49 protein-coding genes and 1 pseudogene (1 of these 50 running past the window's edge) are annotated in these 57,671 nt (G+C 58.1%); 20 read left to right on the forward strand and 30 right to left on the reverse strand.

Features of this window, described 5'->3' with window-relative positions; genetic code table 11:
- Positions 1-170 precede the first annotated feature (170 nt).
- Complete coding sequence (locus tag D6851_RS18345; protein ID WP_420797094.1) at positions 171-659, reverse strand: HNH endonuclease; 489 nt, start codon at positions 657-659, stop codon at positions 171-173.
- Here D6851_RS18345 and D6851_RS05965 point away from each other — a divergent pair.
- Entirely contained in the window at positions 609-1,724 is a 1,116-nt protein-coding gene (locus D6851_RS05965; protein WP_183030006.1) for a hypothetical protein, read from the forward strand. The two genes, D6851_RS18345 and D6851_RS05965, sit on opposite strands and share 51 nt — an antisense overlap.
- A gap of 5 nt (positions 1,725-1,729) precedes the next feature.
- Complete coding sequence (locus tag D6851_RS05970; RefSeq protein ID WP_120323997.1) at positions 1,730-2,245, forward strand: hypothetical protein; 516 nt, start codon at positions 1,730-1,732, stop codon at positions 2,243-2,245.
- An 80-nt stretch (positions 2,246-2,325) separates the two neighbouring features.
- Here D6851_RS05970 and D6851_RS05975 read toward each other — a convergent pair.
- From D6851_RS05975 to D6851_RS05985, 3 genes and pseudogenes are all read right to left on the reverse strand, one after another.
- Positions 2,326-3,229 (reverse strand): annotated as a pseudogene (locus D6851_RS05975) (IS1595 family transposase).
- Positions 3,230-3,301: 72 nt separating this feature from the next.
- A complete protein-coding gene (locus D6851_RS05980; protein ID WP_120323998.1) occupies positions 3,302-3,766 on the reverse strand; it encodes a nuclear transport factor 2 family protein in 465 nt (154 codons plus the stop codon).
- Positions 3,763-4,485, reverse strand: coding sequence for a DJ-1/PfpI family protein (locus D6851_RS05985; RefSeq protein WP_120323999.1), 723 nt, complete (start codon positions 4,483-4,485; stop codon positions 3,763-3,765). The genes D6851_RS05980 and D6851_RS05985 overlap by 4 nt, the downstream gene beginning before the upstream one ends.
- An 89-nt stretch (positions 4,486-4,574) precedes the next feature.
- Here D6851_RS05985 and D6851_RS05990 point away from each other — a divergent pair, with 89 nt between their 5' ends.
- Positions 4,575-5,516 carry a GlxA family transcriptional regulator gene (locus D6851_RS05990; protein WP_120324000.1) on the forward strand — a complete coding sequence of 314 codons (942 nt, stop codon included), beginning with the start codon at positions 4,575-4,577 and terminating at the stop codon, positions 5,514-5,516.
- Between the two features lie 105 nt (positions 5,517-5,621).
- On the opposite strand, the gene ppa is transcribed toward D6851_RS05990, so the two are convergent.
- Positions 5,622-6,158: an inorganic diphosphatase gene (gene ppa, locus D6851_RS05995; RefSeq protein ID WP_120324001.1), complete on the reverse strand. Its 537-nt coding sequence runs from the start codon at positions 6,156-6,158 to the stop codon at positions 5,622-5,624.
- A gap of 231 nt (positions 6,159-6,389) precedes the next feature.
- Between ppa and hisS the strand changes: the two genes are divergently transcribed.
- The 6 genes from hisS to metK all read left to right on the forward strand — a co-directional run bounded on the left by hisS (position 6,390) and on the right by metK (position 13,583).
- Complete coding sequence (gene hisS, locus D6851_RS06000; RefSeq protein WP_120324002.1) at positions 6,390-7,631, forward strand: histidine--tRNA ligase; 1,242 nt, start codon at positions 6,390-6,392, stop codon at positions 7,629-7,631.
- Positions 7,628-8,698 (forward strand): peptide chain release factor 1, encoded by a 1,071-nt coding sequence (gene prfA, locus D6851_RS06005; RefSeq protein ID WP_120324003.1) that lies wholly within the window; start codon positions 7,628-7,630, stop codon positions 8,696-8,698. Before hisS ends, prfA begins: the two co-directional genes overlap by 4 nt.
- A gap of 10 nt (positions 8,699-8,708) precedes the next feature.
- Entirely contained in the window at positions 8,709-9,551 is an 843-nt protein-coding gene (prmC, locus tag D6851_RS06010; protein WP_120324004.1) for a peptide chain release factor N(5)-glutamine methyltransferase, read from the forward strand.
- A 239-nt stretch (positions 9,552-9,790) separates the two neighbouring features.
- Positions 9,791-10,633, forward strand: a complete 843-nt coding sequence (locus tag D6851_RS06015; RefSeq protein ID WP_120324005.1) for a DUF4167 domain-containing protein — start codon at positions 9,791-9,793, stop codon at positions 10,631-10,633.
- 79 nt (positions 10,634-10,712) lie between these two features.
- On the forward strand, positions 10,713-12,317 hold the full coding sequence (gene lnt / locus D6851_RS06020; RefSeq protein ID WP_120324006.1) for an apolipoprotein N-acyltransferase: 1,605 nt from the start codon (positions 10,713-10,715) through the stop codon (positions 12,315-12,317).
- Positions 12,318-12,368: 51 nt separating this feature from the next.
- A complete protein-coding gene (metK, locus tag D6851_RS06025) occupies positions 12,369-13,583 on the forward strand; it encodes a methionine adenosyltransferase (protein ID WP_120324007.1) in 1,215 nt (404 codons plus the stop codon).
- A gap of 57 nt (positions 13,584-13,640) precedes the next feature.
- On the opposite strand, the gene D6851_RS06030 is transcribed toward metK, so the two are convergent.
- The 3 genes from D6851_RS06030 to D6851_RS06040 form a co-directional block, all read right to left on the reverse strand.
- Positions 13,641-14,951 (reverse strand): spinster family MFS transporter, encoded by a 1,311-nt coding sequence (locus D6851_RS06030; protein WP_120324008.1) that lies wholly within the window; start codon positions 14,949-14,951, stop codon positions 13,641-13,643.
- Positions 14,952-15,088: 137 nt separating this feature from the next.
- The gene (locus tag D6851_RS06035; protein WP_120324009.1) at positions 15,089-15,724 is read right to left on the reverse strand and encodes a CoA transferase subunit B; all 636 of its coding nucleotides are present in this window, start codon (positions 15,722-15,724) and stop codon (positions 15,089-15,091) included.
- Positions 15,724-16,431 carry a CoA transferase subunit A gene (locus D6851_RS06040; protein ID WP_120324010.1) on the reverse strand — a complete coding sequence of 236 codons (708 nt, stop codon included), beginning with the start codon at positions 16,429-16,431 and terminating at the stop codon, positions 15,724-15,726. The genes D6851_RS06035 and D6851_RS06040 overlap by 1 nt, the downstream gene beginning before the upstream one ends.
- A 646-nt stretch (positions 16,432-17,077) precedes the next feature.
- On the opposite strand from D6851_RS06040, the gene D6851_RS06045 reads away from it, so the two are divergent.
- Both D6851_RS06045 and D6851_RS06050 read left to right on the forward strand, forming a co-directional pair.
- The gene (locus tag D6851_RS06045) at positions 17,078-19,387 is read left to right on the forward strand and encodes a CDC48 family AAA ATPase (protein ID WP_120324011.1); all 2,310 of its coding nucleotides are present in this window, start codon (positions 17,078-17,080) and stop codon (positions 19,385-19,387) included.
- A 132-nt stretch (positions 19,388-19,519) separates the two neighbouring features.
- Complete coding sequence (locus D6851_RS06050; protein ID WP_120324012.1) at positions 19,520-20,632, forward strand: acyltransferase family protein; 1,113 nt, start codon at positions 19,520-19,522, stop codon at positions 20,630-20,632.
- Here the strand turns inward: D6851_RS06050 and D6851_RS06055 are convergent.
- Together D6851_RS06055 and polA are read right to left on the reverse strand one after the other, a co-directional pair.
- Entirely contained in the window at positions 20,598-21,698 is a 1,101-nt protein-coding gene (locus D6851_RS06055) for a mechanosensitive ion channel family protein (protein WP_120324013.1), read from the reverse strand. The two genes, D6851_RS06050 and D6851_RS06055, sit on opposite strands and share 35 nt — an antisense overlap.
- An 86-nt stretch (positions 21,699-21,784) precedes the next feature.
- Complete coding sequence (polA, locus tag D6851_RS06060) at positions 21,785-24,655, reverse strand: DNA polymerase I (protein WP_120324014.1); 2,871 nt, start codon at positions 24,653-24,655, stop codon at positions 21,785-21,787.
- 262 nt (positions 24,656-24,917) lie between these two features.
- Here polA and D6851_RS06065 point away from each other — a divergent pair, with 262 nt between their 5' ends.
- On the forward strand, positions 24,918-25,184 hold the full coding sequence (locus D6851_RS06065; RefSeq protein WP_120324015.1) for a hypothetical protein: 267 nt from the start codon (positions 24,918-24,920) through the stop codon (positions 25,182-25,184).
- 136 nt (positions 25,185-25,320) lie between these two features.
- Here the strand turns inward: D6851_RS06065 and D6851_RS06070 are convergent, their stop codons facing one another.
- Together D6851_RS06070 and D6851_RS06075 are read right to left on the reverse strand one after the other, a co-directional pair.
- Positions 25,321-26,325, reverse strand: a complete 1,005-nt coding sequence (locus tag D6851_RS06070) for a serine hydrolase (protein ID WP_238473968.1) — start codon at positions 26,323-26,325, stop codon at positions 25,321-25,323.
- A 237-nt stretch (positions 26,326-26,562) separates the two neighbouring features.
- A complete protein-coding gene (locus D6851_RS06075; protein ID WP_120324017.1) occupies positions 26,563-26,970 on the reverse strand; it encodes a baeRF12 domain-containing protein in 408 nt (135 codons plus the stop codon).
- 231 nt (positions 26,971-27,201) lie between these two features.
- On the opposite strand from D6851_RS06075, the gene D6851_RS06080 reads away from it, so the two are divergent.
- On the forward strand, positions 27,202-28,866 hold the full coding sequence (locus tag D6851_RS06080) for a GGDEF domain-containing protein (protein ID WP_183030007.1): 1,665 nt from the start codon (positions 27,202-27,204) through the stop codon (positions 28,864-28,866).
- A 178-nt stretch (positions 28,867-29,044) separates the two neighbouring features.
- On the opposite strand, the gene groL is transcribed toward D6851_RS06080, so the two are convergent.
- The 3 genes from groL to D6851_RS06095 all read right to left on the reverse strand — a co-directional run bounded on the left by groL (position 29,045) and on the right by D6851_RS06095 (position 32,584).
- The gene (groL, locus tag D6851_RS06085) at positions 29,045-30,688 is read right to left on the reverse strand and encodes a chaperonin GroEL (RefSeq protein ID WP_120324019.1); all 1,644 of its coding nucleotides are present in this window, start codon (positions 30,686-30,688) and stop codon (positions 29,045-29,047) included.
- 58 nt (positions 30,689-30,746) lie between these two features.
- A complete protein-coding gene (gene groES / locus D6851_RS06090) occupies positions 30,747-31,034 on the reverse strand; it encodes a co-chaperone GroES (RefSeq protein ID WP_120324020.1) in 288 nt (95 codons plus the stop codon).
- Between the two features lie 152 nt (positions 31,035-31,186).
- The gene (locus D6851_RS06095; RefSeq protein ID WP_120324021.1) at positions 31,187-32,584 is read right to left on the reverse strand and encodes an MATE family efflux transporter; all 1,398 of its coding nucleotides are present in this window, start codon (positions 32,582-32,584) and stop codon (positions 31,187-31,189) included.
- A gap of 191 nt (positions 32,585-32,775) precedes the next feature.
- Here D6851_RS06095 and D6851_RS06100 point away from each other — a divergent pair, with 191 nt between their 5' ends.
- On the forward strand, positions 32,776-33,255 hold the full coding sequence (locus D6851_RS06100; protein WP_238473969.1) for a c-type cytochrome: 480 nt from the start codon (positions 32,776-32,778) through the stop codon (positions 33,253-33,255).
- Between the two features lie 105 nt (positions 33,256-33,360).
- On the opposite strand, the gene rplL is transcribed toward D6851_RS06100, so the two are convergent.
- From rplL to D6851_RS18190, 5 genes are all read right to left on the reverse strand, one after another.
- The gene (gene rplL, locus D6851_RS06105) at positions 33,361-33,738 is read right to left on the reverse strand and encodes a 50S ribosomal protein L7/L12 (RefSeq protein ID WP_120324022.1); all 378 of its coding nucleotides are present in this window, start codon (positions 33,736-33,738) and stop codon (positions 33,361-33,363) included.
- 75 nt (positions 33,739-33,813) lie between these two features.
- Positions 33,814-34,329 carry a 50S ribosomal protein L10 gene (gene rplJ / locus D6851_RS06110; protein ID WP_120324023.1) on the reverse strand — a complete coding sequence of 172 codons (516 nt, stop codon included), beginning with the start codon at positions 34,327-34,329 and terminating at the stop codon, positions 33,814-33,816.
- Between the two features lie 339 nt (positions 34,330-34,668).
- Positions 34,669-34,899, reverse strand: coding sequence for a helix-turn-helix domain-containing protein (locus D6851_RS06115; protein ID WP_120324024.1), 231 nt, complete (start codon positions 34,897-34,899; stop codon positions 34,669-34,671).
- Positions 34,899-35,438, reverse strand: a complete 540-nt coding sequence (locus D6851_RS06120) for a DUF2975 domain-containing protein (protein ID WP_120324025.1) — start codon at positions 35,436-35,438, stop codon at positions 34,899-34,901. The genes D6851_RS06115 and D6851_RS06120 overlap by 1 nt, the downstream gene beginning before the upstream one ends.
- A gap of 36 nt (positions 35,439-35,474) precedes the next feature.
- Positions 35,475-35,606, reverse strand: a complete 132-nt coding sequence (locus D6851_RS18190; protein WP_274379048.1) for a hypothetical protein — start codon at positions 35,604-35,606, stop codon at positions 35,475-35,477.
- A 457-nt stretch (positions 35,607-36,063) separates the two neighbouring features.
- On the opposite strand from D6851_RS18190, the gene rpoB reads away from it, so the two are divergent.
- From rpoB to gltX, 3 genes are all read left to right on the forward strand, one after another.
- A complete protein-coding gene (rpoB, locus tag D6851_RS06130) occupies positions 36,064-40,227 on the forward strand; it encodes a DNA-directed RNA polymerase subunit beta (RefSeq protein WP_120324027.1) in 4,164 nt (1,387 codons plus the stop codon).
- 77 nt (positions 40,228-40,304) lie between these two features.
- Positions 40,305-44,618: a DNA-directed RNA polymerase subunit beta' gene (gene rpoC, locus D6851_RS06135; RefSeq protein ID WP_120324028.1), complete on the forward strand. Its 4,314-nt coding sequence runs from the start codon at positions 40,305-40,307 to the stop codon at positions 44,616-44,618.
- A gap of 115 nt (positions 44,619-44,733) precedes the next feature.
- Entirely contained in the window at positions 44,734-46,065 is a 1,332-nt protein-coding gene (gene gltX / locus D6851_RS06140; RefSeq protein ID WP_120324029.1) for a glutamate--tRNA ligase, read from the forward strand.
- A gap of 23 nt (positions 46,066-46,088) precedes the next feature.
- Here the strand turns inward: gltX and D6851_RS06145 are convergent, their stop codons facing one another.
- On the reverse strand, positions 46,089-46,655 hold the full coding sequence (locus tag D6851_RS06145) for a YcxB family protein (protein WP_183030008.1): 567 nt from the start codon (positions 46,653-46,655) through the stop codon (positions 46,089-46,091).
- 89 nt (positions 46,656-46,744) lie between these two features.
- Positions 46,745-48,016 carry an aspartate kinase gene (locus D6851_RS06150; RefSeq protein ID WP_120324031.1) on the reverse strand — a complete coding sequence of 424 codons (1,272 nt, stop codon included), beginning with the start codon at positions 48,014-48,016 and terminating at the stop codon, positions 46,745-46,747.
- 52 nt (positions 48,017-48,068) lie between these two features.
- On the opposite strand from D6851_RS06150, the gene ubiG reads away from it, so the two are divergent.
- Positions 48,069-48,818, forward strand: coding sequence for a bifunctional 2-polyprenyl-6-hydroxyphenol methylase/3-demethylubiquinol 3-O-methyltransferase UbiG (gene ubiG / locus D6851_RS06155; protein ID WP_120324032.1), 750 nt, complete (start codon positions 48,069-48,071; stop codon positions 48,816-48,818).
- 100 nt (positions 48,819-48,918) lie between these two features.
- On the opposite strand, the gene D6851_RS06160 is transcribed toward ubiG, so the two are convergent.
- The 6 genes from D6851_RS06160 to D6851_RS06185 form a co-directional block, all read right to left on the reverse strand.
- On the reverse strand, positions 48,919-49,266 hold the full coding sequence (locus D6851_RS06160) for an ArsC family reductase (RefSeq protein ID WP_120324033.1): 348 nt from the start codon (positions 49,264-49,266) through the stop codon (positions 48,919-48,921).
- Between the two features lie 24 nt (positions 49,267-49,290).
- Positions 49,291-49,761 (reverse strand): crossover junction endodeoxyribonuclease RuvC, encoded by a 471-nt coding sequence (gene ruvC, locus D6851_RS06165; RefSeq protein WP_120324034.1) that lies wholly within the window; start codon positions 49,759-49,761, stop codon positions 49,291-49,293.
- A gap of 14 nt (positions 49,762-49,775) precedes the next feature.
- Positions 49,776-50,519 (reverse strand): YebC/PmpR family DNA-binding transcriptional regulator, encoded by a 744-nt coding sequence (locus tag D6851_RS06170; protein WP_120324413.1) that lies wholly within the window; start codon positions 50,517-50,519, stop codon positions 49,776-49,778.
- A 142-nt stretch (positions 50,520-50,661) separates the two neighbouring features.
- Positions 50,662-50,979, reverse strand: coding sequence for a heavy metal-binding domain-containing protein (locus D6851_RS06175; protein WP_120324414.1), 318 nt, complete (start codon positions 50,977-50,979; stop codon positions 50,662-50,664).
- A 148-nt stretch (positions 50,980-51,127) separates the two neighbouring features.
- On the reverse strand, positions 51,128-51,364 hold the full coding sequence (locus D6851_RS06180; protein ID WP_120324035.1) for a DUF2312 domain-containing protein: 237 nt from the start codon (positions 51,362-51,364) through the stop codon (positions 51,128-51,130).
- A 99-nt stretch (positions 51,365-51,463) separates the two neighbouring features.
- On the reverse strand, positions 51,464-51,775 hold the full coding sequence (locus D6851_RS06185) for a DUF1244 domain-containing protein (protein ID WP_120324036.1): 312 nt from the start codon (positions 51,773-51,775) through the stop codon (positions 51,464-51,466).
- A gap of 45 nt (positions 51,776-51,820) precedes the next feature.
- On the opposite strand from D6851_RS06185, the gene pyk reads away from it, so the two are divergent.
- Positions 51,821-53,284, forward strand: a complete 1,464-nt coding sequence (gene pyk, locus D6851_RS06190; protein WP_120324037.1) for a pyruvate kinase — start codon at positions 51,821-51,823, stop codon at positions 53,282-53,284.
- Between the two features lie 165 nt (positions 53,285-53,449).
- Here pyk and D6851_RS06195 read toward each other — a convergent pair whose 3' ends face one another.
- Positions 53,450-54,991, reverse strand: coding sequence for a catalase (locus D6851_RS06195; RefSeq protein WP_420797095.1), 1,542 nt, complete (start codon positions 54,989-54,991; stop codon positions 53,450-53,452).
- A 228-nt stretch (positions 54,992-55,219) separates the two neighbouring features.
- Here D6851_RS06195 and D6851_RS06200 point away from each other — a divergent pair, with 228 nt between their 5' ends.
- A complete protein-coding gene (locus tag D6851_RS06200) occupies positions 55,220-56,230 on the forward strand; it encodes an NAD(P)H-dependent flavin oxidoreductase (RefSeq protein ID WP_120324038.1) in 1,011 nt (336 codons plus the stop codon).
- Between the two features lie 131 nt (positions 56,231-56,361).
- Here D6851_RS06200 and ligM read toward each other — a convergent pair whose 3' ends face one another.
- Positions 56,362-57,671 carry the 3' portion of a vanillate/3-O-methylgallate O-demethylase gene (gene ligM / locus D6851_RS06205; RefSeq protein WP_120324039.1) on the reverse strand. It continues 91 nt past the right edge of the window, so the window shows 1,310 of its 1,401 coding nt (coding positions 92-1,401); the start codon falls outside the window, past its right edge — the gene reads right to left on this strand; it ends in the stop codon at positions 56,362-56,364.

Consider the following 57,671-nt stretch of genomic DNA (forward strand, 5'->3'; position numbering starts at 1 on the left):
CAGCAGCGGCCCGATCAGCGCCCACTCCTCATCCGCTACACCGATCCGCTCGCCCAACGCTGCCTCCAAAAGGTAGCCTTGAATCAAGCGCTCAGTCTCAGGTCAAGCTTTGTCCACGAAGCCTAATTTCAGAAAAGTGTTTGTATGACAAGATAAAAGCCTTAATTAATTCAATTAATTAGTTTATCTGAATGAATTTCTAATAGATGTGAATCTAACGAGATATGTGTTGGATTTAAAATTGATTTCCCTTCATATTTTTTGAAAAACTCTCGTGTTTCCTTACTTTTACTATTAATAATTTTATTAGAAAATTTGATTTTCAAATCTGGCGTTACTGTCATCAGATATGCATCAAATGCTCGGTCGAATGTGGCAGATAGACATAAGCCATTTCGTGGATTGTGGCGATTAAGGATATCTGCGGCCCACGGAGAGATATGGCTGGCAATCAATAATTTGGATTCGGAAATTCCAGTAACACAGCAACGACTGTTAAAATTTGTTAATACGGCTCTACGAAAAAAGGGGGTGTATCCCCTTCGCATACGTGAATTGACTCCTTGAAGTTGCGGCCTTAATCCTCCCGCATTGTCGAGGGGGGTTAAATGCCTAAACCAATCGTATCGTTGGATGCCTATGTTTTGCCCGACGATCATCGCATTTTCAAAGTTTCGCCGGGTAAGACATATCGCTTCTACAAAGAGGTGAAGCGATCCAATGCGATTTTTTTGGACATACGTGGCTTGGACGATTTCGACGGACATCCGATTACATGGTCTGATCAGGAAATCGTGAAGGCGATTGCATCCGATCGATGGGATCGGGAATTGAAAAGTCGCGCTCGCGGGAATGACCCAAAGGGATCGAAGTCCGTCAATCGGACAGACCGAACTCGACTGGGGTTTCTAAAAGCGTTGCTCGGAGAGGCGCAGAAGGGCGACTTGGTCATTGTTCCTGTAGAGGGATACACCAAAGACGTTTTGATTGGTGAAATGCTAGACGAGCCATGGGACACGAAAAGCATCGTTGCTCAAGATGGCGAAGATGGTGAATTTACCTACATTGGCCGACGGGTGAAGTGGAGGGCCACACAGCCAAAGCGCTTCTTCAGCGGTGATATGATCAAAGCTTTGCACACTCAAACCGCAGTCTTCCAGATAGGGCGGAGCTTACACGAAGAGGTGTACCGCCTCGCCTACCGAAATTTCGTCTATCGCAATAATTTCGTCGCCGAGTTCCATACGGGCAAGGCGCGCTTTACCTCAGAAGATAGCGCGGTGCTGTCGGCGTGGTTAAACGGGTTTGATTATCTCCAATCCCGTTTCAGAGAGGGGGGAGTGCTACCCAGTACTTTCTATCAGATGGGGCTGTCCGAAGTTCCAGACGGTGAAGCCGCAGATCTAACGATCAATGTGAATTCGCCGGGAGCTTACGTCCTGAAATCGCCGGGCGGATTCGCCTTGGCGCTCATGGGAATGTTCGCCCTGTCTGCCTGCGACAGCAAAACTGTCGTCGATAACGGCGTTACCGTTGAACTCAAAACTGTAGGCGCGGGATCGAATGCGGCGGGAACCATCATTGAGGAATGCATTAACGATATGGCGGTAGCTTTGGGCGAGGCTAGGCTCGACCAAGCGAGAGATTTATGCGCTAGAGCAGAGAAGGATGCCAAGGTGACTACTGCAGCGAGCTTGAAAACCGTCCCGAAAAAGAGCAAATAGCAGGCATGGCGGCAGCATCAGCCCCTTCAGCGCGGCCCACGCGCGCGCAATTGTCCAATTGGATCAAGCTTATCTTGGGCGGTATCGCAACCGCCCTGGTCGGCGGGTTTTTTGCCGCGCTATTCACTTACTTCGCCACTGCCAAGTTGAACAACGAGTCAGCCCTTCAGCAGCAGTATTTGGTGGCCGTACAGGACTTTAATTCGTCCGGCGCAAAGGTCGATGCCGCAATAACCGAGCTCGCCGACAACGTGCTAGATGGTCAAGAGATTGCGCAAGCACGCAGAGAGGCGAGGCAAGCGATTGCTGCGCATGTAGCCGCGACACAGGCACTCGCTCCCTTGATGGGTGAAGGCAATGTGGCCGAATACATGAAGGGCCTAGCCACACTTCGAATGATGGTGGACGATACAGATGGCAGGGCTACTGCACAAAATACGTCAAAAGCGCGCTTCACATTGATGGAGAACCGGACGGTGATGATCGCAGAGGCGAGGAAGCGGATATATGGTGACTCTTAAAGAGGCTCTCGAAACCGGCAATCTCGCTCAGTTCATCGCCGAGCGCGAAGGCGAAATCGGCGACCGCGATGCCTTTGAAGCTACTCTGCGCTCAATGGCCGGAAAGTCGAAAGAAGCTTCGGAAGCATCGTTTCCGGACGATTGCGACGATTGAAGCGATATTCGAACTCCTTGACGTAGCTATTCAGGTGCTTCGCGCTGACGCTCGTGTGAGTGCCGTTGATCGAGCATTTCAGGTGCCGCCAAAAGTTCTCGATGCCGTTGACCGTAACCGTCTCGGCAAGGCGATAATCGTAATAGGCATATTCCATCGCGCCGTGGTTCACGCGGGCATGACGATAGCCAGCGTTCGCTAGGTTTGCGTAGCTGCGCAGTTCGTCAGTGTGGACGTTGCGGCCGATCCGGACGTTGGTGGTCACAAACGGCTCTAGCGTGGCGCGCCGCTGGTTCGGCACCCACTTGGGCAACAATGTCGCCGCCACGTTCCAGAGCGCCCACCACAACGGTCTTGGCGGCACTTCCGCGATTGTGTTTGCCGCGCTTCACGCCGCCCATGAGGGTTTCGTCAATCTCGACATTCGTGCCTTCGCCGCCAATCGGGCGATCACCGTCAACGTCTGCCATATGCTCGCGGATCAGCTTCGCCATGCGCCATGCCGTTTTGTAGGTAACGCCTAGCTGGCGCTCCAATTCTTTACCGCTGACGCCGTGGCGGGTGACGGTGAAAAGGTGGATGGCATAGAACCAGAGATGAAGCGGGGTGCGGGTCTTTTCGAACGGGGTGCCCACGGTCGGGTGAAGGTGGTGACCACACCACTGGCAGGAGTAGGCGCGCTCGGCCTTGATCCGGAACCACTTACTTTCGCGCTTGCACTTGGGGCACTCGAAGCCCTGCCCAAAGCGAACTTCGAACAGGTGATTGAGGCAGGTTTCATCGTCCGGAAAGAGGCGGAAGAAAGCGGCGGTGGTGAGGGGCTTCGTCATGCATATTGTATAGCAGGACTAGTTACGTATGGAAAGGGTATACACCCCCCTTTTTTAACTGAGCTCGTCCCCTCATAACCCCAGCGCGCTAAGGCCGGGATGGTCGGTCGGGCGGGGGCCTTGGGGCCAGTGGAACAGTCTGTCATCGGGGGCGATGGGGTGGTCGTTAATGCTGGCGAGGCGGCGGTGCATCAGGCCTTGCGGGGTGAATTCCCAGTTCTCATTGCCACAGGAGCGGAACCACTGGCCGGTCCGGTCGTGCCATTCATAGGCGAAGCGCACCGCGATGCGGTTTTCGGTGAAGGCCCAGAGTTCCTTGATGAGCCGATAGTCCAGCTCGGTGGCCCATTTGGCTTCCAGAAAGGCGACGATCCCGGCGCGGCCGGTGATAAAGCGGGAGCGATTGCGCCACTGGCTGTCCGGCGTATAGGCGAGGGCCACCTGCTGCGGATCGCGGCTGTTCCAGCTATTTTCGGCCAGGCGGACTTTTTGCGCGGCCCCGGCAGCGTCGAAAGGCGGGAGCGGGGGCCGGGTCATTCGGCGCGCCCCTGCACGGTGGAAAGGGCGCGGGCGGGCATCGTGCGGGCGGCTTCGCAGGCTTCGGCTTCGCGCCGGGCGATAAGGGCCGCATGGGCCTCCCGATAGCGGGCGACCAGCGCGGCCGGGGCGCTGTCCGGCTGTCCGGCGTCGAAGGGCGGGGCGGGGGCATATTCCAGCGCGAGCTGGATGCTTTGCGCGCAATCCTCCCCGGCGATTTCGGCCAGCACGGTCAGCGCGAAGTCGATCCCCGCGGTCACCCCGCCGCCGGTGATGACAGGCCCGTCGCGCACCACCCGCGCGGAATCGGCCACCGCGCCGAAAACGGGCAGAAGGTGGCGATAGGCCCAGTGGCAGGCGGCGCGCCGTCCGGTGAGCAGCCCCGCCGCGCCCAGTATCAGCGAGCCGGTGCAGACCGAAGTGAGATAGCGCGCATCACTCGCGAGCCGGGCGATCTCGCCGATAAAGGCCCGGTCGAGCGCCATTTCGGTCGCCGCCGCGCCGCCCGGAACGCAGAGCAGGTCGCAGCGGTCGATGGTGTTCAGCGGCCGGGTTCCGGCAAAGACCAGGCCCTCGCTCGGCACATCGCCACCCTGCGGGCTGGCGATTATCGTTTCCGAATCGGGCAGGCGCGAGAGGAACTGATGCGGCCCGGTGAAATCGAGCTGAGTCATGCCCGGAAACAGGGCGAAAACGATGCGGAAAGGGGCAGGCGCCATGGGGTTGTCCTCGAATATGGCTGACGATGAGGTCCCTCATGCGCTGCGCGGTGGATTGACGAAATGACAATGATCCCTCATTTCAGGCCATGGCCCGGACTATCGGCATCTTTCTCTATAACGACTTTCAGCTCCTCGACGCCTCTGGCCCGATATCGGCTTTCGAGATTGCGGAGCGGATGGCGCCGGGCGGCTATCGCCTGCGGGTCCTCTCCGCGCAGGGCGGCGCTGTGTGCAGCTCTGCGGGGGTGACGCTCGATAGCGAGGCGGCGGCCGGGGCCGGGCGGATCGACACGCTGATCGTGGCAGGCGGGGAAGGCAGCCGCCGGGCGATGGCCTGCCCGCAGACCGTGCAGTATCTGAAGGTGCGTGCCGGATCGTGCCGCCGTCTGTGCAGCGTGTGTTCGGGCGCTTTCCTGCTCGCTGCCGCCGGTCTGCTCGATGGCCGCCGGGCCACGACCCACTGGCGCCGCGCGGCGGATCTCGCCCGGCTGTTCCCGCAGGTGCAGGTGGAGCCCGATGCGATCTACATACATGACGGGCCGGTCTGGAGCTCGGCCGGGATCAGCGCGGGTATCGATCTGGCGCTGGCGCTGATTGCGCAGGATTGCGGGGAGGATCTGGCGCGCAGAGTGGCGCAGGAAATGGTGGTCTATTTCCGGCGGCCCGGCGGCCAGTCGCAATTCTCCGTGCTGGCCGAAATGAGCGGGGATGAAAGCGGTTTCGCCCCGTTATTCGACTGGATGCGGACCCATCTGACAGACCGGCTGACGGTGGAGCGGCTGGCTGACCATATGGGGATGAGCCCGCGCCACTTCTCCCGCCTGTTCACCCGGCGGATCGGGGTCAGCCCGGCCAGGGCTGTCGAGCGGCTGCGGCTGGAAGCGGCGCGTGAAAGGGTCGAATCCTCGCGCGACCCGATCGAACATATTGCCGCCGCTGTCGGCTTTCACGATCCCGAAAGAATGCGCCGCGCTTTTATCCGGGCTTTCGGCCAGCCTCCGCAGGCCATGCGCCGCGCCCGGCGTTAAAGGGGCGGTTAAGTTCAAAGTGAGGCGCGCCGGGGGCAGTTGCTGCACCAAAAAGGGCCCCGGCAAGCGGAGCCCTTTTCTTTGTCCGGCTGGCGGGGGAAAGGCTTATTCGCCTTCCTGCTTCGCCCGCTCGATCGCTTCGAGAACGATGTTCTTCGCATCGTCTGCGCCGCCCCATGTGCCGACGCGGACCCACTTTTCCTTCTCCAGATCCTTATAATGGGTGAAGAAGTGTTCGATCTGCTTCAGCACGATGTCGGGCAAGTCGCCCATTTCGGCGACATGGCTGTAATAGGGAAAGGTCGAATCCACCGGTACGCAGACCAGCTTTTCGTCACCGCCATGTTCGTCTTCCAGATTGAGGACCGCGATCGGGCGGGCGCGGACAACCGAACCGGGGACGAAAGGCGAGCGGGCGACGACCAGCGCGTCCAGCGGATCGCCGTCGGGCGAGAGCGTGTGCGGCACGAAGCCGTAATTGGCCGGATAGCGCATCGGCGTATGCAGAATGCGATCGACGAATAATGCGCCCGATTCCTTGTCGAATTCATATTTCACCGGTTCCCCGCCGGTGGGAACTTCGATCACTACATTCAGACTTTCGGGCGGATTATCCCCGGTCGGGATGAGGTCGATGCGCATGATGTATATGTTTCCAAATATTATTGTGGTTGATGGAAAAAGCCGCTGGCCGGGGCCAGCTTCGGGATTTTGACTATTTTGCTGCGCCGCGTAACGCAAGCCCATGTCTGTTATGAGACGCGATTTCGGTGCTGGGCGAGGCATAAGCGGGCTTGCCGGCAGGGCGGATAACGGGCGGAGTGTTCTCGCCCGTTGCAGCGCGCGCGATGGCGGCCTAAAGCGCTGCCCATAATGAGCACGATCAAGACACCCCGGCCCATTCGCGGCACACAGGATATTTTCGGCGCAGAAGCCGAAGCTTTCGCTTTCGTCACGGCCACCTTCGAGCGGCTGCGCAAACTGTATCGCTTCCGGCGCGCGGAAATGCCGGTTTTCGAAAAGACCGAAGTTTTCTCCCGCTCTCTGGGCGAAACGACCGATGTGGTCTCCAAGGAAATGTACTCCTTCGAGGATCGCGGCGGCGAATCGCTGACCTTGCGGCCCGAATTTACCGCCGGGATCGCCCGTGCTTTCCTCACTGACGGGTGGAAGCAATATGCCCCGGTCAAAATCGCTGCGCACGGCCCGGTCTTTCGCTATGAACGTCCGCAAAAGGGCCGTTACCGCCAGTTCCATCAGATCGACGCCGAAGTGATCGGTGCGGCCGAACCGCAGGCAGATGTGGAATTGCTGGTGATGGCCGATCACCTGTTGCAGGAGCTGGGCATTGCCGATGGCGTGACTTTGCAGCTCAACACGCTGGGTGACGGGCAAAGCCGCGAAGCATGGCGTGCGGCACTGATCGATTATTTCCGTGCGCATAAGGATGCTTTGTCCGAAGACAGCCAGGACCGGTTGGAGCGTAACCCTCTGCGCATTCTCGACAGCAAGGACCCGCGCGACAAACCCTTCACGGCCGATGCACCGACCATCGACGAGTTTCTCTCCGCCGAAGCTGAGGATTTTTTCGCGCAGGTGACATCGGGGCTCGATGCCGCCGGTGTGGCATGGGAACGCAATCCGGCGCTGGTTCGCGGGCTGGATTATTACCGCCACACCGCTTTCGAATTCGTGACCGACCGGCTGGGAGCGCAGGGCACCGTGCTGGCGGGTGGCCGTTATGACGGGCTGATGGAGTCGCTCGGCGGTCCGGCCACGCCCGCCGTGGGCTGGGCTGCCGGGATCGAGCGGCTGGCCATGCTGGTGGAAGGGCTGCAAGAACCGGTTGCCGATGTGCTGGTCGTGGTTGAGGACGATACGGTTCTGGCCGACGGAATGGGCACCACGGCGGCCTTGCGCCGCGCGGGGTTCGCGACCGAACTGCTCGCTTCCGGCTCGCCGCGCAAACGGTTCGACAAAGCTGTGAAGCAGGGCGGGAAAGCCATTCTGGCGCTGACGGCGGGCGAAGACGGCGGCACCCGGCATCGCCTGCGGCTCGATGGCGGTGACGAGGCGGCGATTACAGCCGCGCTGGAAGGATATAGCTGGAATTGAGCATCCCCGCAGACCGTCTGGAGCAGATTGCCCATCGCTTTGCCGAGCTGGAAGCGCGGCTGGCGTCGGGCACGCTGGAAGGCGAAGCGTTCGTGGCGGCCAGCCGCGATTATGCCGAGCTGGAACCTGTGGCGAAAATCGCGGCGGATGTGCGCGCCATGCGCAGCGAACTGGCCGATCTCGAAGCGCTCGACGATTCCGATCCCGAGATGAAAGCGCTGGCGGCCGAGGAAACGGCGCGGCTGAAAGAGGCATTGCCAGAGGCCGAACGCAGGCTGGCACTGGCCATGCTCCCGCGCGACGCCGCCGATGCGCGGCCTGCCATGCTCGAAATCCGGGCCGGTACAGGGGGCGATGAAGCGGCCCTGTTCGCGGGCGATCTGTTCCGCATGTATGAACGCTTTGCCGCCGATCAGGGCTGGCGGGTCGAAGTGGTCAGCATGAATGCGTCGGATGCCGGAGGCTTCAAGGAAATTGTCGCCAATATTACCGGTCAGGGCGTGTTCGCCAGGCTCAAATTCGAAAGCGGTGTGCATCGCGTGCAGCGTGTGCCCGTCACCGAAAGCGGTGGGCGGATTCACACCTCGGCAGCAACCGTAGCGGTGTTGCCCGAACCCACCGAAGTGGATGTCCAGATCGACGATAACGATCTCAAGATCGATATTTACCGCGCGAGCGGTGCTGGCGGACAGCATGTGAACACGACCGATTCCGCTGTGCGCATCACCCATATTCCGAGCGGGCTGGTCGTTACCCAGCAGGATGAGCGCAGCCAGCACAAAAATAAGGCCAAGGCGATGCAGGTTCTGCGCGCAAGGCTTTATGAGAAGATGCGGGACGAGGCGCAGGGCGCGGAAGCCGAAGCCAGGAAAGCCATGGTCGGATCGGGCGACCGGTCCGAACGCATCCGGACCTATAATTTCCCGCAGGGGCGGGTGACCGATCACCGGATCAATCTGACGCTCCATAAGCTCAATGAAGTGCTTGAAGGGCCGGGGCTGAACGAACTGGTCGATGCGCTGATCGCAGAAGATGAAGCCAAGCGCCTCGCGGCTCTCGGGGAATGAGCGTGCAACGATGAGCGGTGTTCCCGCAGCCTTGCGGCAGGCTGCCGACATGCTGGCCCCGACCAGCGATACGGCGCGGCTCGATGCGGAATATCTGCTGGCCCATGCACTGCATATGAGCCGCAGCGATCTGCTGCTGAAAGGTGCATCCGGGCCGGTGCCGGAGCGGTTCTGGCACCTGATCGACCGCCGCCGGCAGCATGAGCCGCTGGCCTATATTCTCGGCTCCCAGGACTTTTATGGACGCTCTTTCCATGTCTCGCCCGATGTACTGATCCCCCGTTCGGACAGCGAAAGCGTTGTCGCCGCGGCATTGGAACAGCCCGGTGCCAGAGGGCGGGTGCTCGATTGCGGTGTGGGATCGGGGGCTTTGCTGCTCACGATTCTGGCCGAGAATCCCGGCGCGCTGGGTGTGGGGATCGACCGGAGCGAGGCGGCACTGGCGATAGCGCGCCGCAATGCCGGGGCGCTGGGCGTGGCTGACCGGGTGGAGCTGTTGCGCAGAGACTGGAGCGAAAACGGCTGGCGCGAGGAGCTGGGCCGGTTCGACTGCATCATCGCCAATCCTCCCTATGTGGAAGATGATGCCGAACTGGATGTTTCGGTGCGCGGTTACGAGCCGGCCGGAGCGTTGTTTTCAGGGCCTGACGGGCTTGACGATTATCGCCGCCTGCTGCCCGAATTGCGTCATCTTCTGGCCCCGCAAGGGCAGGTGGTTCTGGAAATCGGGGCCATGCAGGCAAAGCCTGTGGCAGCTCTTGCCGGGCAGGCCGGCTTTTCATCGCAGCTGAGGCACGATCTGGCTTCGCGACCGCGTGCATTGGTGCTGGTTGTGGAAAGTTTCGCTCCATAACGGATATTGGGGCTTGGCAAGAGCCATTCGAATAGCTACGTCAAAGGCAGGCCAAGGGCTGGAACACATGCAGAAACGTTCCCCATGGCCACCAACTCCAGAGACTGCATGAATTCGGCGCACGCCGCCGGTGGTTTGCAGGTTGGGAAGTCCATGCGCACGCATGTGCCGTGGCGAGGGGTCTTGCGACCGAACCGGATAAGTGTCTCCGACGGTCCCAATTGAGGAAGTGAATTCCCTTGAACAATAATCGTGGTAACAATCGCCGGCGTGGACGCGGGAATAACCGTAACAATAATGGTGGCGGCAACCAGCTTAACCGGATCGACAGCCGTGCGCGGGGCAATGCGCCGCAATTGCTGGAGAAATACAAGAAGCTGGCCCATGACGCGTCATTGAACGGTGACCGGGTTCAGACCGAATATTATCTTCAGTTTGCGGATCATTATTTTCGTGTGATCGCCGATAATAAGGCTTTGAAAGACGAAGCCCGTGCCCGTCGGGAAAATGATCGGGAACAGCATTCCGACGATCAGGATAATGACGGGGACGATCAGTATTCGCGTCGTCCTTCGCGTAACCGGTCCTATTCCGAGGATAACGGCTATCATACCGATCATCGTGGCGGATCCGCACAGGCACAGGATGACGAAGGCGAAGATCAGGCGCAGCGCCGTCCGCGGACGCGCCGCAAGCCTGCTTCAGACGACAATGCCGCTGAAAATAGCGAAAGCACGCCGGCCGAAGCCGAAGAGGCCAAGCCCCGGCGGCGCACCCCCCGTGCCCGCACGGCTGACAGCAAGGCGGATGAGGCCAAGGAAGCCAAACCGCGCCGCACCCGCAAGAAAGCGGATGACGCAGCCAATGATGAAAGCACGGGTAACACCGGCATCGATCCGGCAGCGCTTCCCCCGGCCATAGGGCGCGGTGTGGAAGGCGAAAGCGCCGGGGACGAACAGTCGCTTCCGCCCAAGGCTCCCGCCAAGCCTCGCCGTACGCGCCGTACTGCGCAGACCAAGAATGAAAGCAGCGATACCGATAAGGGCGATGCCGATGGCGGTTCGCTCGAAGCGGTTAACTGATCGGGCTTTTCCTCCAGCAAAACGGGCGCCGGCTGCAAGCTGACTTGCAGCCGGGCGCGTGCCGGGCCACAGGCGTTGCATGACGGACAGACATGCGATTTTCGGGCGATTCGTTTCTTTCGCGAAACACTGGCCTCGCCTGACAGCCCTGTTCCTTGGTGTGGTGTCCGCAAGCGGATTCCAGCCATTCGCTCTCTGGCCGCTGGCCTTGCTGGCCATGGGTGCTTTCGTTCTGCTCGTTTCTACAGCGCCCGACTGGCGCAAGGCTGCCTGGTGGGGCTGGTTCTTCGGCCTTGGCCATTTCACTTTCGGCAATAGCTGGATCGCCACGGCCTTTACCTATCAGGCGGAAATGCCGCCCGTTCTGGGCTGGTTTGCGGTGCCGTTATTATCGCTCTATCTGGCCGTCTATCCGGCGCTGGCCGCAGGTGCGGCGCGAGCGCTGACGATGGTACGCGCAGCACAGCGCCCGGCGCGGCACTGGGCTTTTCTGCCCGGTTTTGCCGGCTGCTGGATTATCAGCGAATGGCTGCGCGGCTGGGTCTTTACCGGCTACCCCTGGAACCCTTTCGGGATCGTTTTTCTCGGTCCGCTGGATCGCCCCGGCATCGCCGCGATCGCGCCCTGGCTGGGCACTTATGCGCTGTCCGGACTGGCGGTTCTGATCGCGGGCGGACTGGTTTTCGCTTTGCGGGAACGGCGCTTCGTGTCTCTGGCTATGGCCGCGATCCTGCTGAGCGCAGGCATGTACTGGCCGGTGAGCAAGGGGCGCGAAGGTACGCTGGCGGTCACTGTCGTGCAGCCCGATCTGCCACAGGATCAGCTTAACGATCCGCGCCGTTATGAAGCCAATTTCCAGAAGCTCGCTGCGCTGAGCCTGCCGCGTGACGACAGGGTGCCGCGGCTGGTGCTGTGGCCGGAATCCGGTCTGCCCGATTATCTGCGCGATGGCTATCCGCAGCGTTACTATGACCAGATGACGGTGCTGGGCAGCCCCGAATATGCCCGTGAACGGATTGCCCGCACGATCGGCCCCGGCAGCCTGTTACTGACCGGTGCGGTGGATCTCGATATCGAAAACGACCGGGCAGTAGGCGCGCGCAATGCCGTGACGGCGCTCAATGCCAGCGGCGCGATCGTCGGCAGTTATTACAAAGCCCATCTGGTGCCCTATGGCGAATATCTCGCTTTGCGCTGGCTGCTCGAACCGCTGGGTGGACGCAGGCTGGTCGCGGGGGCGATGGATTTTCTGCCCGGTCCCGGCCCGCGCACGCTCGATCTCGGGCCATGGGGCCATGCAGGGGTGCAGATCTGTTATGAAATCATTTTTTCCGGCCATGTGACGCAGCCCGGCGCGCGGCCGGACTATATTTTCAATCCCTCCAACGATGGCTGGTTCGGCATGGCAGGGCCTCCGCAGCATTTCGCGCAGGCGCGTCTGCGTGCCATCGAAGAAGGGCTGCCCGTGCTGCGTTCCACCACCACAGGGATCAGCGGGATCATCGATGCGCGCGGCGTGGTCCGCGATCATCTGCGACAGCACCGGGCAGGGCGGATGGACGCCTTTGTGCCGCCCGCGGCCCCGCCCACACTATTCTCCCGGACAGGAAACATACTCCCGCTCGCATGGGCTATAGTTTTCCTCGTGGGAGCTTTCGTTGCCATGCGGCGGCGGGGTCGTTAGACCCCCCAACGTCAATCCCATTCTACGCCTAGCGAGAGAGGAATTAACCCTATGCGCCAATCCTATCTGTTTACGTCCGAAAGCGTATCGGAAGGCCATCCCGACAAGGTGTCCGACCAGATTTCCGACGCCATTGTCGATCTCTTCCTGTCGAAAGACCCGGAAGCACGTGTGGCCTGTGAAACCCTGACGACCACCCAGAAGGTGGTGCTGGCAGGGGAAATCCGCTGCAAGGGCGTATTCGAGAATGGCGAATGGACCGACGGTGCGCTTGAGGAAATCGAGCAGACCGTCCGCAATGTCGTCAGGGAAATCGGCTATGAGCAGGACGGTTTCCACTGGGAAACGCTCGATTTCGAAAATTACCTTCATGCCCAGTCCGCGCATATCGCGCAGGGCGTCGATGCGTCCGGCAATAAGGATGAAGGGGCCGGCGACCAGGGCATCATGTTCGGTTTTGCCTGCGACGAAACTCCCGATCTCATGCCTGCCACGCTCGATTACAGTCACAAGATTCTGCAGCGTATGGCCACGGATCGCAAGTCCGGCAAGGCGCCTTTCCTGGAGCCCGATACCAAGAGCCAGGTAACGCTGCGCTTCAAGGACGGACAGCCGGTAGCGGCCACCACCATCGTGCTTTCGACCCAGCATAAGCCGGGTTACGACAAGGGCGAAAAGGAAGCCGAGCTGAAGAAATATGTGAAGGATGTGATTGCCGACATCCTTCCGGCCGAACTGCTGTCCGACGAGACCGTCTATCATATCAATCCGACCGGCACGTTCGAAATCGGCGGCCCCGATGGCGATGCGGGTCTGACGGGGCGCAAGATCATCGTCGATACTTATGGCGGTGCGGCGCCGCATGGCGGCGGTGCCTTTTCGGGCAAGGACCCGACCAAGGTGGACCGTTCGGCCGCCTATATCACGCGCTATCTGGCCAAGAATATCGTGGCGGCAGGTCTGGCCAAACGCTGCACGATCCAGCTTTCCTATGCCATCGGCATTGCCGAGCCTCTGTCGATCTATGTCGATACGCATGGCACGGGCGTTGCCGGAGTGAGCGAAGAGGATATCGAAGCGGCGATCCGCGACAATCCCAAGCTGGGCGGCCTTACACCGCGCGGCATTCGCACGCATCTTGATCTCAACAAGCCGATCTATTTCCGCAGCGCGGCCTATGGCCATTTCGGCCGCAAGGCGGATGGCGACTATTTCCCCTGGGAACGTACCGATCTGGTCGACGATTTCAGGAAGCTGGTGAGCTGATCGTCGGCATACCCATGATTAATAGGCCCGGTTGCCCGAGAGGTGACCGGGCCTTTTTTATGGCTGTGCCGCATCCGTTGAACGACAGGCATTACGATCCTGGAGCGAAGCGAGATCCTGCGTCAAATGACGGGCGGCGAAGCAATAATGCGCGCCGGCCCAGAGATAGAGGATAGCAGTGATCGCCATGGCACCCGACAGAGCGGTGCCCGCCGAAAACCCGCCCGAAGCCAGCAGGTAATCGCTGATCAGGCCGATCACCAGCGGACCGAGCCCCTGCCCGAACAGGCCATAGACCGCGCCCAGCATAGCCGCGCCTGTCGCCCGCATACGTGGATCGAGCAGGTTCTGGAAGGTGCCGTAAGTGACACCGAGATAGCTATATTGAAACAGTGCGGAAAACGTCATCACCACCAGCAATGTCACCACATCGTCGCGGGTGATGGCAAAAATATAGAGCGGGGCGGAAATCAGCAGGCAGACACCCGGTACCAGCGCATAAGCGGCCCGGTTGCGAGCGCCGAGCCAGTCTGCCACCCGGCCGCCGACATAGACCGAGATCGCGCCCGGAAAACTCGCCAGCAATCCGGCATACAAGCCCGCTTCGAGTAGCGAAAACTGGAATTTGCGGAGCAGCAGAACCGCCACGAAAGCGTTGAGACCGAACCCTGCCAAAGATGCGATCGTCGAACCGATCAGCAGGTTGCGCGCGCTCGCCAGACCGGCAAAGCGCCCGGCGACCGCAGTAAGGGAGGGGACATCTTCGGTTTGCATCGCATCGTAGCGGCCGCGCAGCGGTTCGGAAATGAACAGCCAGGCTATGATAGCCAGAACCACGCCCGGTATGGCAGCAGCGATAAAAGCCGATCGCCAGCCGAAAAGCTGCCCGATCCACGCACCGCCCGCCGATCCCAGAAAGGCACCGATAGGCGGTGCCAGCATCAGCACGGACATGGCGCTGGCCCGGCGGTCAGGGGGGAAATAATCGGAAATCACCGACTGTGTGGCGGGCAGGCCCACTGCTTCACCCACTCCCACGCCGATACGTGCGGCGAGAAGCTGGACCCAGCTTCCGACAAAGCCGCATAGTGCGGTGGCGATTGACCACAGAACGGTGCCGAGCGCGATCAGCGACATGCGCCGCCGGCGTTCTGCAATACGGGCCACGAAAATGCCGAGGCCGACATTGAGCACGGCGAAAGCAAGGCCGGTCAGAAGGCCGATCTGCGTATCGCTCAGACCGAATTCCAGCCTGATCGGCTCGGCCAGCACGTTAAGCACGATCCGGTCGATAAAGCCGACCGTGCTGATAGCCGTCAGCACGATCAGCGCGGCCCATGGCGCATCGCGCCTTGCCATATGTCCCATAGCTTTCTCTCCCTGAGGTCCTCATCTGCATTTGCGAGGTGCCTTTGAAAGGAAAGCTAGCTTGCTGCCTTTTGGCAGGCCAGCGCTTTATCGCCCGGCCTGCCTTGAAGCTGGTGCCTTAGAAAAGCGCCGCCCGGTCAGGCGATATAATGCGCGGTCGTCTTTTCGGCGACTTCCTCCGCGGTAACCCCCGGTGCGAGCTCGACGAGTTTGAACGGACTGTCATGATCCGGGCGCTGAAATACAGCGAGATCGGTGATAATCATGTCTGCGACATTCTTACCGGTCAGCGGCAGGGTGCATTCGGGGATGAATTTCGGGCTGCCATCCTTGGCGGTATGGCTCATCACCACGATGATCTTCTTGACCCCGGCGACGAGATCCATCGCGCCGCCCATGCCTTTGACCATTTTTCCCGGCACCATCCAGTTCGCAATGTCGCCATTTTCGGAAACTTCCATCGCTCCCAGCACGGTGAGGTCTATATGGCCGCCGCGGATCATGGCGAAGCTGGCGGCACTGTCGAAATAGGCCGAATGCGGCAATTCGCTGATCGTCTGTTTGCCCGCATTGATGAGATCGGCATCCACCTCATCGGGATAGGGAAAGGGGCCGATCCCCAGCATTCCGTTTTCCGATTGCAGCGTTACATGCACCCCTTCGGGAATGAAATTGGCCACCAGCGTCGGGATGCCGATGCCGAGATTGACATAGAAGCCGTCTTCGAGCTCCTGCGCCGCCCGGGCGGCCATCTGGTCACGATTCCAGGGCATCAGGCTGCCTCCCTTTCGCGCGTGGTGGTAAATTCGATTTTCTTGTCATAGGGCGCACCGACAATCATGCGCTGCACATAGACGCCCGGCAGGTGAATGTGATCGGGGTCGAGCGCGCCGGCGGGGACGACTTCTTCCACTTCGACCACGCAGATCCTGCCGCAAGTGGCGGCCGGAAGGTTGAAATTGCGCGCCGTCTTGCGGAACACCAGATTGCCGGTTTCATCGGCTTTCCATGCCTTGACGATGGCAAGATCGGCCACAATGCCGCGTTCCATTACATAGTCTTCGCCGTCGAATGTGCGCACTTCCTTGCCTTCGGCCACCATCGTGCCGACACCGGTCTTGGTATAGAAAGCGGGAATGCCGGCGCCGCCGGCACGCATCCGCTCGGCCAGCGTCCCTTGCGGGCAGAATTCCACCTCCAGTTCGCCGGAGAGATATTGCCGTTCGAATTCCTTATTCTCCCCGACATAGGAGGAGATCATCTTGGAAACCTGCTTGCTGCGCAGCAATTTGCCGATGCCTTCATTATCGATACCGGCATTATTGCTGGCGAAGGTGAGATTTTTGGCTCCGCTGGCCTGTATCGCGTCGAGCAGCCTTTCGGGTATGCCGCAAAGGCCGAAACCCCCTGCGGCAATCAGCATTCCGTCATGGAGGAGCCCGTCAAGGGCAGCGGTGGCATCCGGATAGAGTTTCTGCATCTTAACTCCCGATTTTTCGAACAGGTTCGTACGACCTGCCTGATGATGCAATGCACATAAAGCTTCGATATGGCTCTGTCACCCGCAAGGCGAATCACTTTTCAAACAGGACTATGGGTTTCCTGGCGACAAATGGGGAGGCGTTCGACAGAGGATTTTGCTGCCGGTCGCGTGAATCTGACCAATTCTTTAAACTGAAGATCTATGCTGCACCGCACAATTACTTATGCATGAATGCTTAGATGTTGCGAAAGAAACCATTGACGCAAATCAAAAAATCGAGGTTTTCTGCGACCTTTCTCTTAGATGAACAAGTATATTGCAAAATTTGCAACAAATTTTGTAGTTTTCGCACTTGCGAGATTGCGCGATGTAGCGCATATAGATCTCGCCTTTCAGGCATCCTCTCCCAAAACTTCAACGGCCCGGTCGGTTTCGACCGGGTCTTTTTTTGTCTTCAACCGGCAGGTCCCGAATGACGTAACGCCATGTCGGCGATTATGTCGGGCAAGCCCATGGAAAGCAGCGGTTTTCCGGTCTTTCATGATTTTTACGGACCCTGAAGCCTGTCTGCCCGTTTGAAATGAAGGGGCGGGCTTCCTAGCTTTTCCCCTGAAGATAAAACGGGAAACAAGCGAGATTCGTGATGGCTGATGCGGATGCGGCAACGATTGAAGAAGCCAAGGTCCGGTTGCAGGTGGCAGCGGCCCGGCAGGAAGAAAGCGGGCAGGGTATCGCCCGAATACCGCGATCCGCCTTTCAGGCTCTGGGAATTACCGAGGGCGATCCGGTCGAGATTGAAGGAAAACGTGTTACCGCGGCGCTGGCCATTCCGACCTATAGCGAGGATGAATCGCTATCCGTGATTCGGCTGGACGGCCTTCAGCGCGGCAATGCGGAGACCAGTTCGGGCGAACATGTCACGGTCCGGCGGGCCGAATCGCGTCCCGCCACCCGTGTGGTCTTTGCCCCTGCACAGCGTGAAATGCGCCTGCAGGGTCAGGGCGAAGCGCTGAAGCGGGTCTTTTTCCGCAAACCGCTGGTGGCAGGCGATCTGGTGGCTACTCACGGGCAGCAGCCGGTGCAGGATGTGCCGCCGCAGGTGCGCCGCATGTTCAATGCACCGGCCTATGCGCTGACCCAAATCCGCCTGCAGGTCGTTTCGACCGTGCCAAAGGGCATCGTCCATATCGATGAAAACACCGAAGTGGAGCTGCGTGCCGAATTCGAAGAGCCGCGCGATGGCCGCGGCACGGTCAATTATGACGATGTCGGCGGTATGGAAGATACGATCACCGCACTGCGCGAGATGGTCGAATTGCCTTTGCGCTATCCCGAATTATTCACCCGTCTGGGCGTCGATCCGCCCAAGGGTGTGCTGCTGCACGGTCCGCCGGGAACCGGCAAAACCCGCCTCGCGCAGGCGGTTGCGAATGAAAGCGATGCCGAATTTTTCACCATTAACGGCCCTGAAATCATGGGCTCTGCCTATGGTGAAAGCGAAAAACGCCTGCGCGAAGTCTTCGAGGAAGCGAGCCGTGTGGCGCCCGCCATCGTCTTCATCGACGAGATCGATTCGATTGCACCCAAGCGCCAGAATGTGACCGGTGAAGCCGAAAAGCGGCTGGTTGCGCAGCTTCTCACGCTGATGGACGGGCTGGAGGCGCGTTCCAACCTGGTGGTGATTGCTGCCACCAATCGCCCCGATGCAGTGGATGAGGCTCTGCGCCGTCCCGGCCGGTTCGACCGCGAAATCATTATCGGTGTGCCCGATGAAAAGGGCCGTCGGGAAATTCTTGCCATCCATACGCGCGGTATGCCGCTTGGCGAAGGGGTGGACCTGACGGAGCTGGCTCGTTCGACGCATGGATTCGTCGGTGCCGATCTGGCCGCTCTGGCGCGCGAAGCCGCAATCGAGGCGGTCCGCCGGATCATGCCGAAAATCGATTTCGACGAACGCACCGTACCGTCTGAAGTGCTCGAAACCTTGCAGGTGGAGCGTAATGACTTCAAGGCGGCGCTCAAACGCGTGCAGCCATCGGCCATGCGCGAAGTTATGGTGCAGGCGCCTACAGTCGGCTGGTCCGATATTGGCGGGCTGACCGATGCGCAGGAGAAATTGCGCGAAGGGGTCGAGCTGCCCCTGCGCAATCCGCGGGCTTTCGAACGTCTGGGTATTCGTCCCGCCAAGGGTTTCCTGCTTTACGGCCCTCCCGGTACCGGCAAGACCTTGCTGGCTAAAGCTGTCGCCAAGGAAGCCGAAGCGAATTTCATTTCGATGAAAAGCTCGGACCTTCTGTCCAAATGGTACGGCGAAAGCGAACAGCAGATCAGCCGGATGTTCGCCCGCGCCCGACAGGTGGCGCCTTGCGTGGTCTTTATCGACGAGATCGACAGTCTGGTGCCGGCGCGCGGCAGCGGCAGCACCGAACCGCAGGTAACGGCCCGCGTGGTCAACACGATTCTCGCCGAAATGGACGGGATGGAGGAGCTGAACTCGATTGTCGTGATCGGCGCGACCAACCGGCCGACTCTGGTCGATCCGGCGCTGCTGCGTCCCGGCCGGTTTGATGAGCTCGTCTATGTCGGCACGCCCAGTCCTGAAGGGCGCGAGCATATTCTCCGCATTCACACGCGCAAAATGCCGCTGGCCGACGATGTCGATCTGGCGGTGATCGCGAGTGAGACCGAACGCTATACCGGCGCGGATCTGGAAGATGTCGTGCGCCGGGCGGGTCTGATCGCTATTCGCCGGTCGGGTGAGGAAGCGACCCAGGTCACGGCGCAGGATTTCGCCGAGGCACTGGAGGACAGCCGCGCTACCGTTACCCAGCAGATGGAAGAAGAATATGGCAAGATGAAAGGTGAGCTGAAAAAGCGCGCACTGGAAGTCAATCCGATCGGCTTCGTGCATGAGGGTATGCTGGAACCGACCCGCGAAAATAAGCACGGCTGATTCTGTAGCTATCGGACGATTAAAAGAGGCGGGTTAGCCCGCCTCTTTTTTATCCGGCTTGCGGGCGGATGCAGAGAAGGGCATGCAGGCTGAAAGCTGGCCTGTATTCAGGCCCTTATCTGGGAAAAAGGCTTGTCTGAAAAACTGGCGATCGACCCGGCGCGGCGATCCGATGCCATCGGTGTGGCGCGGGTTATCTGCATCATGGGTATTGTCTATGTCCATGGCTGGACCGGGCTGACCGGTCACGAACTGGAGCTGGCGCGCGGTTCGGGGCAGGAAATCTTCCGCTGGACCCTGATGGATATGTTCGGCCGCAGCGCCGTGCCGCTGCTGGGTCTGATTTCGGGCTGGCTGGTGGCGGGCTCCTCCCGCGTGCAGAACTGGCCGCACCATGTCGCCCGCAAGGCCCGGACGATTCTTGTCCCCATGATCCTGTGGAATGCGCTGGCTCTGCTGCTGATCTGCGGGTCGGGATGGCTGTTCGATCTGGAAATACCGACTCCGCCATCGCTATATTGGGTGATCGAGGAAATCTTCATTCTCACCCGCACTCCCAACATGAATGTGCAAATGCCGTTTTTGCGCGATCTTTTCCTGTGCATGACTGTCGCGCCCTGGCTCGTCCGCTGGCCGAATCGGGCGCTGATCGCGGTGCTTGCCCTGTCCGCGATCGGCCATATTTTCGATTTGGGCGCACCGGTCATTCTGCGTGTGTCGATCCTGTTCTTCTTCACGCTGGGCATTCTCGCGCGTCGAGGCGATCTGGCGGCCCGGGTCACACAATGGCCGCTCGCTCTTGCTGTGCTGCCTTTCCTCCTGTGCCTGCCCGTCCAGATCTATCTGACGCAGATCATCGACTGGGAACTGGGCAGCGCCGAATCCCGATTGCTGGATCTGGTCGTGCGTCTCGCCGCAATCTTTGCCTATTGGCGAATTGCCTGGGCTTTGACCGCCAGCCCGTTGCGCACTCTGCTCCTGAAAATCGAACCCTTCATGTTCTTTTATTTCTGTGCGCATCTCATCCTGATGTGGCTGGGAGGGCCTTTGCTCGGGCAGGTGTTCGGCAAGCTGGGCGCACCACTATATCCGTTCTATCTGCTGGCCCAGCCTTTCCTGGTACTGGCGGTGATCATGCCCGTGGGCATGGCCCTTCGGCGCTACGCGCCTGCGGCTGCCCGCATTCTGAGCGGTGGCAGACTGAGCAGACCTAGGCCTGAGAATGACGCTCGTCTCGCAATGTGAGGCCGCCTTCGGGCTGGATGCGCTGACGAACGATCGCTTCGGGTCTGGTTTCGCGAATCCACCGGATCAGGGCTTCGCGAATATCGCAACGCAGATCGTATAATGTGGGCGAATCCCGGGCGGTCATCAACAGTCTGACTTCTACGGCATCGCGCGTCAGATCGGTGATCTGCATATGTTTGACGCGCCCGTCCCACCGGTCATTACTCTCGACCAGCTCCATATATTTTTTGCGAATGGCCTCAAGATCGGTCAGCGGATCGACATAGAGATAGACCGTCCCGAGCAATTCCGAGGTGGTTTTGGTCCAGTTCTGAAAAATTTCATCGAGAAATTTCGATGTCGGCACCACCAGACGCCGTTCGTCCCAGACTTTTACAACCACATACGTGGTGCGGATTTCCTCGACCCAGCCCCATTCCCCGCCGATAATGACAGCGTCACCGACAATCACCGGCTCTGTCAGAGCCATCTGGAAGCCGGCGATCAGCGATTTCAGCGCCGGTTGCGCCGCGGCACCTACGGCGAGGCCGGCGAGCCCGGCCGAGGCTACCAGAGTCACACCGATATCGCGCACGCCGGGTATGGCGAGCAACATCAGGCCGATCGTGATGAAGACGATCAGGAAGGTGGCAATGCGGCTGAAAATGGAAAGTCGTGTCCGGCGGCGGCGGGCGGCGCGATTGTCGGGCATGGAAATATCGTTACGCAGAATCATCGCTTCGATCAGCGCATGGAGAATGGCCACCGCCATCCAGCCGATCAGCAGCGGCATCACAATTCCGCTGATGCTTTCCCAGAATTCCTCGAGCGTCGGGATACTGTGTCCGGCCATCACCAGCGCAAGAGCGATCATCGCATAACGGCTGGGGCGACCTAGCCTTCGGACCACAATATTGTCCGATTTGGTGTCGCTTGCCTTGGCAAAGCGCCGCAGCAGGCGGAACAAAACATGATGGATCAGCAGAGCTATGGTGACGGCCAGAATGCCGGCGATGAGCGCGCGCATCGCCATAGGCGCCCAGCTCGGGAAGTCTTCGAGATAAGTATCGAGATAGTTCATCATCACCCGCTTGCAGCCCGTCTTATGAAAAACGATGCTGCAAGCGCGAAATGGTTCCCCGATAGGGGTATGTCCCGATCCGCTATTTTTTAATGCGCGTCATCCCAGCTGGCGCCGGTTCCGATTTCGACAGCCAGCGGTACATCGAGCGAGACAGCCGGCAGAGCGGCTTCACCCATAATCCGTTCGATCACCGTACTGGCCGCCTTTACATCGCTTTCAGGTAGTTCGAAGACCAGTTCGTCATGAACCTGCAGCAGCATGCGGACATGGCCGAGACCGGCCTCCGTGAGAGCTGGCATCATACGGGCCATGGCGCGTTTGATAATATCGGCGCAGGTGCCCTGAATTGGCGCATTGATGGCAGCTCTTTCGCTGCCCTGCCTTTCGTTCTGGTTTTTAGAACCGATCCGCGGGAACCATGTTTTGCGTCCGAACAGGGTTTCCGAAAACCCCTTCTCGCGCACCTCTTCCAGTGTACGGACGATATAGCGCTGGATCCCGGGGAAGCGTTCGAAATAGCGGTCGATCATCGCCTGGGCTTCATCGGCTTCCACACCCAGACGGCCCGCCAGCCCCCAACGCGAAATACCGTAGAGAATCGCGAAATTGATTGTTTTTGCGCGGGCGCGTGTGTCGCGATCCACCGTGCCGAACAGCTCCTCAGCCGTGCGGGCGTGAATATCCTCTCCTTTGTCGAAAGCTTCTTTCAGCGGGGGGACATCGGCCATATGGGCGGCGAGCCGCAATTCGATCTGGCTATAGTCCGCCGCGAGCAGCACATTGCCTTTTTCCGGCACGAACGCCTTACGGATCTGACGGCCGATATCGGTGCGGATCGGGATGTTCTGCAAGTTGGGATCGGTGGAAGAAAGCCGCCCGGTCTGCGCGCCGACCAGCGAATAGCTGGTATGCACGCGGTTGGTGCGCGGATTGATCGCCGCCTGAAGCGCATCGGTATAGGTGCTTTTCAGTTTGGCGAGCTGGCGCCATTCGAGCACTTTATTTGCGATAGGTGCGTCTTGCGCCGCGAGTTTCTCCAGAATGGCCTGATCGGTGGAATATTGACCGCTCTTGCCTTTTCGTCCGCCTTTATAGCCCATTTTGTCGAACAGGATGGCGCCCAGTTGCTTGGGGCTGCCAATGGTGAATTCTTCACCGGCGATTTCGTGAATATCTTTTTCGAGCCCGGCAATCCTTTCGGAAAATTCCTGTGACAGGCGGGCCAGCGCGTCCCGGTCGACTCTGATACCCTCGCGCTCCATTCCGGCCACGACCGGGATAAGCGGACGGTCGACCCTTTCATAAATTCGTGTCCCGCTTTCAGCAGCGAGACGGGGGCGCAAATGCTGATAAAGCCGCCAGGTGACATCGGCATCCTCGGCGGCATATTCTGTCGCTTTGTCGAGCGGGACTTCCCCGAAAGGAATGGCCTTCTTGCCGGTACCGCAGACATCTTTGAACTTCATCGTAGTATGGCCAAGGTGCCGCTCGGACAATTCGTCCATCCCGTGGCCCCCGCCAATCCCCTGTTCCGAACGGCCCGCATCGAGATCGAAACTGAGAACCATCGTGTCTTCGATCGGAGCCAGTGCAATATCGTGCCGGGCCAGTACATTGATGTCATATTTGATATTTTGCCCGACTTTGAGCACGGCGTCGCTTTCGAGCAGCGGTTTGAGCAGGGCCACAGCGCGCTCTAACGGGACCTGAGCGGGCTTTTCGGCGAACATATCGCTGCCGCCATGGCCCAGAGGAATGTAACAGGCTTCGTTCGGACCGATGGCCAGGCTGATACCTGTGAGATCGGCGCCCATGGCATCCAGCGCGCTGGTTTCGGTGTCGACGGCGATTTCCCTTGCGGCAAAGGCTCGGGCGATCCAGTCTTCGAGCGTCGCCTCATCCTGCACGCAGATATAGGCCGAGCGATCCACGGCGGGCATGTCGGGGAGCGGCTGCCGGTTGCCCTCGGGTGAAGAAGGGGCCGCTTCCTTGTCTCTATCGGCTTTGGCCGGATTGAGTTCGGTCGGCCGTGCGGGGCTGCCCGTGCCGGCTTCTACGCGTTTGAGCAGGCTGGAAAAGCCATGCGTCGAAAGGAAGTCGATCAGCGGCTGAGGGGGAATTTCATTGAGTCTGAAATCCTCCATAGGCATCGGGAGCGGCGCATCTTCTTTAAGCGCCACGAGAATCCGGCTCAGTTCGGCCATTTCGCGCCCTTCGAGCAGGCGCTCTTTCAGTTTGGATTTCTTCATGTCGGGCGCTGCATCCAGAGCGGCGGCCAGACTGCCATGTTCCTGGATCAGTTTGGTGGCGGTTTTCGGGCCAACGCCGAAAATACCGGGAATATTGTCGACCGAATCCCCCATCAGCGCGAGGACGTCACCCACTTTTTCAGGTGGTACGCCGAATTTATCCGCCACTTCTTCCGGGCCGATGCGCTGGTTCTTCATCGTATCGAGCATGTCGACGCAGCCACCGCCGGGAAATTCAGGATCGTCCTTGTTTTCAGCACAGGTGCCGACAAGCTGCATCAGATCCTTGTCCGATGAGACGATCGTGACATCCCAGCCCTTGCGTGTCGCTGCGCGGGCATAAGAGGCAATGATATCATCGGCTTCCAGCCCTTCTTCCTCGATACAGGGGAGTGAAAAGGCACGAGTCGCATCGCGAATCAGCGGGAATTGCGGCACCAGATCTTCTGGCGGCGGGGGGCGATTGGCCTTGTAATCTTCATAAATGTCATTGCGAAAAGATTTGGAAGCCTTGTCGAGAATGACGGCCAGATGGGTGGGCCCATTGGCTTTGTGAAGCTCTTCCGCCAGCTTCCAGAGCATGGTGGTATAGCCATAGACCGCGCCAACCGGCGTTCCTTCCGGATTGGTCAGGGGAGGAAGTCGATGATATGCCCGGAAAATATAGGCTGAGCCATCGACGAGATAGAGGTGCTGCTTGTCCGACATACAAGCTTGCTAGCAGGGGATTGCGACGAGGTCAGCCGCAATTCCCGCCATAGTCTTGACGTAATTCAGTCCTAGAGAAGACATATCACTATAAGGGGGCGAAAGCTGTCCGGTTGCAGAGCGATTATGCTCTGGGGCCCCATTTGTCTTGCATAGCGTCCATGACACGATTATTTAGCTAATCCGAAGCCGCCCATGACGGGCGGCTTTGCGTACGGCCTGTTGCCGTGCACAGTCCACTCGCTGTTAAGGATTTTTATAAATGCGCAAGATCGTTCTCGCTGCTGCCGTTGCCGGCGCTGCCCTGTCCCTCGCGGCTTGCTCGGAAGGCACCGAAGACGCAACCACCGAAGCTGCTGATTCCGCAATGGACGACGCTGCCTCCAACCTCGACGCCGCTGGCGACGCTGTTGAAGCTGCTGGTGACGAAGCTGCTGACGCGGCTGATGCAGCTGCTGACGAAGCAACCGACGCTGCTGATGAAGCAGCCGACGAAGCTGATGAAGCAACGGACGAAGCTGCTCAGTAAGAGCGCGCTTTATCGCATGAAAGAGGGGTGTCGCTATAGAGCGGCGCCCCTTTTTCATGCCTGCCGGATATGAAAAAGGCCGATACAGAATTATCTGTATCGGCCTTTCGTCCTTAGAAAAGGAAGCGCGTCAGGCTCAATATTCGGCATTGACCCAGTGGGTCGTCGGCTTGCTGTAGCCATCATAGATGGCACGCGCGATATGTGCGATCTTGGCTTCGCGATTGGCCCGCGTTCCCTGTCCTGTCACATAGATGGCCACGGCATAGGATTTGCCGTTAGGTGCAGTCAGAATGCCGATATCGCTCGACGTATTGTGCAGCGAGCCGGTTTTATGCGCAATGGTCACATCCTCGGGCATCAGAGCGGGGATACGTCGCCTGCCGGTGCGGCATTGTTCCATCGTATCGATCAGAAAGCGCCGGCTCTTTTCGCTCAGCCACTCGCCCTGATACAGACCTTTCAGAAGCTGAACCATTGCAAGCGGTGTTGCGCTGTCCCGCGGATCGATCTGGGCGACCGGATCGATTTCGCCATCGTCACGCACCAGTGTGGCAATATCGCGGGACAGCTGGAAATCGGTAATACCGGTTTTGCTATGGACCCATTTGCTGACCACATCGGGTCCGCCCAAAGCAGCGAGAAGGGCATCGGTCGCCGAATTGGAACTGCGCGTCAGCATCAGTTCCATCAGGCGTCGGGCACTGAGATATTGACCCTTACGCACCGGTGCCACTTTGGAAGAAAAGGGTTTTGAGCTGACCGGGATCATCAGCGGATATTCGCTGGTCAGGCTGAGCTTGCCCTTATCGACGCCGTCGAGGAAAGTCGCAGCGATGGCAATCTTGCTCGTGCTCGCCATCGGGAAGCGCTGATTGCCGAGAATGGCAATTTCGTGCCCTGAAGACAGGTCGATGGCAGCCACGCCGATGCGGCCTTCTTCCCCATTGGCCAGAAGCGCAACCTTCTGCTCCAGCGGATTGGAATAGTCGGGGTTATAATTGCGTGGCGCCCGAAGGTCGGTGCCCAGTGCGGTGTCGAATGCCGCTTCCAGCGTTTGCTCATTAGCCTGCGCGGGAGCTGCGATGGCTGTGGCAAGAGCAAGTCCGGTTGCGATCCGATGGAACAGTCTTGTTTTCATGGCCCTCATTTATACCGGATTGTTTCTTTAGAAATCTTAACGTTGCAGATAGTAACTTAACAAATCATTATCGGACAGACCGTTAAGAATTACCGCTGAATTGCCGGAACTCAGTGATTTTGCGCATAAATTGACTTCCAGAACCGACCGATCCGAATCATGGAAAGAGCGGCGAAAAGTCTCCGCCGCTCTCAATATTTCAACCAGATTGATTTTAACCGGATTGCTGTAAGCCGGTCAGTTCACTGCCAGAACTTTCTCAATCACTGGAACAGGCTCGTGCGCAACGGCCTTGGCGATTTCGCCAACCAGCCTTTGCTGCAATTCCTGATGATAATGCCGGCGCATTTCCCCCAGTGTTTTGGGATCGGAAATAATAAGCAACTGATCGATCTTGCCATCCAGGGCCTGCTGATTCAGCCATTCAGTCGCGGCCGCAGCATGGGCCAGCTCGTTGAGATCGGTTCGTCCGAGGCGCTGTCCGGCATCGTCCTGATGACGAACTCCGGCGCTGAAATTGGTGGTTTCGAGATTGGGCGTACAGACTGTTTCCAGTTTCGGTTCAAAAACCTGCCCCTTATTCCGCATTATCACGAAGCGAGTACCATCGACGACGGCAACATGCGCCTTGTGCGGACATTTCATCTACCATTCTCCTCTCTTTCACGTTCTGGAAACCAACGTTCGTGCAAAGACAATGTGCCCGGTATGATGAGGATATTTCCAGTTCCATTTTTATTGTAGCGATGCTTCGCTCTAGCAGAGATTAGAATGCTACTTTCTGCTTTACAAAAAGAAAAGGCGATTTACGAAAAGTTAAGTATGAAACGGGGGCTTGTTCTATTTTACGTAGCTTTGGCGGTTATTTTTTTAGGGATGGCGGGCGCCGGCAATGCGGCTGAACCGCTCTATCAGAAAAGCTGTTTGCTCGCAGGTGAGCGTCCCGTTGATATCCGTATCGCCAAACAGAAATCCAGCTGGAACTGCTCGCCGGATATCGGCGACGCAAATTATCCCTATGTCTGGATACGGGTCGATGCCCGCAATCTGACAAGCGATTATGCCGGCACTGAGGATTTGCGTCTTGCAAGCGATGCGATGGCGTTTGAAGGCTTGCAGCTTCATATGGAATTTACCGATGGATCGTCTGTTTCCCGGTATTATGACAGCCGCGCCATAGCGCAAAATTTTGGCGCGGGAACATGGTTCACATTGCCGCTGAAAACGAATGGCAAGCCGCTATCTGCGCTATATGTCCGGGTCGATCGGCCCATGGGCTCTCTGGTCACCCGAATGATGGAGCTCGACCGTGGCGCAGCCGCCGATGCGGAAAAGCTTACCGCGATGATCGTTTTTGCGCTGATTGTCGGGATGATGCTGCTGGCGGCGTTTTACAGTGTCAGCCTGTTTGTGGTCATGCATGCGCGGTTCGTTCTTTATCACGCTTTTATCGCCATACTTCTGACGATTTACACCGTAGCATCCAGTTCGCTGATTTTTGTGTTTTTCCCGGAAACGACACTTTGGGTCCGTTCCATTTTGTCTTACGGGGCAGCGGCCATGTCGATGGCGATGCTGGTGCCTTTTTTGTTTTCTTTTTTGGAACGCGAAGCAGTGGCGCCGGTGATGCGCTGGCTGGGGCTGGCTTTCTTTCCGCTGGCCTGTTTCGCGGCTATTTTCGTACCGCTTTTCGGGAGAGAAATGGCTTTCGGAATACGGCCGATCTATCATCTGTTTTTCGTGCCCGGTGCGCTGCTTTTCGTGGCGTTGTGTATTCAGGCCTGGCGACGCAACAGCCGGGCAGTGCAATATGTTATCCTTGCCTGGGCTTTGCCCATAGCGATGGCGGTGGAGCGGGTATTCCGCGGCCTGAATTTATATAGCGCACCGGTAGAATGGGATTTCGGTTTCTATGTCGCGATGGGATATGAAGCCATTGTGATGGTTATGGCGGTGGCCTGGCGTGTGTCGCAATTGCGCGGCGAACGGGACAAGGCCGTGGCCAGCCATAATGAACTGACGGTTCTGGCGGAAACCGATGGCCTCACCGGCCTGCCCAACCGGCGGTCATTCGATCAGCAGGAATGGATGCATGACGATCATCTGGTGTTGCTCGATGTCGATCACTTTAAGAAAGTGAATGACCGTTATGGACATCTGATCGGCGATGCGGTGCTGAAGGTGATCGGCCGGGAACTGGCCGCTGCCGTGGAAGATCGCGTTCTGGTACGGGCCTGGCGTCTCGGCGGGGAGGAATTCGGGGCATTGATTGTCGGCAGGTCAGGCGACGTTGTGAGCGAGGTGCTGGACGGATTGCGGCAGGCTATTTCGGAAACGATTGCGAGCGAAGTGCCGGTGCTCGAAGACCCTGTAACGATGAGTGCGGGGCTGGCTCAGACCGAGGAAGGGAGTCTGCCCAAAACCTATCGCTCCGCCGATGCGGCGCTTTATCGGGCAAAAGGGCTGGGGCGCAATCGCATTTGCTATAGCCAGAATAACGGCCATTCGATCATTATATTCGAACGGCCTGCTGCGGCTTAAGGTGCTGCGCGCGGGAACCGTAGATCTGCGGTTTCTGGGGGCGGCGAGGTTCTTCCTTTTCGCAGCGTCGTCTCTGCCGGACACATGATCGGGTAGCTGTCTGCGCGTCGCTCGCACATACGAAAAGGCCCGGAGATTTCTCTCCGGGCCTTTCCTGTCAGCTTTGGAAGCGCCGGGCTTAGAAGCCCATGCCGCCGCCCATGCCGCCCATATCGGGCATGGCAGGAGCTGCCGGCTTGTCTTCCGGAATTTCCGCAATCGCGGCTTCGGTCGTGATGAGCAGACCAGCCACCGAGGAAGCGTCCTGCAGAGCCGTGCGGACGACCTTGGTCGGGTCGATCACACCGGCGGCGACGAGGTTTTCGTAAACGTCGGTCGCAGCGTTGAAGCCCAGCGTGTCATCATTGCCGTCGATCAGCTTGCCGGCGACAACAGCACCGTCATGGCCGGCATTTTCGGCAATCTGGCGAACCGGAGCCTGCAGGGCGCGACGAACGATGTCGATGCCGCGGGTCTGGTCTTCGTTTTCGCCGGTCAGGTTCTCAAGAGCCTTGGCTGCATAGAGCAGAGCCGTGCCGCCGCCCGGGACAATGCCTTCTTCGACGGCTGCGCGGGTTGCGTGCAGAGCGTCGTCGACGCGGTCCTTGCGTTCCTTCACTTCGACTTCGGTCGCACCGCCAACCTTGATGACGGCAACGCCGCCAGCCAGCTTGGCCAGACGTTCCTGGAGCTTTTCCTTGTCGTAGTCGGACGTGGTGGTTTCGATCTGGGCACGGATCTGATCGACGCGGGCTTTGATGTCTTCAGCATTGCCGGCGCCATCGACGATCGTGGTGTTATCCTTGTCGATGGTGACACGCTTGGCCTGGCCGAGCATGTTCAGCGTCACGCTTTCCAGCTTGATGCCGAGATCTTCGGAGATCATTTCGCCATTGGTCAGGATCGAGATGTCCTGCAGCATAGCCTTGCGGCGATCGCCGAAGCCCGGAGCCTTCACAGCAGCGATCTTCAGGCCGCCACGCAGCTTGTTGACCACGAGTGTTGCCAGTGCTTCGCCTTCGATGTCTTCTGCAATGATGAGCAGCGGACGGCCCGACTGCACGACCGCTTCGAGGATCGGCAACATGGACTGAAGGTTGGACAGCTTCTTTTCGAAGATCAGGATGTACGGATCGTCGAGTTCGACGGTCATCTTTTCCGGGTTCGTCACGAAATAAGGTGACAGGTAACCGCGGTCGAACTGCATGCCTTCAACGACATCGAGTTCGAATTCGAGGCCCTTGGCTTCCTCGACGGTGATGACGCCTTCCTTGCCGACCTTGTCCATCGCTTCTGCGATCTTTTCGCCGACTTCCTTATCGCCATTGGCGGAGATCACGCCGACCTGAGCCACTTCGGAGGAGCCGGAAACGGCCTTGGAGCGATTGTGCAGATCGTCAACGACCTTGCCGACAGCGAGGTCGATACCGCGCTTGAGGTCCATCGGATTCATGCCAGCGGCAACCGACTTCATACCTTCGGTCACGATCGACTGAGCGAGCACGGTTGCGGTGGTTGTACCGTCACCGGCCTTGTCATTGGCCTTGGAAGCCACTTCGCGCAGCATCTGAGCGCCCATATTCTCGAACTTGTCCTTCAGTTCGATTTCCTTGGCGACAGAAACACCGTCTTTGGTGATGCGCGGAGCGCCGAAGCTCTTGTCCATCACGACATTGCGGCCCTTGGGGCCGAGCGTGACTTTCACGGCATTGGCGAGCGTATCCACGCCCTTGAGGATGCGTTCACGCGCGTCGCGCGAAAATTTCACGTCCTTGGCAGCCATCTATTTTCTCCTGGAATTTGAAATGTTTCGTGAAAGATTAAAGCGAATGACGAGTGGCTCAGGCCATCACGCCGAGAATGTCGCTTTCCTTCATGATAAGCAGGTCTTCACCGTCGACCTTGACTTCGGTGCCTGACCACTTGCCGAAAAGGACGCGATCGCCTTCCTTGACGTCGAGCGGAGTCACCGTGCCGTCTTCGGCCTTGGCGCCGGAACCAACAGAGACGATTTCGCCTTCGCTCGGCTTTTCCTTGGCGCTATCGGGGATGATGATGCCACCAGCCGTTTTTTCTTCGGCTTCGATGCGGCGGACCAGAACACGGTCGTGCAGCGGACGGAATGCCATATTGATGACCTCTTCCTAAGAGTTGATTATCAGGTTTGGCACTCTCGGTGTGAGAGTGCCAGCGGCGCGGATATGGTTGGGATGAAGAGCGCCGTCAAGGACTGGCTGGGCAATTTTTTTGACACCGCAATGAAAATTGCGGTCAATCGGTATCAGTGCCGGATCAACCCCAGCTTTTCACGTCTGATCCAGCGCTGCATCAGCGCTATGGCGACCAGGCTGAGACCGGTAGCGAGACCGATCCATACGCCGAGCCCGGCAAGCGGTGTTTCGAAAGCGAGATAGAGGGCGAGCGTGAAGCCGCAGGCCCAGTAGCCGAGTATGGCATAGGCCATCGGTACGCGCGTATCCTGCAGGCCGCGCAAAGCCCCCATGGCGACGGCCTGCAAAGCATCGGAGAGCTGGAAGGCAGCGGCAATCGCCAGATAGCTGACAGCCAGAGCGACCAGCGCATGATTGGCGGGATCGGCGGGGTCGATCCACGCTGATAATAGTAATTCCGGCGTAAACAGCATGCCGCCTCCGGTGACGGCAACGAAAGCGAGGCTACATGAAATGGCCGCCCATCCGGCGCGACCTATAGCCTCCCGGTTACGAGAGCCATAATGGTAGCCGACGCGAATAACAGCGGCCTGCCCGATGCCGAAGGGTATCTGAAAGGCCAGTGCAGCGATATTGAGTGCCAGCGTATGGGCGGCAAGTTCCAGCGCCCCGATATTGCCCATCAGGAAAGCGGCGGAGCCGAACAGTCCGGCTTCGGCGATAATAGTGATGGCGACAGGTGTTCCGATCCGGACAATCGCCTTGAAGCCTTCCCATTCGGGCCGCCACCAATTGCCGAATATATGATAACGCCGTAACCGCCTGTTGTGCTGGATCGCGAGGACGAAGGCCGCCATGGTTGCTATACCGGTGATAACGCTGGCCCATGCTGCACCTTCCAGCCCCATTTCGGGCGCGCCGAAGGCGCCGAAAATCAGAATGTAATTGCCGATAAAATTGACCGGCAGAACAGCCAGCGCAATCATCGTTGCAAAGAAAGGGCGCCCAAGAGCAGAGACGAAATTGCGCAAGACATTGGCAATAAGCTGCGGAACGAAGGCCCAGGCAATGATGTCGAGATAAGTCGATGCAGGCATTGCGACCTCCGGTGGCTGGCCTGTCATGCGCATAATCCACTCGCCATTGAAGCACAGAACCATGCCAAGCAGGCCAACCAGGACCGACAGCCAGAACGCCATGCGTGTCGCCCGTCTTACTTCACGGATTGCCGGACCTTTCCGGCCGACCGCCTCGGCGATCAGCGCTGCAACCGAACCCGTCAGCCCGCACAGGCTCCATAACAGCGTGCCCTGAAAAGCTACCGCCAGACTCGCTCCGGCTAGCGGGAGCGGGCCGAGGCGGGCGATAAACATGACATCCATCGCGCCGATTGCCATTTGCAACAATCCTGCCAGCGCCAGTGGCGCGGCAAGGCGCACGGTGGCTGCCAGTTCGGCGCGCCAGCTATCGGCGGTATAGCCGATGGATCGAGGGTGGACGATCGACATAGAGCCGGACCGGATAGGGCGGCTTTATGGCAGAGGCGAGTCCTATTATCCGTGATTGTCGGATTTCCGTCATGCGTGAAAGCGATTGCATTGCGACCGATATTGCCGGGCCCGCGCCGGATTGCATTAACAGCCCTTGCATAGCCGGATCAGGACTATAGTAACGATCGTGATTATTCGGGAGTGTAACGGTGAAAATTCAGAATTTGGTGACCTGCTCTATTATGGCCGGGGTGCTGGCGGCCTGCGGGGGTGGTGCTTCGGAAGAAGCTGAGGGCTCTGCCGCCTCGCAAACTGCGGAAGGCGATACCGCAAACGCGGCGGCAGGGAACGGTTCGATGGCGCAGGCATCGGACGAAGCGGCAGCCTATGATCCCGCATCCGGCCCGCCCAAGGCCTTTGCACAATGTTCGATCTGCCATTCGGCGGAGCCGGGCAAGAATATGATCGGCCCCTCTCTGGCAGGGATTTACGGTGAGAAGGCGGGTGATGTCGAAGGGTTCAATTTTAGCCCGGCGATGATGAAATCGGGCCTTGTCTGGGATGATGAGACGCTCGATGCTTATATCGAGAACCCGCGTAAAGTCGTGCCCGGTACACGTATGAGCTATGCAGGTATGAAAAACCCGGAAATGCGTCAGCAGATTATCGAGTATATCAAGTCGCTCTAAAAGAGAGCGCCGGAATATAAAAAGGGCGGCGCCGCGAAGGTGCCACCCTTTTTCTGTCTCTCGAAGGAGAGAAAAAGCGGGGCCGGCAACCCGGCCCCAACCCAATTACTTGAGTTCGACGGTGCCGCCGGCTTCTTCGAGCTTCTTCTTGATTTCTTCGGCTTCTGCCTTGGCAACGCCTTCCTTGACGGGCTTCGGTGCGCCTTCGACAAGAGCCTTGGCTTCGGTCAGGCCCAGGCCGGTGATGGCGCGGACTTCCTTGATGACCTGGATCTTCTTGCCACCGTCGCCGGTCAGAACGACGTCGAATTCGTCCTTTTCTTCAGCAGCGGCTTCACCGGCACCACCAGCGGCCGGGCCAGCAACGGCAACGGCTGCGGAAGCGGAAACGCCCCATTCTTCTTCAAGGGCTTTGGCGAGTTCAGCAGCTTCCAGCACGGTGAGCTGCGACAGTTCTTCAACGATCTTGGCGATATCAGCCATGGTATTGTACTCCAGTCAGATGATGTGCCCGGCCCGATTGCGGTGCCGGGAGAATGTACGCTTGCGTAAAACCGCTTATGCTGCGTCCTTGGCGCCATAGGCACCGAACACGCGAGCCAGCTTGGCGGAGGGCTCGCTGACAACGCGGGCGATTTTCGTCGCCGGAGCGTTGATGAGGCCCACCAGCGTGCCACGCAGCTCGTCGAGCGAAGGCATGGAGGCGAGGGCCTTCACACCGGCTTCGTCGAGCTTCTCGCCACCCATCGATCCGCCGACGATTTCGAGCTTGTCGTTCGTCTTGGCGAAGTCCACGGCAGCCTTGGCGGCTGCGACCGGGTCTTCTGACCAGGCCAGAGCAGTCGGGCCGGAAAGATATTCTTCCAGACCTTCGTACTGCGTGTCCTTGAGAGCGATTGTGGCAAGGCGGTTCTTCGCAACCTTGTAGGACGCACCGGCGTCACGCATCTTCTGGCGCAGTTCGGTGGACTGAGCCACCGACAGGCCGAGATTGCGGGTGACTACCACCACGCCAACCTCTTTGAAGACCGCGTTGAGCTGGGCGACCGATTCGGTTTTTTGCGAACGATCCATGCCGTACTCCTTCACTATGGTCATTTTGCTTCCCGGATCGCTCCGAAAGCTCCGTGACCGGCTTCGTTTGCTTGCTTTCGCATGAAGAACACACGAAAGCTCCACGCCGGATGATCCGACGCAGGCGAGTCCGTGACTAGGGAAGGAGGCACACCGACTGGTGCAAAAGGCAGTTCTTCCTGTGAAGGCTGCCCGAAAACTCTTTTCCCCGTCTAGGCCGGAAATTAAGCACCCCTAATTGGACGCACCAGCTGTCTCGGACGGACGACCGGCAGACAAAAGCCCCGCCGGTCAGGGCAGGGCCTTTAGTTTGCTGGGTGAGAGAGTCAAGCCTGAATGCTATTCGGCTGCTTCGACGGTTTCCCCACTTTCTTCATAGCCGAGCAGGTCGCCGGGCTGGCAATCGAGTTCGCGGCAGATTGCTTCCAGTGTGCTGAAACGGATGGCTTTTGCCTTGCCCGTCTTCAGGATGGAGAGATTGGCGAGAGTCAGGCCCACGCGGTCGGCCAGCTCGGTGAGGGTCATGCGACGATCATGCAGGATGTCGTCCAGTTTCACTTCGATTGGCATCAGACGGTTCCTTCCAGATCCTGCCGCATTTCAGTACCCTTGCGGAAGACGCGGGCCAGAATGAAGAGCACCAATGCCAGCAGCAATCCGTCAATCGAAAAACTGGAGTCGAAATGAGTGTTTTCTCCGGCATCGGCGGCGATTGCGGCTATATAGGATGCGGCGGCGGCCAGGGGAATGGTAGCAAGCTGGCTTACCAGCGCAGTCCAGCCCATCCGCGTAAGGCGTCGGGCATTGTCCGCTATGAAAGGATCACCTTCGCCCACGCTGTTCACAATACGGTGCAATAGCAGGAAAAAGTAGAAAGCCATTGCCAGAACCGCGAGGGCAAGCAGGAAGAGGAGTGCAAGGACCCAGACAAATTCAGCGCCCGGTGTGACGCCGCTGGCGGCCAGCTCGTATAGCAGCGGGCCCTGATATAGCGGCAATGCCAGCAGCGCGATGGTAACCGCCGCGCCGCCTATGGCTATGGCACCGAGAAAAATAAGCAGAATGACACGGGCGGCTGCAAGTAAAGGGTCGGATGAGAGAGCGCGCATGACGAAGGCTCCTTGGAATTAATGTTTGTGACCGGTTCAGGCGAGGAAGGGGGTGCTTACCAATGTGGCTGCATGGGCCTGCGGCACGGTCAGAACCTGCTGGAAGCCGGCAAAAGTGAGTAGAGCGGCGCTGACAAGAGCGAGACCGTTCAGGGTGAATTTGGGCATGTGCATTTTCGTTCTCCGATATGTTCAATATCGATATTCAATAAGGATGTGATTTCTTATTGTCAAACAATAATATTGAAAAACGATAATAAGCACATTGATATATGATATGTAACGCTGTTTTTGGCTCGGTTTAGCAATGGCGAGAGGCGCTTGAATCCGGGATTTTTGCCTTGTCCGCACATTGACAGGTGCAAGGTGAAAACCTATATCCAGCCCCACATGCCGGTTTGCTTCGAGCAAGCCGAACCCGGCGCGGGGGTTCGGCCAGGAATGGAAGGGCCGGTTTTCCATAGACGCGAAACAGAGCTGTAAAAGGCAGGGATCCGTTAGGATTCGTGTGTCTTTGCAGCTGTTGTCGTCTCTGTGGGCCACATCTGCGCGTGGCATGAAATTAGGACGAATCGGTTCCAGCGATCCGGTTCCGAATCGACAAGCGAAGAGGTCCAACGCACATATGGCGACCAAGGCGAACGCACCGGAACATACCGGCAGCAAGCAGAAGCGCATCCGCAAGATCTTCGGTGACATTCACGAAGTGGTGCAGATGCCGAACCTCATTGAGGTTCAGCGTGAAAGCTATGAGCACTTTCTGCGCTCCAACAAGGATATCGGTTACGTTTCGGGTCTCGAAAAGACCTTGCGTTCGGTTTTCCCGATCCGCGATTTCGCCGGGTCTGCGGAACTCGATTTCGTGCATTACGAACTCGAAGATCCGAAATATGATACGGTGGAGTGCCGTCAGCGGGGCATTACCTATGCTGCGCCGATGAAAGTGACGCTGCGTCTCATCGTGTTCGAAGTCGATCAGGAAACTGAAACCCGCTCTGTGCTCGATATTAAGGAGCAGGACGTTTACATGGGCGATATGCCGCTCATGACGGGCAACGGTACCTTCCTGATTAACGGCACGGAACGCGTGATCGTCAGCCAGATGCACCGTTCGCCGGGTGTGCTGTTCGACCATGATCGCGGTAAAACGCACTCCTCGGGCAAATATCTCTTCGCTGCCCGCGTAATTCCCTATCGTGGTTCCTGGCTCGATTTCGAATTCGACGCCAAGGACATCGTGAATGTCCGCATCGACCGTAAGCGTAAGCTGCCGGTTACGGCACTGCTTTATGCGCTCGGCCTCGATAGCGAGGAAATTCTCGAATATTTCTACAATACGGTGACCTGGGAGCGCGGCCCGGATGGCTGGAAGATTCCTTTCGTCGCTGAAGCATGGCGCGGCATCAAGCCGAGCTTCCCACTGGTCAATGCCGATACGGGTGAGGAAGTCTTTCCGGCCAATGTGAAGGTCTCCCCGCGTGCAGCGAACAAGGCCGCCAAAGACGGCTTGGAAACACTGCTCATCCCGACAGAAGAAATCTTCGGCCGCTATGCGTCAAAGGATCTCATCGACGAATCAACCGGTCGCATCTATATCGAAGCGGGCGATGAAGTATCGCCTGAAAACCTCGAAAAGCTCGATGCTGCCGGGATAGATCAGCTGGTTCTGCTCGACATCGATCATGTGACCACCGGTCCATGGATCCGCAACACGATGAAAGCCGATAAGGCTGAAAACCGTGATGAAGGCCTTGAAGCGATCTACAAGGTTATGCGTCCGGGCGAACCGCCGACCAAGGAAACCGCTGAAGCCCTTTTCGAAGGTCTGTTCTTCGATGGTGAGCGCTATGACCTCTCGGCTGTCGGCCGTGTGAAGCTCAATATGCGTCTGGGCCTCGATGCCGAAGACACAGTGACGACGCTGCGCAAGGAAGATATTCTTGCGGTGGTCAAGGAGCTGGTCGATCTGAAGGATGGCAAAGGCGAAGTCGACGATATCGACAATCTCGGCAACCGCCGTGTCCGTTCGGTCGGTGAGCTTCTGGAAAATCAGTATCGCGTTGGCCTGCTGCGCATGGAACGTGCGGTTAAGGAGCGTATGTCTTCGGTCGACGTTTCTACCGTCATGCCGAACGACCTCATCAATGCGAAGCCCGCCGTGGCAGCGGTACGTGAATTCTTCGGCTCTTCGCAGCTCTCGCAGTTCATGGACCAGACGAACCCGCTGTCCGAAGTGACGCATAAGCGCCGCGTATCGGCGCTTGGGCCGGGTGGTCTGACCCGTGAACGTGCCGGCTTCGAAGTCCGCGACGTTCATCCGACCCATTATGGCCGTATCTGTCCGATTGAAACGCCCGAAGGCCCGAATATCGGCCTGATCAATTCGCTTTCTACCTTTGCGCGGGTGAATAAATATGGCTTTATCGAGACGCCTTATCGTCTCGTGAAGGATCATAAAGTCACCAGCGAGGTCGTCTATCTCTCGGCGATGGAAGAGCAGAAGCATACGGTGGCGCAGGCTTCGGCTGAACTGAACGAAGATGGCAGCTTTGTCGAAGAGCTGGTTTCCACTCGTCAGAATGGCGAATTCGCCATGGCACCGAGCGAGCAAGTGACGCTGATGGACGTCAGCCCCAAACAGCTCGTTTCGGTGGCCGCTTCACTTATTCCCTTCCTGGAAAACGATGACGCCAACCGTGCTCTGATGGGGTCTAACATGCAGCGTCAGGCCGTGCCTCTGGTACGCGCCGAAGCGCCGTTTGTCGGCACCGGTATGGAAGCGACCGTGGCTCGTGACTCCGGGGCGGCAATCGTCGCCAAGCGGGCGGGTGTGATCGATCAGGTTGACGCCACCCGTATCGTGATCCGCGCGAGCGGCGACATCGAGGCAGGCAATCCGGGCGTGGATATTTACACGCTCGAAAAGTTCCAGCGTTCGAACCAGGATACCTGCATCAATCAGCGTCCGCTGGTGAATGTCGGCGATGTGGTCGAAAAGGGCGACATCATTGCCGACGGTCCTTCGACCGATATGGGTGAACTCGCTCTTGGCCGGAACAGCCTCGTCGCCTTCATGCCCTGGAATGGCTACAATTACGAAGACTCCATCCTGATCTCCGAACGGATCGTGAAGGATGACGTTTTCACTTCGATCCATATCGAAGAATTCGAAGTCATGGCGCGCGATACCAAGCTCGGGCCGGAAGACATTACGCGCGATATTCCCAATGTCGGCGAGGAAGCCCTGCGCAATCTCGACGAAGCGGGCATTGTTTATATCGGAGCCGAAGTGCATCCGGGCGATATTCTGGTCGGCAAGATTACGCCGAAGGGCGAAAGCCCGATGACGCCGGAAGAAAAGCTTCTTCGCGCCATCTTCGGCGAAAAGGCGAGCGATGTGCGCGACACCTCGCTCCGTCTGCCGCCGGGTGTGGCCGGAACCATCGTCGAAGTCCGTGTCTTCAACCGGCATGGTATCGAAATCGATGACCGTACGCGTGCTATCCAGAATGAGGAAATCGAACGCCTCAAAAAGGACAGCGAAGACGAACGCGCCATTCTCAACCGGGCGACTTATAATCGTCTGCAGGAAATGCTGCTTGGCCAGACTGCCAGCGCGGCTCCGAAGGGTATTCGGAAAGGCACGGAAATCACGGCTGAAATTCTGGAATCGGTCGAACGCCATGAATGGTTCAAATTCGCGGTTGCCGATGACAATATGCAGAGCCAGCTTGAAGCGGTGAAGGCGGACTATGACGAGACCGTTAAACGCATCAAGGACAAGTTCGAAGATCGTCGCGAGAAGCTCGAACGCGGTGACGAACTGGCACCGGGCGTGCTCAAAATGGTCAAAGTCTTCGTTGCTGTGAAGCGCAAGCTGCAGCCGGGCGACAAAATGGCCGGCCGTCACGGTAACAAGGGTGTGATCAGCCGCATTCTTCCCGAAGAAGATATGCCCTTCATGGAAGATGGTACTCCCGTGGATATCGTGCTCAACCCGCTGGGTGTGCCCTCACGTATGAATGTCGGACAGATCTTCGAGACCCATCTGGGGCTCGCAGCTCGCGGTCTCGGCAAGCAGGTGCAGACGGCACTTGAGGACTGGCGTGAAGCTAATCCCGATCCGGAAACCGCCGCTCCGCCGAGCGCTGTGGTGGACCGCCTCAAAGATGTTTATGGCGAACATTATCACGCCGATATTGAAAGCCGGACGACCGCCGAAGTGGTCGAGCTGGCAGGCAATCTCAAAAATGGTGTGCCTATGGGGACACCGGTCTTTGACGGTGCGCGTGAAGCCGATGTGTCGCAGATGCTGCGCAAAGCCGGTTACGATACATCGGGCCAGGTAACGCTGCTTGACGGACGTACGGGTGAGGCGTTCGATCGTAAGGTGACAGTGGGCTATATCTACATGCTCAAGCTGCACCATCTGGTCGATGACAAGATCCACGCCCGTTCGATCGGCCCGTATTCGCTTGTCACGCAGCAGCCGCTGGGTGGTAAAGCGCAGTTCGGTGGTCAGCGCTTTGGGGAAATGGAAGTCTGGGCCCTTCAGGCCTATGGCGCTGCCTATACCCTGCAGGAAATGCTGACGGTGAAATCGGATGACGTGGTCGGCCGTACCAAGGTCTATGAAGCGATCGTCAAGGGCGATGACACATTCGAAGCCGGTATCCCCGAAAGCTTCAATGTGCTCGTTAAGGAAATGCGTTCCCTCGGCCTCAATGTCGAACTCTCGTCGCTCGATGACGACGATGACGATGATGCTCTGCCGGAGGCGGCGGAATAAGAGAAACCGGGCGGTTCCTCGCGGGGTCGCCCCATTTCTCTCCCGCCAGAAAATTTCACCCGCAAGGGATGTGAGACATGAACGAACTGACCAAATTCACAAACCAGCTCGCCAAACCCGAGACTTTCGACCAGATTCAAATCGGGATCGCGAGCCCGGAGCGCATTCGCAGCTGGTCCTTCGGCGAAATCAAGAAGCCGGAAACGATCAACTATCGTACCTTCAAGCCGGAGCGGGATGGCCTTTTCTGCGCCCGTATTTTCGGTCCGGTGAAGGATTACGAGTGCTTGTGCGGTAAGTATAAGCGCATGAAGTATAAGGGCGTCGTCTGCGAAAAATGCGGCGTCGAAGTCACCGTGACCAAGGTGCGCCGTGAGCGCATGGGCCATATCGAACTGGCTGCCCCGGTGGCGCATATCTGGTATCTCAAATCGCTGCCTTCGCGCATCGGTCTGCTGCTCGATATGCAGTTGAAGCAGCTCGAACGCGTGCTGTATTTCGAAAGCTATGTAGTGGTTGAGCCGGGCCTGACCCCGCTCGAAAAGTTCCAGCTTCTGACTGAAGATGAACTGCTCGATGCGCAGGACGAATATGGCGAAGACGCATTCGAAGCCGGTATCGGCGCCGAAGCTGTCAAGCAGATGCTGATCGATCTCGACCTCGAACAGGAACGCGAAGATCTGCTTCAGGAACTGGCTGAGACCAAGTCCACGCTGAAGCCGAAGAAGATCATCAAGCGCCTCAAGGTTGTCGAAAGCTTCATCGAATCGGGCAACCGTCCCGAATGGATGATTCTCGATGTCGTGCCGGTCATTCCGCCCGAACTGCGCCCGCTGGTGCCGCTCGATGGCGGCCGTTTCGCGACTTCCGATCTTAACGATCTCTATCGTCGTGTCATCAACCGTAATAACCGTCTCAAGCGCCTGATGGAGCTGCGTGCGCCGGACATCATCGTCCGCAACGAAAAGCGTATGTTGCAGGAATCGGTTGATGCGCTGTTCGATAATGGCCGCCGCGGCCGTGTCATTACCGGGGCCAATAAGCGTCCGCTCAAATCCCTCAGCGATATGCTGAAGGGTAAGCAGGGCCGTTTCCGGCAGAACCTGCTCGGTAAGCGTGTCGACTATTCGGGCCGTTCGGTGATTGTGACCGGCCCGGAACTCAAGCTGCATCAATGCGGCCTGCCCAAGAAGATGGCGCTCGAACTGTTCAAGCCGTTCATCTATGCCCGCCTCGATGCCAAGGGTCTTTCCATGACCCTGAAGCAGGCCAAGAAGTGGGTCGAGAAGGAACGCAAGGAAGTTTGGGACATTCTCGACGAAGTGATCCGTGAGCATCCGGTTCTGCTGAACCGTGCGCCGACGCTTCACCGTCTCGGCATTCAGGCTTTCGAACCCGTGCTGATCGAGGGGAAGGCCATTCAGCTTCACCCGCTGGTCTGTTCGGCCTTCAATGCCGACTTTGACGGCGACCAGATGGCCGTTCACGTGCCGCTGAGCCTCGAAGCGCAGCTTGAAGCGCGTGTGCTGATGATGTCGACCAATAACATCCTCTCGCCCGCCAACGGCAAACCGATCATCGTGCCTTCGCAAGACATGGTGCTGGGCCTCTATTACCTTTCGATGGATCGTGCAGGCGAGCCGGGTGAAGGCAAAGTCCTGGCAGATATGAAGGAAGTGCATCAGGCGCTGCATGTCGGTGCCGTGACGCTGCACTCCAAGATCACCACCCGTGTTCCGCAGACCGATGAAGATGGCAATCAGTATATGAAGCGCGTGGAGACCACGCCGGGTCGTATGCTGATTGGCGAATGCCTTCCGAAGAAGCACACTGTGCCTTTTGAAGTCATCAACCGCGTCCTGACCAAGAAGGACATCGGTGACGTGATCGACCAAGTGTATCGTCACACCGGTCAGAAGGACACCGTGCTTTTCGCCGACGCGATCATGGGCCTCGGTTTCCGTCATGCGTGCCGTGCGGGGATTTCCTTCGGCAAGGACGACATGATCATTCCGGCTTCCAAGACCGAAATGATCGAGCAGACCAAGACGCTGGTTGCTGACTATGAGCAGCAGTATCAGGATGGCTTCATCACCCAGCAGGAAAAGTACAACAAGGTCATCGATGCCTGGAGCCGCTGCGGCGATCAGGTTGCGAATGCCATGATGGAAGACCTGAAGGCTCGCCCGAAGGACGAGAACGGTCGTGAGGCTCAGATCAACTCGATCTATATGATGAGCCATTCCGGTGCCCGTGGTTCCCCGGCCCAGATGAAGCAGCTCGGCGGTATGCGCGGTCTGATGGCCAAGCCATCCGGCGAAATCATCGAGACGCCGATTATCTCGAACTTCAAGGAAGGTCTGACCGTTCTTGAATACTTCAACTCAACCCACGGCGCTCGTAAGGGCCTGGCTGACACGGCTCTGAAGACGGCGAACTCAGGTTACCTGACCCGCCGTCTGGTCGATGTGTCGCAGGATTGCGTGATCGTCGAAGAGGATTGCAAGACTGAGAACTCGCTGGAAATGCGGGCTATCATTCAGGGCGGTTCGGTGATCGCATCGCTGGGCGAGCGTATCCTTGGCCGCACCACGGCTGAAGATATCGTCAATGCAGCAACCGGCGAAGTAATCGTCAAAGCCGGCACATTGCTGGACGAACCGATGGTCAAGGCCGTCGAGGAAGCCGAAACGCAAAGTGTGCAGATTCGCTCCCCGCTGGTTTGCGAAGCGACGCAGGGTGTTTGCGGCAAATGCTACGGGCGTGACCTCGCCCGCGGTACGCCGGTCAATATCGGTGAGGCTGTCGGCGTGATCGCGGCGCAGTCCATCGGTGAACCCGGCACGCAGCTCACCATGCGGACCTTCCATATCGGTGGCGCGGCGCAGCTTAACGAAACCTCGCATCTTGAAGCGATTTCGGACGGTAAGATCGAATATCGTGACATGCCGACCATCGTCGATAAGCGCGGTCGTCGTCTGTCGCTCGCCCGCAATGGCGAAATGGCGATTATCGATGCCGAAGGACGTGAACGTGCCATCCATCGTCTGCCTTACGGCACCATGCTCATGTTTGAGGATGGCGCACCGGTGAAGGAAGGCGATCGCGTGGCGGAATGGGATCCGTTCACTCTGCCGATCATCACCGAACAATCGGGTATCGTGCGGTATCAGGATCTTGCCGAAAACAAGACCATGGAAGAACGTACCGACGAAGCTACGGGCATGACCCAGCGCGTCGTTACCGAATATCGTGCAACCGGCCGGTCCAAGAAGGAAGATCTGCGTCCGCGCCTGACTCTTCTGAACGACGCTTCGGACGAAACGGAAGCCGCGCGCTATATGCTGGCGCCGGGTACCACGCTTTCGGTCGAAGACGGTCAGCAGGTCGAAGCCGGCGACATTCTCGCCCGTGCATCGCGTGAAGCGGCCAAGACGCGCGACATCACCGGCGGTCTGCCGCGTGTTGCCGAGCTGTTCGAAGCCCGCAAGCCGAAGGACAACGCCGTGATCGCCAAGATCTCGGGTCGTGTCGAATTCGTTCGTGACTACAAGGCGAAGCGCAAGATTGCGATTGTTCCGGAAGAGGGCGATCCGGTCGAATATCTGATCCCGAAGACCAAAGTCATCGACGTTCAGGAAGGCGACTTCGTCAAGAAGGGTGACACGCTGATTTCGGGTTCGCCCGATCCGCATGACATTCTGGAAGTTCTCGGCGTCGAAGCGCTGGCCGAATATCTGGTTGCGGAAATTCAGGAAGTCTACCGGTTGCAGGGTGTGAAAATCAACGACAAGCACATCGAGGTGATCGTTCGCCAGATGCTGCAGAAAGTTGAAATCACCAATGGCGGTGACACCACATTGCTACCGGGCGAACAGGTCGATCTGGAAGAAATGCTTGAGTTCAATGCCAAGCTCGGCCGCGGTAAGCAGCCGGCTGAAGGTAAGCCGATTCTTCTCGGTATCACCAAGGCTTCTTTGCAGACCCGCAGCTTTATCTCGGCTGCTTCCTTCCAGGAAACCACCCGCGTTCTTACTCAGGCTTCGGTTGAAGGTAAAAAGGACACGCTGGTCGGCCTCAAGGAAAACGTCATTGTTGGCCGTCTCATTCCTGCCGGTACCGGTGCTGGTATGAACCGCGTTCGCGTGGCTGCATCCAGCCGCGATGCCGCTATCCGTGCTCAGTATCGCAAGATGCAGGAAGCGTTGGTAGCAGCCGAAACGGCTGAGGAAGAGCATACAGCGGAACTCCAGCAGGGTGCCGAAGCGGCCGTCGGCGACGATCCGCTGGCCCGGATGGAAGGCGAGACGCACGGCCTCGATGCCGATGCCGGTGAATATCTGGAGCAGAGCGATGAAGGCGAAGCGGCAACGCCCGACGATGAAGCCTGAATTGCTTTGACACGCTGAAAGAGAAACCCCGCCGGAGACAATCCGGCGGGGTTTTTTGTGATCTGCTTCTCTACACCATCTTGTTCATGTGTAAGTGCAGGGCTAGGCGAATGACATGTCTATTGTCACACGTTTCGCTCCTTCGCCTACCGGCCTGCTTCATGTCGGCAATATCCGCACGGCGCTGCATAACTGGATGCTGGCACAAAAGCAGGGCGGCCGATTCCTCCTGCGGATCGACGACACCGACAAGGAGCGGAGCGAGGAGCATTATATCGAGGCGATCCGCAAGGACCTCACCTGGCTTGGCCTCGACTGGGATGGCGAGGAGCGCCAGTCAGACAGGCTGGCTCATTATGATGACGCCTTCGAAACCCTGCGTGACGCAGGGCGTGTTTATCCTTGTTATGAGACCGCACAGGAACTGGATCTGAAACGCAAGATTCAGTTGGGACGCGGTATGCCCCCTATTTACGATCGGGCGGCGTTGAAGCTCTCTGATGACGAGCGGGCGGCGAAGGAAGAGGAAGGCATCGCCCCGCATTGGCGTTTTATGCTCGATCACAATGAGACGCTGTCATGGGAAGACGGCATTCGCGGAGCGCAGTCTTTCGATCCGGCACAATTGTCCGATCCGGTGATCCGCCGTGCAGATGGTTCATGGCTTTATATGTTACCAAGCGCTGTCGACGATATTGAAATGGGGGTCACCGATATTTTGCGCGGTGAAGATCATGTTTCGAATACAGCCGTTCAAATTCAGATGTTTACCGCACTTAATGCTGCGCCTCCACGCTTTGCACATGAGGCGCTTCTCGTTGGCCGTGAAGGGAAACTATCGAAGCGTCTCGGTTCGTTGGGCTGCGATGCAATGCGCGAGCAGGGGATTGAGCCCGAAGCCTTGATTGCAATGCTCGCGCGGCTCGGAACATCGCAGCCGGTCGAGCCCGTGCTTGAACGTAGCGTACTGATCGCAACGTTCGATCTCAGCACCTTCGGCCGTGCTCCGGCCAAATTTGACGATGCAGAGCTGGAACGCGTCAATACGGCAATCGTTCACCAGCTTCCATTTGAGGCTGTGACGGATCGGTTGCCTGAAGGCATGGATGAAGCGGGTTGGGAAGCAGTACGGCCCAATCTCGAAACTGTGGCCGATGCCGGGCAATGGTGGCAGATCGTCACAGGGCCGGTGACGCCGCCTGAATTCGATACCGAAACACGCGATTTTCTGGCTAAAGCAACGGAATTGCTGCGCTGGGACGATAATCCCTGGGGCAGCCTGACACAGGCGCTCAAGCAGGAAACGGGGCGCAAAGGGAAAGCTTTGTTTCTGCCGCTCCGTCAGGCTTTGACCGGTCTCGATCACGGGCCGGATATGAAGGCCATGCTGCCTTTGATCGGAGAAGAGAATGCGCGCGAACGGCTGACGCGTGCTGCCAACGGGTGAACCAATGGCGTTTAGCTGACGGTTCAGGCGTCGCTGCGAATAAAGCCGAAACGTTCGCGTTCGGGTACGCCGGCGTCGCGCAGCCGGTTGGCGATCGCGCTTACCGCTCCCGGCGGAAGGATGGCTTTGGGTAACGGATTGAACATCATATGGGTCTGATAGAGCAGCAGCGTTTCTGGCCCGTCGAGCCAGCCATAAAAGCCCGACCATGGTAAAGTGCTCGACCCGATTGGGCTTGTGAATAGAATTCCCTCATCGTTCCAGCTCACTATATGTTCGCCAGTCAGGGCCTTGTGTTCGCGATAGGCGCGGCGCGCACGGCGTTTGCTCTGCAGGAAGCCGAAGGCGAACAGAATTACGACAATCACGGCTGATACAGGCAGCACGCCCAGCAGCACCATCATATTCGGCTGTTCGCCGGCATAGAGATCGAGTCCGACGAGCATCACCGCATAGACACCCCACAGGATAGCGACGAATTTAATGAAGCTCTGCCAGCGGGCGGCGCCCATCCACCATGCACGCTGCGCGGCGATGATATCGTTCTCGCTCAATGCGTAGTGAATATTGGGGGAAGTCGGTGCTTTCATAAGCTTTGTTTTACCGGCAAACGCGCAAAGAAAAAGGCCCTTGGGCATGAGTGCCGGGGCCTTTTTCGTCGGTAGAATGGAAAGAGTGATCAGGCGATCGTGTCATCCACTTTATCGAGCCCATAAGCTGTGTGCAGCACGCGAACGGCCAGTTCTACTTCATCTTCGTCGATCAGGACGGAGACTTTGATTTCAGATGTACTGATCGCCTGTACGTTGATGCCGCGTTCTGCGAGTGTGCGGAACATCGTGGCGGCCACACCGGCATGGCTTTTCATGCCGACACCGACGACACTGACTTTGGCGACATGCGCATCAGTGATGATGCGGTTGAACCCAATCGCATCGCGGCGGTCTTCGAGCAGCGCCTGTGCCCGGGCCAGATCGGCCTGTGGCACGGTGAAAGTCACGTCGGTTTCGCCTTTGTCGCGGCCAACATTCTGGATAATCATATCGACATTGATCGAGGCCTCGGCGAGCGGGCCGAACACCGAAGACACCGCACCGGGCTGATCCGGGACACGGGTCAGAACGATACGCGCTTCATTCCTGTCATGGGCGATACCGGTGACGAGCTGACGTTCCATATGCAGTTCTTCCATTTCATCGTCGGAGACGATCATCGTGCCGGGCAGTTCGTCGGCAAGGGGGGCGTTTTCATCAACGAAAGAAGAGAGCACCTGGATGCGCACATCTTCCTTCATGGCGAGGCTGACCGAACGGGTCTGCAGAACTTTTGCGCCGACAGAGGCGAGTTCCAGCATTTCCTCGTAAGTGACATATTTGAGCTTGCGGGCCTTGGCTACGATCCGGGGATCGGTAGTGTAGACACCGTCCACATCGGTATAGATATCACAGCGATCCGCTTTCACTGCTGCGGCCACGGCTACGGCCGACGTATCGGATCCGCCGCGGCCCATCGTTGTGATACGACCTTCCTCGGAAACGCCTTGAAAACCTGGGATGACTGCGATTTCGCCCGATTGCATGGCGGAAATGAGGGCATCCGAATCGATATCGTGCACACGGGCTTTGGAATGGGCTTCCACCGTTTTCATGGGAAGCTGCCAGCCCAGCCAGCTCCGGGCTTTGCAGCCCATGCTTTGCAGAGTCAGGGCTAACAGGCCTGAGGTGACCTGTTCGCCGCTGGAGACCACCACGTCATATTCGGCGGGGTCATAGAGTGCATTGGCTTCACGGCAGAAATTGACGAGGCGATCGGTCTCGCCAGCCATGGCGGAGACGACCACTGCAACTTCATGCCCGGCGGCCTGCTGGCGGCGCACAATATTGGCCACGCGACGGATACGCTCGCTGCCGGCCATGGATGTGCCACCGAATTTCATTACGATACGGGCCAATTCGCGCCTTCTCCTGCTGGTGCGGATACTCGCGCGCTGTTAAGGCTGTGGCATGAGCAATGCAACTCTCCAGTCTTCCGGATCTGCAACAATCCGTCCTGAAGAAGCACGTCATTTTGGTGCTCTTGCGGCTGATTGGTGGAATCCGAAAGGATCCTCCGCCATGCTGCACAAGCTCAATCCGGTGCGGCTGTCCTTTATCCGTGCGGCAATAGACACGCATTGGGGGGCGGATTCTGACGATCTGCGCCCGCTTTCTGGCAAATCTGTTCTGGATGTCGGTTGCGGGGCCGGGTTGCTATGCGAACCGTTGGCCCGACTGGGTGCGACCGTAACGGGTGTGGATGCTGCGGAAGAAAATATCGCGGCGGCGCAAGCTCATGCTGAAGGATCGGGCCTGCCGATCACCTATCGTCACGGCGAACTGGGACAATTGAAGCCAGGCCAGTTCGATCTCGTCACCTCAATGGAAGTGATCGAACATGTGGCTGACAAACGCGCTTTTGTGACTGAACTGGCTGAATGTCTGTCACCCGACGGGGTGATGGTCCTTTCCACACCGAATCGGACAGCGGCTTCCCGGCTGTTGCTGGTGAAAGCGGCCGAGGCTATCGGCGCCGTGCCCAAAGGAACGCATCATTGGGAAGATTTCATCACCCCGGAGGAATTCGCCGCGTTGCTCGATGAGGCGGGTCTTGAGGCAAGCGTGCCGAAAGGTATCGGATTCAACCCGATGAAGGGGTTGCACATCTCCGAGGATTTGTCTCTGAATTACATTTTCACGGCAAGGCACAAAGGCTGAGCCTGCGCTCTGTCAGAGCATTGCCTTGGTTTTCCCAGGGACAACGCTCTGATTGAGAAGGTCATATAAGGGCCAGAGCAGGAGGCAGCGGGTATATCCCTTATTTCAGTGCTGCGGCCCATTCATCCTTATTGAAACCGACCAGCAGCCCGCCATCATATTCCACTACCGGGCGCTTAATCATCGAAGTATGTTCCTGCATCAGGGCAATGGCCATGGGCTGGTTGAGATTATCCTTCTGCTCGGACGGTAGTTTTTTGAAAGTCGTCCCGCGCCGGTTGACGAAAATCTCCCAGCCCTTTGCGTCGGTCCATTCCTTCAGCTTGTCGCCGTCGGCACCATCCTTTTTATAGTCATGGAAAGTGTAGGCAATATCTTCTGCATCCAGCCATTTGCGCGCTTTTTTGACCGTGTCGCAATTGGGAATGCCATACAGCGTAATCGTCATAATCCTGTCCTTGCCATCTGTGAATCAATGGCCGCCGAGATGCGCGTCAGCGATGGCAACGGCCAGCGCATCGGCAGCGTCGGGGCCGGAAATATTCGCTGCCGGAAGCAGCACTTTCAGCATGGCCTGCACCTGTTGTTTTTCCGCAGCACCTGTGCCCACTACCGCTTTCTTGACGATACGCGGTGAATGTTCGGCTACGGGCAGGCTCATCCGTCCGCAGGCTGTCAGCACGGCACCGCGGGCATGGGCAAGCTTGAGGGTGGATTTGGGATTCTTGTTGACGAAGACCTCTTCCACCGCCGCCCGATCGGGGCGATAGGTCTCGATCACCGCGATCAGCGCATCATGAAGATGTAGCAACCTTTCGGGCATCGATGCCTTGGTATCGGTAGCCACCTGTCCATTTGCAATGTGAGACAGGCGCGGGCCTTCCGCCCGCACCACACCCCATCCGGTGCATGTCAGAGAGGGGTCGAGCCCGAGTATCAGCACTGCCGTGCCAATCCTTAGCCCAGCTTCTCCATAATCTCGTCCGACACTTCGTAATTGCCCCAGACGGTCTGTACATCGTCGTCATCGTCCAGAGCATCGACGAGCTTGAAGAGAACTTCTGCGTCCCTTTCGCCGACATCGACAGTGAGGTTGGGTTTCCAGGCGAGTTTTACGGTTTCCGCTTCGCCCAGCGCCTTTTCCAGCGTCGCGGCAACTTCGTGCAGATCGTCGGCCGCAGTCCAGATCTCATGCTCTTCTTCGCCAGACTGGATATCTTCTGCACCGGCTTCCAGCGCAGCTTCGAGGATTTTTTCCTCATCGCCGGCAGAAGCAGGATAGACGATCAGGCCGAGCCGTTCGAAACCGTGCGAAACCGATCCTGAAGCACCGAGATTACCACCATTCTTGGAAAAAGCGGTACGCACATTGGTTGCGGTGCGATTGCGGTTATCCGTAAGGGCCTCGACGATCAGGGCGACGCCGCCGGGGCCATAGCCTTCATAACGGATTTCTTCGTAATCATCGCCTTCATTGGCCGATGCCTTGTCAATCGCGCGCTGAATATTGTCTTTGGGCATGGACTGCGCCTTGGCGTTGTTCACGGCCAGACGCAGGCGGGGATTCATATCGACATCGGGCGTACCCATTTTGGCCGCCACAGTGATTTCACGCGATAATTTGGAGAACATCGCCGAACGCTTTTTATCCTGCGCGCCCTTGCGGTGCATGATGTTTTTAAATTTGGAATGGCCTGCCATGGGAACCTTCGAAATTGTATGACCGGGCCAGCCGCTGAAGCGACCCACCCTCTCGCGGTGGCTGCCTTTACACCGGACAGCGTGGAAAGCGCAACAGGGCGCAGATTTGACAGTGTTCATCCGGCTCTGCTGATCCGGGATATCAGAGCGTGACGGCGGTGCCCGAAACGCTGACCATCAGCATAGACCCATTCTGGCCCAGCACTTCATAGTCGATATCGACGCCGACCACGGCATTGCCGCCCAGCGCTTCTGCTTCACGCTGCATTTCGGCAATCGCTTCTTTGCGCGCACGGGCCAGCACCTGCTCATATTTGCCCGAGCGGCCCCCGACAATATCGGTGATCGATGCCATAACGTCGCGAAACAGATTGGCACCGACAATAACTTCACCCGTTACGACGCCGAGATAATCTTTGACGGGATGGCCTTCAACCACCGTTGTGGTTGTGACGATCATGTGATCGGTGCGCGGTGCTTCGCTCCAGGGACTGACCATTGACTATCGCTCCTTCATCGAGGCCGGCTGTGCCAGCCAGTGGCGCCCCTGCTGTGCTGTCCCGGCTGCCGGAGGCGGCATTGAACCTGATCCTCCGGCGCCAGTATGCTCAGCCTATACCGAGCGCAGATTTGTACGTATCGAGAATGGTTTCCATCTCGTTGCGGTCATCGGGCTTCATTTTGCGCAGGCGGACCACCTGCCGCATGATTTTCGGGTCATAACCGACAGCTTTGGCTTCGTTATAAACGTCGCGAATATCGTCGGAAATGCCTTTTTTTTCCTCTTCGAGGCGTTCGATGCGTTCGATCAGGAGACGCAGGCGGTCATCGGTGGCTTCGGCCATCGGAATACTCCAGAAATTGACGAGAATCGGTTGCCGCGCGTGATAGCGGGCCACTCGAGAATGGTGAAGCCATGTGCAGCGATTTACCCACTGACAGTCTCACTCCGGCGCGTTGCGCTTCAGGCTTTCTTCCATGCGGGCAAGCTGTTCGGGCGTTGCTTTGGTCTGATATTTCTCCTTCCACTCCGCCATCGGCATGCCGTGTATCACTTCGCGCGCACCCGCTTTGTCGTAATCCGCTCCGGCATCACGAATCCAGTCTGCAAGACAATTCCGGCAAAAACCGGCGAGACCCATCAGCTCAATATTCTGTGCATCGTGACGCTGGCGCAGATGACGCACCAGCCGGCGAAAAGCCGCCGCTGCCACATCATCGGGTAATTCATCCAAAGGATCGTTCGTTTTGGTCATGTTTGGTCCTTGTTTTGTCTTCCCTCTTTGCCATAGGCATTGTGCATGGCAAAATTCGAACCGCGTGACCGTAAGGTCAAGATTCTCGCTACTGTCGGCCCCGCCAGCAGTGATCCCGAAATGCTCCGGCGCCTTTTTCGGGCCGGAGCGGATGCGTTCCGGCTCAATATGAGCCATGGGGATCATTCGGTACACGCCAAAAGCTTTGCGGCGATACGGGCGCTGGAAAAAGAATTCCGGCACCCCATAGCTATTCTGTGCGATCTGCAGGGGCCTAAGCTGCGAGTCGGCGAGTTTAAGGACGGCAAGGCGATCATTCCGCATGGCGGCCGTTTCACGCTGGACCGCAATCCGGAACCGGGTGACGCAACACGCGTACAACTGCCGCATCCTGAATTATTCGGCCTGCTGGAAAAAGGGCATCGCCTGCTCATTAATGACGGCAAAATCCGCATGCGTGTGCGCGAGGCGACTGAAGATGCGATTCATTGCACCGCTGAAGTTGGGGGAGTGATTTCCAACCGCAAGGGTGTGAACGTACCCGATGCCGAGGTCCCTATTCCAGCTCTGACCGAGAAGGACAGGCGCGATCTTGTCTTTGCGATCGAGCAGGGGGCGGACTGGATCGGCCTGTCTTTCGTTCAGCGCCCGGACGATCTGGCCGAAGCCCGTAAGCTGATGGGCGGTTACGGATCGCTCTGCGCCAAGATCGAAAAGCCGCAGGCGATCAAACGCCTCGATGAAATTATCGAATTATCCGATGGAGTGATGGTCGCGCGCGGCGATTTGGGTGTGGAACTCAATCCCGAGGAAGTGCCACCGCTGCAAAAGCGGATCGTCAATGCCGCGCGTACGGTGGGCAAGCCGGTGATTGTCGCTACGCAGATGCTTGAATCGATGATCGAGAGCCCGGCTCCGACCCGGGCTGAGGTTTCCGATGTCGCCAATGCGGTTTATGACGGGGCCGATGCCGTCATGCTGTCAGCCGAAACCGCAGCGGGTGACTGGCCCGAAGAAGCAGTTCTGATGATGGACCGGATCGCGGCACAGGTGGAGCGGAGCGACGATTACCGGTTGCGCGTTCGTCTGCTGGAAACACTGCCCGATCCGACCACAGCCGATGCACTGTCCCATGCCTGCATGACCATTGCAGATACGGTTCCGATCCGCGCTATCGTCACTTTTACGGCGAGCGGCGCCTCGGCGCGCCGTGTGGTGCGGGAACGACCTTCAGTGCCGGTTATGGTGTTGACCCCTTCGCATGTAACTGCACGCCGCTCCGCCTTGCTGTGGGGCGCCTATTCGGTTGTGACCAAGGATATTGGCAGTTTCGAAGAAATGATCGCCAAGGGTAAACGTATGGCTCTGCGTCACGATTTCGGCGAAGCGAATGACAAGCTGGTTGTACTGGCCGGGGTTCCTTTTGGCACACCGGGGGCAACCAATCTGCTTCATGTCGTCACCTTGCAGGGTGACGAGCTGAAGAAGCATCATGACCAGACCGGGTGATCTGAAGGTCCTGTAAAAGGATCTCCGCGCCCGTGAGGGTATCCGGGCGCGGAGAGAAACATGCCGAAGCCAGGGTTTTGGGGGCAGGCAGCTTCGGCACATCATATATTCAGCCCGAAAATGACGAGAGGAAGACCATTCCTCCCGTCACAATCGCGTATTGCCTCAGAGGGCTTCAGCGAGATCCGGGCTGGTCCCTTCCAGCTTTTCCGGCACCGGCGCTTCCATATCCAGCGCCTGTGCCACACCGGCGCCATAGGCTGGATCGCAGCGTGTGCAATTATCTATATGGCGCTGTTTTATGAAATCAGGAGCATCACCCATTGCTCTTGCGGTATTGTCGAACAGGACCTGTCGCTGATCGGCGCTCATCAGGCGGAACAGCGCGCGGGGCTGACTGAAATAGTCGTCATCATCTTCGCGGAAATTCCAGAAATCGGCATTCCCATCGATCTTGAGCGGTGGTTCGCGATAATCGGGTTGTTCGAGCCACTGGCCGAAACTGTTGGGCTGATAATGTGGCAGAGATCCGTAATTACCATCCATCCGGCCGTAACCATCGCGGTGATTGCTCATCACCGGGCATTTCGGCGCGTTGACCGGAATCTGGTGGTAATTCACACCCAGGCGATAACGCTGGGCATCGGCATAAGCGAACAGCCTGGCCTGCAACATCTTGTCGGGTGAAAATGCAATTCCCGGCACGGTGCTGGACGGGGCAAAGGCACTCTGTTCCACATCCTGAAAGAAATTCTCGGCGTTGCGATTCAGCTCGAATTCCCCCACTTCGATCAGCGGATATGTCTTTTGGGACCACACCTTGGTGAGGTCGAAAGGGTGGAAACCGCAGGTTTCGGCCTCTTCCTCATTCATCACCTGGATATACATGGTCCATTTCGGATAATCGCCACGCTCGATCGCTTCGAACAAATCCCGCTGATGGGATTCGCGATCCTGTGCCACCATAGAAGCGGCTTCCTCATCGGTGAGATTTTCGATGCCCTGCTGCGTCTTGAAATGGAATTTGACCCAGAACCGCTCGTTTTCGGCATTGATGAAGCTGTAGGTGTGGCTGCCGAAACCGTGCATGTGACGATAACTTTTCGGAATACCGCGATCCGACATGACGATGGTAACCTGATGGAAGGCTTCGGGAAGCAGCGTCCAGAAGTCCCAGTTATTTGTGGCTGAGCGCATATTGGTTTTGGGGTCGCGCTTCACCGCTTTGTTGAGATCGGGAAACTTGCGCGGATCGCGCAGGAAGAAGACCGGCGTGTTGTTGCCGACCATGTCCCAATTGCCTTCCTCGGTGTAGAATTTAAGAGCGAAGCCACGAATGTCACGCTCGGCATCGGCTGCACCGCGTTCACCTGCAACCGTTGTAAAACGAGCGAACATGCCGGTTTCCTTGCCCACTTCGGAGAGGAAGCTGGCGCGGGTGTAGCGGGTGATATCCTTGGTCACACGAAAGGTGCCGAAGGCCCCCGATCCTTTGGCGTGCATACGCCTTTCGGGAATGACTTCCCGATTGAGATTGGCCAGCTTTTCCAGCAACCAGATATCCTGCATCAGGAGCGGACCGCGTGGCCCGGCTGTGTAGCTGTTCTGATTGTCGACGACGGGCGCGCCGAACGCTGTGGTCAGTTGAGATTGGGGCAGATTGCCATGCATAACCGGGCATCGGCCGCCGGATTTCGAATTCGCCATGAGTTCTCTCCTCGCTAAGATGATGAGAGCTTAGCGAGAGGCATTAATTCGATAAAACCGATTAAAATGGTAACTATGATCGTAAGGGACGATAAAGGCTAATCGGCAGTTCCGGTTGCTCTGCCTTTTTCACGCCATACCAAAGCGTTGCTTTCGCTCAATTGGCGACTTGCTGCGCTGATATCACCTGTTAAGGCGGCTCACCCTTCAGAATAAAAAGATACGATTATGAGCGACTATCCCAAAACGCAGGACCTGATGCGCCGTGGCGCGGAATTTCTCGGCAGCGACTATGCCATTCTGTGCGGTGCGATGAGCTGGGTTTCCGAACGCAATCTCGTGGCGGCGATTTCCAATGGCGGCGGTTTTGGCGTGATTGCCTGCGGGGCGATGACGCCGGAATTGCTCGACGCCGAGATCGCCGGGACGAAAGCGCTGACCGACAGGCCCTTTGGCGTGAATCTCATTACCATGCATCCGCAACTGAGCGAACTGATCGCGGTCTGTGCAAAACACGGTGTAGGCCATGTGGTGCTGGCGGGGGGGATTCCGCCCAAGGGCAGCGTCGAAGCGATCAAGGCGTTCGGGGCGAAAGTGCTTGTTTTTGCACCGACAATTGCGCTGGCAAAAAAACTGTTCCGCTCAGGAGCCGATGCGCTGGTGATCGAAGGTATGGAAGCAGGCGGCCATATCGGACCGGTTTCAACGTCGGTTCTGGCGCAGGAATTTCTTCCCGCGCTGGCGGAAGAACATCTGGTTTTCGTGGCTGGTGGAATCGGCCGGGGCGAGGCGATTGCGGGCTATCTCGAAATGGGCGCTGCCGGGGTGCAGCTCGGCACGCGCTTCGCCTGTGCAGCGGAAAGTATCGCGCATCCCGATTTCAAGAAAGCCTTCTTCCGCGCCAATGCGCGCGACGCTGTGGCGAGCGTGCAGGTCGATGCCCGATTGCCGGTTATTCCGGTGCGCGCGCTCAAAAATAAAGGCACAGAGGAATTCACTGCCAAACAGCGCGAAGTGGCAGGATTGCTGGATTCCGGCGTGGTGGCAATGGGCGAAGCCCAGCTTCAGATCGAACATTACTGGGCAGGGGCTCTGCGCCGTGCAGTGATCGACGGCGATGTTGAAGCGGGGTCGATCATGGCCGGGCAGTCGGTCGGTATGGTCAAACAGGAAGAGCCGGTGGCCGAGATTATCGACGGTCTGATGGCCGAAGCCGAGGCGGCGCTGACACGCCGTTAAGCCATCGCGTTACGGGGGGCTGACCGGCACCGAACAGGGCCAGAAGGCGCTTCAACAGAGCCATAAGACATGAAAAAGGCCCCCGAACCAAGATCCGGGGGCCTTTTCTGTTTTCGCTGTATAGCCGAAGCTTAGCGCTGGGTGCGCCAGCCCTGCTGATAGCTTTCACGAGCAACCGAAGAATAAGGAACCGGCGAAACGATCGCGCGGACTTCGATCTGCTTGTGCGGCTCGACAGTGGTCTTCTTGGAACCGCCATCGGGTTCGCCCCAGATGACCTTCAGCTCAGTGCCTTCGGGGATTTCGTGATCCACGGTGGCGAGGCTGAGAGCCTTCTTCTCGTTGAAGGAGTAGCCGGTGAACATCGACAGGCCGACATTGGTGCCGCCAGCATCCACGACCGAGTCGTAGTTGGAGTTGGCATAGTTGGCGAGCGGCAGGTCGAAGAACTTGTAAGGCACGCCGCCTTCGGGATCGAAGAGCGATGCGAAGATCTTCGCCATGTCTTCGCTGTTCCATTCCAGCGTGACCTTCTTGCGCTGTTCAGCCGGGTTAAGGGCTTCGAGTGCTTCGCGGCCGATGAAGTCATGATCGAACTTCACGAACGGACCGTAGCCCAGTTCCCACGGGTTGAGGTAATAGTCTTCGATCTTGTCGGAGATGAAGGAACCACCGATCGCGCCCACGGCTTCGTAGCTGTCTGCGCCGAGCCATTTGCGGTAATCGGCCAGCTTGTCGCCGGTGTAGATGGCGGGCAGCGGGGAGGGGATCCAGCCCGATTCCAGCGTGTTGGACGGATAGGCGCGGCTGCCGACCGGCACGATGCCGAATTCTTCGCCTGCCTTCAGGATCTGTTCCTTGATGTAGTCCTTATCTTCATACGGACCCCAGATTTCGAGACCCGGAGCGCCGGACATGCCATGACGCAGCGTGCGAACAGTCTTGTTGCCGATCCGCATTGTGCTCATGTTGAAGAATTTCAGCTTGTCGAGCTTTTCGCCGTGGAGCTTCTCGATGATATCCCAGGCTTTCGGGCCCTGGATCTGGAAGCGCCAGGAGATACGGCTGATGGGCTTGCCCATCGGGCGGCTCGGCGAACGGTCGTCATAGGTGATTTCGACGTCATACTTGCCGACTTCAGCCTGATAAACCAGCCAGTTGGCAGCCGGAGCGCGACCGACATAGACGAATTCTTCTTCTTCCTGCCAGAAGATGATGCCGTCACCGATCACGTGGCCATAAGGCGTGGTGGGGACGTATTGCTTCGCCTTGTTGACTTCCCAGCCCTTGGGCGAGTTGATCATCGTTTCGGTGAGAAGCTTCAGAGCGTCCTTACCGCGGATGTAGAGATCGACCATGTGGTGCGACTGGTCGAACAGCACTGCGCTGTGCTGCCAAGCCCACTGTTCCGAACGCCAGTTATGGAATTCGGGAGCCACAA

Source organism: Altericroceibacterium spongiae, assembly GCF_003610805.1.
GTDB classification, from domain to species: Bacteria; Pseudomonadota; Alphaproteobacteria; order Sphingomonadales; family Sphingomonadaceae; genus Altericroceibacterium; species Altericroceibacterium spongiae.

What these genes read in the sequence shown, in the direction of transcription:
- D6851_RS06145 (WP_183030008.1), bottom strand. Translation starts at nt 46,655, where the DNA reads ATGAAAGCACCGACTTCCCCCAATATTCACTACGCATTGAGCGAGAAC.
- D6851_RS06160 (WP_120324033.1), bottom strand. Translation starts at nt 49,266, where the DNA reads ATGACGATTACGCTGTATGGCATTCCCAATTGCGACACGGTCAAAAAA.
- D6851_RS05985 (WP_120323999.1), bottom strand. Translation starts at nt 4,485, where the DNA reads ATGGCGCCTGCCCCTTTCCGCATCGTTTTCGCCCTGTTTCCGGGCATG.
- lnt (WP_120324006.1), top strand. Translation starts at nt 10,713, where the DNA reads ATGACGGACAGACATGCGATTTTCGGGCGATTCGTTTCTTTCGCGAAA.
- groES (WP_120324020.1), bottom strand. Translation starts at nt 31,034, where the DNA reads ATGGCATTCCGTCCGCTGCACGACCGTGTTCTGGTCCGCCGCATCGAA.
- D6851_RS06170 (WP_120324413.1), bottom strand. Translation starts at nt 50,519, where the DNA reads ATGGCAGGCCATTCCAAATTTAAAAACATCATGCACCGCAAGGGCGCG.
- hisS (WP_120324002.1), top strand. Translation starts at nt 6,390, where the DNA reads ATGAGCACGATCAAGACACCCCGGCCCATTCGCGGCACACAGGATATT.
- D6851_RS06185 (WP_120324036.1), bottom strand. Translation starts at nt 51,775, where the DNA reads ATGACCAAAACGAACGATCCTTTGGATGAATTACCCGATGATGTGGCA.
- rpoB (WP_120324027.1), top strand. Translation starts at nt 36,064, where the DNA reads ATGGCGACCAAGGCGAACGCACCGGAACATACCGGCAGCAAGCAGAAG.
- D6851_RS06040 (WP_120324010.1), bottom strand. Translation starts at nt 16,431, where the DNA reads ATGCAGAAACTCTATCCGGATGCCACCGCTGCCCTTGACGGGCTCCTC.
- polA (WP_120324014.1), bottom strand. Translation starts at nt 24,655, where the DNA reads ATGTCGGACAAGCAGCACCTCTATCTCGTCGATGGCTCAGCCTATATT.
- D6851_RS06080 (WP_183030007.1), top strand. Translation starts at nt 27,202, where the DNA reads ATGGCGGGCGCCGGCAATGCGGCTGAACCGCTCTATCAGAAAAGCTGT.
- D6851_RS06070 (WP_238473968.1), bottom strand. Translation starts at nt 26,325, where the DNA reads ATGAAAACAAGACTGTTCCATCGGATCGCAACCGGACTTGCTCTTGCC.
- D6851_RS06200 (WP_120324038.1), top strand. Translation starts at nt 55,220, where the DNA reads ATGAGCGACTATCCCAAAACGCAGGACCTGATGCGCCGTGGCGCGGAA.
- D6851_RS06175 (WP_120324414.1), bottom strand. Translation starts at nt 50,979, where the DNA reads ATGATCGTCACAACCACAACGGTGGTTGAAGGCCATCCCGTCAAAGAT.
- prmC (WP_120324004.1), top strand. Translation starts at nt 8,709, where the DNA reads ATGAGCGGTGTTCCCGCAGCCTTGCGGCAGGCTGCCGACATGCTGGCC.
- D6851_RS06065 (WP_120324015.1), top strand. Translation starts at nt 24,918, where the DNA reads ATGCGCAAGATCGTTCTCGCTGCTGCCGTTGCCGGCGCTGCCCTGTCC.
- D6851_RS06030 (WP_120324008.1), bottom strand. Translation starts at nt 14,951, where the DNA reads ATGGGACATATGGCAAGGCGCGATGCGCCATGGGCCGCGCTGATCGTG.
- ppa (WP_120324001.1), bottom strand. Translation starts at nt 6,158, where the DNA reads ATGCGCATCGACCTCATCCCGACCGGGGATAATCCGCCCGAAAGTCTG.
- D6851_RS18345 (WP_420797094.1), bottom strand. Translation starts at nt 659, where the DNA reads ATGATCGTCGGGCAAAACATAGGCATCCAACGATACGATTGGTTTAGG.
- pyk (WP_120324037.1), top strand. Translation starts at nt 51,821, where the DNA reads ATGGCAAAATTCGAACCGCGTGACCGTAAGGTCAAGATTCTCGCTACT.
- D6851_RS05970 (WP_120323997.1), top strand. Translation starts at nt 1,730, where the DNA reads ATGGCGGCAGCATCAGCCCCTTCAGCGCGGCCCACGCGCGCGCAATTG.
- gltX (WP_120324029.1), top strand. Translation starts at nt 44,734, where the DNA reads ATGTCTATTGTCACACGTTTCGCTCCTTCGCCTACCGGCCTGCTTCAT.
- D6851_RS06055 (WP_120324013.1), bottom strand. Translation starts at nt 21,698, where the DNA reads ATGATGAACTATCTCGATACTTATCTCGAAGACTTCCCGAGCTGGGCG.
- D6851_RS05965 (WP_183030006.1), top strand. Translation starts at nt 609, where the DNA reads ATGCCTAAACCAATCGTATCGTTGGATGCCTATGTTTTGCCCGACGAT.
- D6851_RS06035 (WP_120324009.1), bottom strand. Translation starts at nt 15,724, where the DNA reads ATGCCCTGGAATCGTGACCAGATGGCCGCCCGGGCGGCGCAGGAGCTC.
- D6851_RS06115 (WP_120324024.1), bottom strand. Translation starts at nt 34,899, where the DNA reads ATGCCAATCGAAGTGAAACTGGACGACATCCTGCATGATCGTCGCATG.
- D6851_RS05990 (WP_120324000.1), top strand. Translation starts at nt 4,575, where the DNA reads ATGGCCCGGACTATCGGCATCTTTCTCTATAACGACTTTCAGCTCCTC.
- rplL (WP_120324022.1), bottom strand. Translation starts at nt 33,738, where the DNA reads ATGGCTGATATCGCCAAGATCGTTGAAGAACTGTCGCAGCTCACCGTG.
- D6851_RS06195 (WP_420797095.1), bottom strand. Translation starts at nt 54,991, where the DNA reads ATGGCGAATTCGAAATCCGGCGGCCGATGCCCGGTTATGCATGGCAAT.
- rpoC (WP_120324028.1), top strand. Translation starts at nt 40,305, where the DNA reads ATGAACGAACTGACCAAATTCACAAACCAGCTCGCCAAACCCGAGACT.
- D6851_RS06095 (WP_120324021.1), bottom strand. Translation starts at nt 32,584, where the DNA reads ATGTCGATCGTCCACCCTCGATCCATCGGCTATACCGCCGATAGCTGG.
- D6851_RS06075 (WP_120324017.1), bottom strand. Translation starts at nt 26,970, where the DNA reads ATGAAATGTCCGCACAAGGCGCATGTTGCCGTCGTCGATGGTACTCGC.
- D6851_RS06045 (WP_120324011.1), top strand. Translation starts at nt 17,078, where the DNA reads ATGGCTGATGCGGATGCGGCAACGATTGAAGAAGCCAAGGTCCGGTTG.
- ubiG (WP_120324032.1), top strand. Translation starts at nt 48,069, where the DNA reads ATGAGCAATGCAACTCTCCAGTCTTCCGGATCTGCAACAATCCGTCCT.
- D6851_RS05980 (WP_120323998.1), bottom strand. Translation starts at nt 3,766, where the DNA reads ATGACCCGGCCCCCGCTCCCGCCTTTCGACGCTGCCGGGGCCGCGCAA.
- D6851_RS06180 (WP_120324035.1), bottom strand. Translation starts at nt 51,364, where the DNA reads ATGGCCGAAGCCACCGATGACCGCCTGCGTCTCCTGATCGAACGCATC.
- metK (WP_120324007.1), top strand. Translation starts at nt 12,369, where the DNA reads ATGCGCCAATCCTATCTGTTTACGTCCGAAAGCGTATCGGAAGGCCAT.
- D6851_RS06120 (WP_120324025.1), bottom strand. Translation starts at nt 35,438, where the DNA reads ATGCGCGCTCTCTCATCCGACCCTTTACTTGCAGCCGCCCGTGTCATT.
- D6851_RS18190 (WP_274379048.1), bottom strand. Translation starts at nt 35,606, where the DNA reads ATGCCCAAATTCACCCTGAACGGTCTCGCTCTTGTCAGCGCCGCTCTA.
- rplJ (WP_120324023.1), bottom strand. Translation starts at nt 34,329, where the DNA reads ATGGATCGTTCGCAAAAAACCGAATCGGTCGCCCAGCTCAACGCGGTC.
- groL (WP_120324019.1), bottom strand. Translation starts at nt 30,688, where the DNA reads ATGGCTGCCAAGGACGTGAAATTTTCGCGCGACGCGCGTGAACGCATC.